The organism is Mycobacterium paraffinicum (assembly GCF_001907675.1).
GTDB lineage: Bacteria > Actinomycetota > Actinomycetes > Mycobacteriales > Mycobacteriaceae > Mycobacterium > Mycobacterium paraffinicum_A.
In genome coordinates this window covers 1-57,129 of the sequence record NZ_MPNT01000028.1, presented here as the reverse complement: position 1 = coordinate 57,129, position 57,129 = coordinate 1, and the positions used below count along the sequence as shown (strand labels likewise).

Here is a 57,129-nt window from a genome sequence, read left to right as displayed (position 1 = left end):
CGCGCTGGTGCACCTGCAGCTCCAGATGGGCGATCAGGCCGGCGCCTATGCCGCCCTCGAGCAGCTGGTACCCGAACTCGAAGAGCTGCTCGGCCGCGATCACATCACCACGTTGACCGCACGCCACATGTTCGCGGACCGGCCGCAGCACGAAACCCGAGCCGCGTTGGCCGAGTGGTCGCAGCTGCTGGCCGACGAGGAACGGGTGCTGGGGCCCGAGCACCCCACCGCGCTGACGTCCAGGGACCGGGTGGCGCAGAAGCGCAAGGAGCTCGGGGACTACGCGGGCGCCATCGCCGAGGGCGAGCGGGTCCTCGAGGCCCGCCGCCGGGTGCTCGGCGACCACCACGAGGACACCCTCGGGATGCGCATGGCGCTGGCGCAATGGCACGGCGAATCGGTCGACGGCCCCGGTGCGGTGGCCGAGCTCGAATCGCTGGTCGAGGTGATGCGCGAAAAGCTGGGTGACGACCACCGCCACACGCTGATCGCCCGGCACACCATCGCCTTGTGGGAACCCGAACCGGACGACTTTCGCGACAAGGTCGCCACCTGGCAAGCCCTGGTCGACGACGAAGCGAGGATCTTCGGCGACGACAATCCCATCACCGTCGCCGCCCGTGAGGAACTGGCCAAATGGCGCGACCGCGCCGACGAATTCCGGTGGGTGACCGAGACCCGCGACCGGGTTGAAGGGGCCGCCAAGCGCCGCCTACGCGCCAAACATCAAGCGACGCAGCGATTTTCGGACGAGGAATACCTGCGGTGCTGGCTCGCCGAGCGCGGCGCCCAATTTCCGGTGTGGGCAGGCCACTACGGCGGCGACGCCGTGTGGGACTTCTCCCCGGAATCCCTTGACGCGTTGGAGGAGCTCGTCATCCAGAAGGGCTCGACCCCCGAGGAACTCCTCGACGAGGAGCGCAACGCGCCGTTCGTCGACGGCGCGGTGTGGTACCTCGGGGAGGTGCTGCGCCGCGGACGGTCCCTCCCGTGGCAATACACCCGGGGTGACGCGGCGGATCCCACCGTCGGTTACGTCGACGTGTTCGAAGCCCTCACCCGGGTGCTGCACTCGGTCGACCGCGGTGCGCTGCGCCGCACGTACGACCGCTTCACGGCCGCCCAGTGATACTGGGTTGGTGCCCTTCATCGAATGCGTCGCGTCCCGCGAGATCTATCGGAGCCAGTGGATGGTGCTCCGCGAAGACGACATCCGCCGCCCGGACGGCAGCCCCGGCATTTACGGCGTGGTGGATAAGCCCGACTATGCGCTGGTGATGCCGTTCGACGGGCAGCGCTTCCGGCTCGTCGAGCAGTTCCGGTACCCGCTCGGGGAGCGGCGGTGGGAGTTCCCGCAAGGCACCGCGCCCGGCTTGGCGCATACCGAGCCGGCCGAGTTGGCCGAGCGTGAGCTGCGCGAGGAGACGGGCTTGAGCGCGACGTCGTTCGAGGTGCTGGGCCGGCTCGATGTCGCTCCGGGCATGAGCAGTCAGCGCGGATGGGTGTTCCTGGCCACCGGGATCGACGAGGGGGAGCCGGATCTCGAGCACGAGGAACAGGACCTGCGCAGCGCCTGGTTCGACCGCGCCGACGTCGAGCAGATGATCCGATCCGGGGTGATCGCCGACGCGCAATCCATCGCCGCCTACGGCCTGTTTCTCCTGCGGCAACCATGAACGATGCGGGGACCCGCCGGGTCCCCGCATCGTGGTGTCAGGTATCAGGCCGAGGTGACGTACTGCGGGCAGTAGGCCGAAGCGGCGTCGACGGCGAACGTCTTGGAGCCCTTGGCGCTCAGGCCGGTCGCCCGGGCCACCGCGTTGATGACCTCCTTGCTCGAGTGACCCTGGTCGAGGGCGTTGCACACCGCGTGCGCGTCCTTGACTGCGACCGAGGCGCTCGGCGGGGTGATGCCATCGGCCGCCAGCTGGGCGAGGAAGGCGTCGTCGACCGAGCTCGCGCCGGCGGTGCCGGCGAGGCCGAGCGCGGCCAGGCCCAGGGCGGCGGTGCCGACGACGGAGGCGGTGAAACGGCGAGTGAACATCGGGGTCTCCTAGTGCTGATGTGGGTTTCTCGTGGACGCTGGGTGCGTTGATCACAGAATGAGCACGGGGGCTTAACGGGTTCTCAACGAATTCTTGGTGGGCTATCGCCGGGAGCGTCGCCGAGCCCGCACCATGGACTCCGATGTCTCCCGGGTGGCGGTTTCGCGGCGCCGTGACGCTCGCTGCCGTCGCGGTGGCGGTCCAGGCGCTGCCCGCGATTCCCGCGCACGCCGCGGCGCCGTCGTGGAACGGGAAGTATTCGCTGGTCAGGTACGCCGTCGACAAGTCAGGCACCAGCGCGGCTGCCGCCCAATCGGAACCCACCTTCAGCGCCGACTACGTCTTTGTCACCGCCTGCTCGTCGGGCAGGTGCGTGGCCACCGCCACCGACGGCCCCACGCCGAAGAACCCGACGCTGCCCCGGCCGTCGCATTACACCTGGGACGGCGCTCGATGGGTCGAGCGCTTCGACTTCCAGTGGGATTGCTACATGGGGGAGGGCGTTCCCAAGGTGTGGGCCCCCGCCCGGTCGTGGGCGTTCTACACGCCGCAGCCGGACGGGTCGTTGCGCGGCACCTGGCATACCGACATCAACGGCGGCCCCTGCGGCGGAAGCGTCGAAATGCCCGTGGCGGCGTTTGCGGCCGGCTCCGCGTGAATCTCGTTGCCGCCCAGCATCACTGCTGCGGCACGGGCGTCATCGAGGCGATGTAGTAGACCTCGTGCCCGGTCGGGTATCCGCCGCCATTGGTGGCGATATGAACGTGGTCGTAGTGGTTGAGGGTCTCCGAACCGAGGTCGGCGGTCCAGCTGCCCCCACCGACGCCCGGGTAGATCTTCTGCCGCCAGATCACGTGGTTGATTCCCCAGCGCTTGGCGTTCGCCAGGGCGTAGCCGGCGATCTGGTTGCCCAGCTCGATGCCCTCGGGGCTGGCGTGGTTGGGGATCATGACGTCGATCGCCAACCCGTTGGGGTGCCAGGGCAGGGGATCCTCCCGATAGCCGTAGATGGTCGTGATCTGCGGAAACAGCACGCTGATGGCGCGTTCCGCCCAGATCGTCTTGACCTGAAGTCGATCCTCCGACGCGATGCCCCGGGGCAACGCGACCTGGAACTGCTGGCCGGCGGCGGGCGGCGCGTTTGCGGTCAGCATCTCCACTTCCGCGGGCGTGGCGGTGTGTGGGGTGTTGGCCGGCGCCGCGTCCGGGCTTGCGGCGACGGCCGCGCTGGCGGGGGGCGCCGGCGGCGGGATCGCGGCGCAGCATCGGGGCTTCGCGCCCTGGGCGTACACCATGCCGGCCGACAGCGCGAACGACGCCACGATCACCAGCCACCGACTCCGGCCGTTGGCTAACACGTTCACGCCCACGACCAGCAGCTTAATGTCGTCGGCGACGCCCGTGGGGCGTTTTCGACGGGTTATTCGGGTCGGGCGAATCGCCCCCGCGCCATGGCCCATCCGGTCACAATGACACCATGCGCGGCCAGACCTTCGCCGATGCCAACGCCTTCCACCGGGTGATGCGCCGCTTCGCCTCCTCGAAGGTGGGCGTGGCGCTGCTGCGCCCCACGGCGCACCATCTGGACCGGTTCGTCACCAGGGTCACGGGCGGCAGGAGCAGCTTCGCCGCCGTCGCAACAGGCATTCCCGTGGTGATGCTCACCACCACGGGCGCCAAATCCGGTGTGCCCCGCACGGTCGCCGTGTATGCGATCCCGCATCCGGATGGCCTGGCCCTCATCGCGTCCAACTTCGGGGGCGCCAAACACCCCGCCTGGTATCACAACCTCAAGGCCCACCCCGAAGCGACGGTGACTATCGGCCGCGACACCTGGCATACGACGGCGCGGCTCGCCGCGCCGGGCGAGCGCGACGAGATCTGGGCGAAGGGCCTCGAGCTGTATCCCGGCTGGCGCCAGTACGAGGTGCGGGCCGGCAAGCGCCACATCGAGGCGTTCGTCCTGCCGAGGAGTTGAGTTTCGCCGTCCCGCAGTCGATCTGGGGTTAGTTGCCGTCGCCGAGATAGGCGTCGGCCCAGGCGCCGATGATGCGGCCCGCCCGGTGGGCCTGCCCGCGAGCGGTGAGGAAGTGATCCGAGCCCTCGAGCGAGACGAAGCTGCGCGGGTGCCCGGCCAGGCGGAAGATCTCGCTGGCGTTGGCGATGCCGACCGTGTTGTCGGTGGGCGAGTGCAGGATCAGCAGCGGCAGGCGCAAATTCTTGATCTTGTCGCGCAGTTGGGCCCGGCGCACGTCCTCGACGAACGCCCGCTTGAGCGTCAGCGTGCGACCGCCGACCATCCACTCGGCGCTGCCCTCCGCCAGGCAGCGGTCGACGACGGCGTCGTAATGCTTCTCGACGTGGCTGGGGTCGACGGGCGCGGCGACGGTGACGACCGACCGCACGCCGGGCGAGTGCCGGGCCGCGGCGAGCACCGCCGCGCCGCCCCACGAGTGCCCGATCAGGATCTCGGCCGGGGTTCCGCGGCCTGCCATGAATTCGCACGCCGTGGCGATGTCGTCGACCTTGACGGTGAACGACCCGTCGCCCCAGTCGCCCTCCGATCCGCCGAGCCCCAGCGCGTCGAAACGCAGCATGCCGATGCCGTCGGTGGCCAGTTGCTTGCAGATCCGGGCCGCGGCGGGCGAATCCTTGCCGAGCGTGAAGCCGTGCGCGAACACGCCCCAGCCGCGCACCGCCCCGTCCGGCACCTCGATGACGCCTGCCAGAGTCGCGCCCGTGGAACCTTGGAACGTCACACGTTCGCCCATGCTGACGATCTAACCCGCCGCGGGCGGTCGTAAGGCCGACCTACCTGCGAGAATGTTTGTGCCCCCGGCGGGAACAATGACTGCGTACAAGTCAGCCTCTGCGGGCGACGTCTTGGCTCAGGATCTTGGGCCAGGTCTCGACATCGGCCGGGCTGTGCGCCACGGTGAGCGTTGACCGCGGCATCAGTGCGGCAAGCGATTCCGCTGTCGACATCGGATGCGCCGGATCGTCGACCCAGGCCAGAATCGTCGTCGGCACGTCGATTCGTGCGACGGCTTCGCGAGCCGGGAGGTCGCTCAGAGCCGCGCCGCGAAACAGTGACGGCAGCAGCGCGTCGGCCACATCGGGAACCGTTTCGGGCGCGCCGACCGTGGCTGGCGGCGGCGTCGCCCCGCGCGCCGACGCGATGAATGCCCCGACTCCCTCGGTTTCGATGAAATCGGCCGCATACTGGTAGATCGCCGCCTGCGCGGAGCGGGTTTCCCACGCGGTGGCCGGCACCATGAGCGTGAGGCCGGCGAAGCGGTCCGGCTCGCGGGCAGCCGCGTGCAGCAGCGTGCCGGTACCCATGGATGGGCCGACTCCGTGCACCCGTTCGCCGGGAAACCATTTGTCGAGCAGCTGCAGAAGATCCTCGGCAAGGCTTTCCCATCGGTAATCCTCCGGGACCTTGCGCCCAGTCGACTTGCCATGGCCCCGTGCGTCATACCGCAGCAATCGGGTCCCGCTGAGCCCCCTGCCGAGGTCGAGATTGAGCACCCGGTCACGGGAGCGGCTGGAGGTGAGCCCGTGCAATTGAACTACCGGATGACCGCCTTCGTCGCTCAGTTCAACCGCGAGCTCTGCCCCGGGAACCACGAAAGTGGACATCACGCAACTCTTCTCACGACCGGACGGCTCGCCCCGGAGCCGACCGTGCTGACCGAGCATCCAGGCTAACCGGGGCGTTAGGGTACCGCCATGCGGCTGACCAACGTGGCGCACCTGCGGCTCCCCTTCGGACGACTCTGGGGCTACGACGTGACGGTGTCTGACCTCGGCCGGCAGCTCCCGGTGTCTTTCGACCAGCGCATACACGTTGGTGCGGGCGCACGACCCGGCTCCTGGATGGCTCTGTCCATCCGGTTGCCGGCGGGGGTCAGCCGCCAATCGTTGGCCGATGCGTGGCTGGCTGTGATCGCCCGCCACGGCACCCTCCGAACGGCATTCACGCCCGGGGCGGACGGCGATCCGCAGCTGCATGAGATCGATATTCACCCAGGCCAGTGGGTAGAGCATGAGATCGCTCCGGGCCAGGCGGTCAACGACGCACTGCGAATAGTTCTCAACGCGACGTGCTCGCCGTATCAGCGGCCCTCACATCGATTGTGTGTGCTGGAGACTGCCGCCGGATTGACGGTGGTGATCGCTGCCGACCACGCCCACGTGGACATGTGGTCGATGCTGGTGATTGCGCGGGACCTGTTGTCGATGCTCGCCGACGCGCGGATCGGACGCACGTCGTCGCTGCAGCCACCGCCGGCATTTGTCGTGCACACGCAAGCACTGTTGGACCGTCCCGCGGCACCGGACCGCGTGCGCGCGCGATGGGCACAAATCATCAGCGACAGCGGTGGGGTGATGCCACGGTTTCCGCTGCCGTTGGGTGACTCCGGGCCGCATCCGGAACGCGTTGAGGTGCGTGACGTGTTCGATGTCCATGACGGCGCCGCGTTCGTCGCGCAGGCTCGCGAGGACGGTGTCTCGACGCTGGCACTCGCTGTGGTCGCCATGACCGCGGTGACCCGCGAGTTGGCCGGGGCGCCGCTGCGCGCGGTCTTCCCCGTGCACAGCCGATTTGAAGACAAATGGCACGACTCGGTGGGCTGGTTCATCACCAATTCGGTCCTGGAGTCGGCGGTGGCCGAGCCGCACGCCGCGGCCGCCGCCGTCAAAGAGGCTGTGCAGCTCGGTTCCTGGCCACTGGCCGACGTATTGGCTCCGTGGGGTGGAATGCCCGTCGCGCCCGGCATGTTCGCGATTTCCTGGCTGGACCAAAGCCGACTTCCGGTGCGCATCGATTCGGTCGGACTCGACGCCCAGTATGTCAGCGCGAGCGTTGACACCGACGGCGTCATGCTCTGGTTCATCCAGGACGAGTCCGGGCTACATCTGCGATGCCGCTACCCGGACACCGTGGAGGCACGAACCAACGTGGGGGCGTGGCTGGACTTGTTGGTGGCGCGCCTACAGGCACTGGCCCAGTCCTCGGTTCGAGGACTGCTGCGGGTAGGGGGCCGCACATATCGTGTGCAGCGCGCGACGCGCGAACACGTGGGGGTGATCGCCCAGCTGCTCTCCGACGACGAATTCGGTCAGGATCGCGAAGCCGCCGAACTCGAACGCTACGAGGCGGCCTACGACATCGTCGTTCGCAACCGATCCAACTATCTCGGAGTCGTCCTGAACGGTTCCGATAAGGTCGTCGCGACTGTGCAATTGACGATCATTCCCGGCCTTTCGCGCGGCGGCGCCACCCGGCTGCAGATCGAGGGACTACGGGTCGCCAAAGCCGAACGCGCACAGGGTCTCGGTACTGCACTCGTCGAGTGGGCACACAATTACGGAAGAGCACACGGGGCACAGCTGGCGCAGGTGACCACGGACGAGGCTCGCGAAAGGGCTCGGGCGTTCTATAGCAGGCTCGGGTACCACGCCGCCCACGTCGGGCTGAAACGCACCATCTGAGCCCGGTCGTGACACTGAGGCCCGAAACGGTGTTCTCATTAGCCGAGCTGGCGAACGGACGCCGTCTGACCTGCAAGAACATGAGTGCCCCCGGCAGGATTCGAACCTGCGGCCTTCTGCTCCGGAGGCAGACGCTCTATCCCCTGAGCTACGGGGGCGCTACGGCTTTGGCGTTGCGCCATTGGGCCCAGCCAGACTAGCGCATGTCGGTAGCCGCTTCGTCACCGCAATGGATTCGGGGCGCGGGCACCTCAGCCAATAGGATGGACGCTCGTGACCCCCGCTGACCTCGCTGAGCTGCTCAGGACCACCGCTTCCGCGGTGCTGGCCGAGCGCGGGCTGGACGCTGCCGCCTTGCCTGCGACGGTCACCGTGGAGCGGCCCCGCAACCCCGAGCACGGCGACTACGCCAGCAACCTGGCGCTTCAGCTGGGCAAGAAGGTCGGCGCCAACCCCCGTGAACTGGCCGGCTGGCTGGCCGAGGCGCTGTCGGAGGCCGACGGCATCGCCTCGGCCGAGGTGGCCGGGCCCGGCTTCATCAACCTGCGCCTCGAGGCGTCGGCGCAGGCCAAGATCGTCAACGCGGTCATCGACGCCGGCGACGTCTTCGGTCACTCCGACGCGCTGGGCGGCCACAAGATCAACCTGGAATTCGTCTCGGCCAACCCCACCGGGCCCATCCACATCGGCGGCACCCGCTGGGCCGCCGTCGGCGACGCGCTGGGCCGGCTGCTGACCACCCAGGGCGCCGACGTCCTGCGCGAGTACTACTTCAACGACCACGGCGCCCAGATCGACCGGTTCGCCAGCTCGCTGATCGCCGCCGCCAAGGGTGAACCGACGCCGGAGGACGGCTACGCCGGCGCCTACATCAACGACATCGCCGCGCAGGTGCTGGGCAAGGCGCCCGACGCGCTGAGCCTGCCCGACACCGAGATGCACGAGACGTTCCGCGAAATCGGTGTCGACCTGATGTTCACCCACATCAAGGAGTCGCTGCACGAGTTCGGCACCGACTTCGACGTCTACACCCACGAAGACTCGATGCACACCAGCGGCCGCGTCGACCAGGCGATCGCCCGGCTGCGCGACACCGGCAACATCTACGAAAAGGACGGCGCAACCTGGTTGCGCACCAGCGCTTTTGGCGACGACAAAGATCGCGTCGTGATCAAGAGCGACGGCAAGCCGGCCTACATCGCCGGTGACATCGCCTACTACCTGGACAAGCGGCAGCGCGGCTTCGACCTGTGCATCTACATGCTCGGCGCCGACCACCACGGATACATCGCCCGGCTCAAGGCCGTGGCCGCCGCGTTCGGTGATGACCCGGCGCACGTCGAGGTGCTGATCGGGCAGATGGTCAACCTGGTCCGCGACGGGCAACCGGTCCGGATGAGCAAGCGGGCCGGAACCGTGATCACGCTCGACGACCTGGTCGAGGCGATAGGCGTCGACGCGGCGCGCTACAGCCTGATCCGCTCCTCGGTCGACACCCCGATCGACATCGACCTGGCGCTGTGGTCGTCGGCGTCGAACGAAAACCCGGTCTACTACGTGCAATACGCGCACGCGCGGCTGTCGGCGCTGGCCCGCAACGCCGCGGAACTGGGCCTGGTCCCCGACACCGGGCACCTCGAGCTGCTCAGCCACGACAAGGAGGGGACGCTGCTGCGCAGCATCGGGGAATTCCCCCGCGTGCTGAAAACCGCTGCGTCCCTGCGGGAGCCGCACCGGGTGTGCCGTTACCTGGAAGACCTGGCCGGCGACTACCACCGGTTCTACGACTCGTGCCGGGTGCTGCCCCAGGGTGACGAGCAGCCCACCGACCTGCACACCGCGCGGCTGGCGCTGTGCCAGGCCACCCGCCAGGTCATCGCCAACGGGCTGACGATCCTCGGTGTCACCGCCCCGGAGCGAATGTGAACGTGCACCCCGCCGGTCCTCGGCACGCCGAAGACATCCGGCACCCCGATAGCACGCCGCGGCCGCAGTCGCCCGACGAGCTGCTTCGACTTGCGCCGAATGTGTGGCCGCGCAACATGCTTCGTGGTGACACCGGGGTCGCCAGCCTCGCCGGAATCCCGGTCACCCAGCTCGCCCAGGAGTACGGCACCCCGCTGTTCGTCATCGACGAGGACGACTTCCGGTCCCGCTGCCGCGAACTCGCGGCGGCGTTCGGCGGCGGGCACAACGTGTGCTACGCGGCCAAGGCCTTCCTTTGCACCGAGATCGCCCGGTGGGTCGACGAGGAGGGCCTGTCGCTCGACGTCTCCACCGGCGGCGAGCTCGCCGTCGCCCTGCACGCCGACTTCCCGCCGGAGCGGATCACCCTCCACGGCAACAACAAATCCGTCGCGGAGCTGACCGCCGCGGTCAAAGCCGGCGTGGGACACATCGTGCTGGACTCGATGACCGAGATCGAGCGCCTCGACGCCGTCGCGGGGGAGGCCGGCATCGTCCAGGACGTCTACGTCCGGCTCACCGTCGGGGTCGAGGCGCACACGCACGAATTCATCTCCACCGCACACGAAGACCAGAAGTTCGGGTTGTCGGTGGCCAGCGGCGCGGCGATGGCCGCGGTGCGCCGGGTATTCGCCACCGATCACCTGCGCCTGGTGGGGCTGCACAGCCACATCGGCTCGCAGATCTTCGACGTCGACGGCTTCGAGGTCGCCGCGCACCGCGTCATCGGGCTGCTGCACAACATCGTCGACGAATTCGGCGTCGACAAGACGGGCCAGATCTCCACCGTCGATCTCGGTGGCGGACTGGGCATTTCCTATCTGGGCACCGACGACCCGCCGCCGGTGGCCGAGCTGGCGGCCAAGCTGACGGCCATCGTCGCCAACGAGTCGGCGGCCGTGGGGCTGCCCACCCCGCGGCTGGTGGTGGAGCCCGGACGGGCCATCGCCGGGCCGGGCACCATCACGCTGTATGAGGTGGGCACCGTCAAGGACGTCGACGTGAGCAGCACGGCCCAGCGCCGCTATGTCAGCGTCGACGGCGGCATGAGCGACAACATCCGCACCGCGCTCTACGACGCGCAGTACGACGCCCGGCTGGTCTCGAGGGCCAGCGACGCACCGGCGACGCTGGCACGCATCGTCGGAAAGCACTGCGAGAGCGGTGACATCGTCGTGCGCGACGCGTGGGTGCCCGACGACTTGCGGCCCGGTGACCTGCTCGGGATCGCCGCGACCGGCGCGTACTGCTATTCGCTGTCGAGCCGCTACAACATGATCTGCCGTCCGGCGGTGGTTGCGGTGCGCGCGGGCCGGTCCCGCCTGATCCTGCGCCGCGAGACGGTTGACGATCTACTGAGTCTGGAAGTGAGGTGAACGGTGCCCCGTGACGAAAAGCCTGTGGGCGTAGCGGTGCTCGGGTTGGGCAACGTCGGAAGCGAAGTTGTCCGCATCATCGAGGGCAGCGCCGACGACCTCGCGGCTCGTGTCGGCGCGCCCCTGGTGTTGCGTGGGGTCGGAGTGCGGCGGGTCGCCGCCGACCGTGGCGTCCCGGTCGAGTTGCTCACCGACAACGTCGAGGAACTCGTCTCCCGCGAGGACGTCGACATCGTCGTGGAATTGATGGGGCCGGTGGAACCGGCGCGCAAGGCCATCCTGCGCGCGCTCGAGCACGGCAAGTCGGTCGTCACGGCGAACAAGGCGCTGCTGGCCACCTCCACCGGCGAGCTGGCGCAGGCCGCCGAAAACGCCCACGTCGACCTGTATTTCGAAGCGGCGGTCGCGGGCGCCATCCCGGTCATCCGCCCGCTCACCCAGTCGCTGGCGGGGGACACGGTGCTGCGGGTAGCCGGCATCGTCAACGGCACCACCAACTACATCCTGTCCGCGATGGACAGCACCGGCGCCGACTATGACACCGCCCTGGCCGAGGCGAGCGCGCTCGGCTACGCCGAGGCCGACCCCACCGCCGACGTCGAAGGCTACGACGCCGCGGCCAAGGCCGCGATCCTGGCGTCGATCGCCTTCCACACCCGGGTGACCGCCGACGACGTCTATCGCGAGGGCATCACCAAGATCACGCCGGCCGACTTCGTCTCCGCGCGGTCGCTGGGCTGCACCATCAAGCTGCTGTCCATCTGCGAGCGCGTCAGCACCGAGGACGGTCAGGAGCGGGTGTCGGCCCGCGTCTATCCGGCGCTGGTGCCGTTGTCGCATCCGCTGGCCACGGTCAACGGCGCGTTCAACGCCGTGGTGGTCGAGGCCAAGGCCGCCGGCCGGCTGATGTTCTACGGTCAGGGCGCCGGCGGCGCGCCCACCGCATCCGCGGTCACCGGCGACTTGGTGATGGCCGCCCGCAACCGGGTACTGGGCAGCCGCGGGCCGAAGGAATCCAAGTACGCCCAGCTTCCGGTCGCGCCAATGGGTTTCATCTCCACCCGCTACTACGTCAGCATGAACGTCGCCGACAAGCCGGGCGTGCTGTCCACGGTGGCCGCGGAGTTCGCCAAGCGTGAGGTGAGCATCGCCGAGGTTCGCCAGGAGGGCGTGGTGGACGAAGGCGGGCGGCGAGTCGGGGCCCGTGTCGTGGTCGTCACCCACAGCGCCACCGATGCCGCGCTGTCCGAAACCGTCGATGCGCTGGCGGATCTGGACGTCGTGCAGGGCGTCACCAGTGTGCTGCGACTGGAAGAGACCGGCCGATGAGCGTCCCGCGCACCGCCGTGCACCAGCCGTGGCCGGGGTTGATCGCCGCCTACCGCGACCGCCTGCCGATCGGCGACGACTGGACGCCGGTCACCCTGCTGGAGGGCGGCACCCCGCTGATCGCGGCGACGCGCCTTTCCGAGAAGACCGGCTGCACGGTGCATCTCAAGGTCGAGGGCCTCAACCCGACCGGCTCGTTCAAGGACCGGGGCATGACCATGGCGGTCACCGACGCACTGGCGCGCGGCCAGCAGGCCGTGTTGTGCGCGTCGACCGGCAACACCTCCGCGTCGGCGGCGGCGTACGCCGCCCGCGCCGGCATCACCTGCGCGGTGCTGATCCCGCAGGGCAAGATCGCGATGGGCAAGTTGGCACAGGCGGTCATGCACGGCGCCAAGATCATTCAGATCGACGGCAACTTCGACGACTGCCTGGAACTGGCCCGCAAGATGGCCGCCGACTTCCCGACGATCGCGTTGGTCAACTCCGTCAACCCCGTACGCATCGAGGGCCAGAAGACGGCGGCGTTCGAGATCGTCGACGCGCTGGGCACCGCGCCGGACGTGCACGCCCTGCCGGTCGGCAACGCGGGTAACATCACCGCGTACTGGAAGGGCTACACCGAATATCACCACGACGGCGTGATCGACAAGCTGCCCCGCATGCTGGGTACCCAGGCGGCCGGCGCCGCGCCCCTGGTGCACGGCGCACCGGTCAGCCACCCGGAGACGATCGCGACCGCGATACGCATCGGCGCTCCCGCGTCGTGGGCGGCCGCGGTCAACGCGCAGCAGCAGTCCAACGGGCGGTTCCTGGCGGCCACCGACGAGGAGATCCTGGCCGCCTACCACTTGGTGGCCGAGAGCGAGGGCGTCTTCGTCGAGCCCGCGTCGGCGGCCAGCATCGCGGGTCTGCTCAAGGCCGTCGACGACGGTTGGGTGGCGCGTGGCTCGACGGTGGTGTGCACGGTGACCGGCAATGGCCTCAAAGACCCCGACACGGCACTGCGGGACATGCCAACCGTGTCCCCGCTGCCCGTCGATCCGGTGCTCGTCGTCGAGAAGCTGGGGCTCGCGTAAGAAATGACGTCCCAGAGGCTGCCCGCCGGGCTGGTGGCAAGCTCCGTCGTGTCGGCGTCCAGCGCCAACCTCGGTCCCGGTTTCGACAGCATCGGCTTGGCACTGAGTCTCAGCGACGAAATCGTCGTGGAGACAACGGATTCCGGATTGGTGGTGCTGGTCGAAGGGGAGGGCGCCGAGCAGGTGCCCCGGGGTCCCGAACACCTGGTGGTGCGCGCCGTCGAGTGCGGGCTGCGGGCCGCGGGCGTCCGCGCCGCGGGCCTGGTGGTCCGGTGCCGCAACGCCATCCCGCACTCGCGCGGTCTCGGCTCCTCCGCGGCGGCCGTGGTGGGCGGCCTGGCGGCGGCGAATGGCCTTGTTGCACAGTCTGATTCGGAGCCCCTGAGCGACGCGCGGCTGATTCAGTTGTCGTCGGAGTTCGAGGGGCATCCCGACAACGCCGCCGCCGCCGTGCTGGGCGGTGCGGTGGTGTCGTGGATCGACGCCTCGGGTGACCGGCCGCGGTATTCCGCGGTGCCGCTGCGGCTGCACCCCGACATCCGCCTGTACTGCGCGATACCGCAGGAGCGCTCCCTGACCGCGGAGACCCGGGGGCTGCTGCCGGCCCAAGTGAGCCACGACGACGCCCGGTTCAGCGTCAGCCGCGCCGCCTTGCTGGTGGTAGCGCTGACCCAACGCCCGGACCTGCTGATGCCGGCCACCGAGGATGTGCTGCATCAACCGCAGCGCGCCCCGGCGATGCCCGCCTCAGCGGAATATTTGCGGCTGTTCCGGCGTCATAACGTGTCAGCGACACTTTCCGGGGCGGGTCCAGCACTGATTGCGCTCAGCACAGCGCCGGAGTTGCCTAAGGAAGTGGTGGAGTACGGGGCCGCCAACGGATTTGCCCTCACTGAGATGACCGCCGGCGATGGAGTTCGCTGGAGCCCGGGCGTCACAGTCTCCGGTTGATCCACAGCGTGGCCGGAGGGTTTGCTTGCTTCCAACAAAGATGCGGGCTATCCTCGGTTCCGTCCAGCAATCGCAGCATCTGCATCTGCATCCATACTGCCTTGCCGCTAGGACACACCAATTCTTCTCGTGAACGAGGTTCGCCGCTTACTCCGCCGATTAAGGCGATCACCGTTGCAGAGTCGATATTTGGGCGCACTCGGCGATTTGCTGAATGCAACGAACCCCCCGGATGAGCTGTTCAGCGGGGGAAGAAAGGAAATCCGTGACCGATACGGACCTGTTCACGGCCGACGCGAGCACCGACAGCAATGAGGTGTCGAACGCCGTGACCCCGGACACATCCGACGGCAAAACCAATGCCCCTGTTGGCTCTCTGTCCACCATGGTGCTTCCCGAACTGCGCGCGCTGGCTAACGAAGTCGGCGTCAAGGGGACGTCGGGCATGCGCAAAAACGAACTCATCGCCGCCATAAAGGAAATCAGGGGACAGTCCAACGGGACTTCCGCCCCGAAGGCCCCTGAAGAGGGCGGCAAGTCCGACACCGCCAGTGCCGAAGCGCCGGCCGGTGCGGACCACTCGAACGGTTCGACCACCGAGGCCCCCCGCCGCGAACGGCGCGGCGCCTCCCGCGAGCCCGGTGCGGCCCGCGGCGGCGACGACGCTGACGGCGCGCGCTCACGCAATCGCGAGGGCGAGGCCTCCGGCGAAGAGGACACCCGCCAGGGCGCCAAGCGCGACTCCCAAGGTGAGGAGCGCGGCCAGGACTCCGGTGGCGACCAAAGCGGTGATCAGCAGGGCTCGGGCGGCCAGCAAGGCCGCGGCGGCTCGAACCAGCAAGACGACGACGGCGAGGGCCGTCAGGGCCGCCGCGGGCGCCGCTTCCGCGATCGCAGGCGGCGCGGTGAGCGGTCCGGCGAGGGCGGCGACACCGAACTGCGCGAGGACGACGTCGTGCAGCCGGTCGCCGGCATCCTTGACGTGCTCGACAATTACGCGTTCGTCCGCACCTCCGGCTACCTGGCCGGCCCGCACGACGTCTACGTCTCGATGAACATGGTGCGCAAGAACGGCCTGCGCCGCGGCGACGCGGTGACCGGCGCGGTCCGCGTGCCCAAGGACGGCGAACAGCCCAACCAGCGGCAGAAGTTCAACCCGCTCGTCCGCCTGGACAGCGTCAACGGCGGGCCCGTCGAGGACGCGAAAAAGCGCCCCGACTTCAGCAAGCTGACGCCCCTGTACCCCAACCAGCGGCTTCGCCTGGAGACCACCCCCGACCGGCTGACCACGCGGGTCATCGACCTGATCATGCCGATCGGCAAGGGCCAGCGCGCCCTGATCGTGTCGCCGCCCAAGGCGGGTAAGACGACGATCCTGCAGGACATCGCCAACGCGATCACCCGCAACAACCCGGAATGCCACCTCATGGTCGTGCTCGTCGACGAGCGCCCCGAGGAGGTCACCGACATGACCCGCTCGGTCAAGGGCGAGGTCATCGCCTCCACCTTCGACCGGCCGCCCTCGGACCACACCTCGGTCGCCGAGCTGGCCATCGAACGCGCCAAGCGGCTCGTCGAGCAGGGCAAGGACGTCGTGGTGCTGCTCGACTCGATCACCCGCCTCGGCCGCGCCTACAACAACGCGTCACCCGCCTCGGGCCGGATCCTGTCCGGTGGTGTCGACTCCACCGCGCTGTACCCGCCGAAGCGATTCCTGGGTGCGGCACGAAACATCGAGGAAGGCGGATCGCTGACGATCATCGCCACCGCGATGGTCGAGACCGGCTCCACCGGTGACACGGTCATCTTCGAGGAGTTCAAGGGCACCGGTAACGCCGAGCTCAAGCTGGACCGCAAGATCTCCGAGCGACGGGTCTTCCCGGCGGTCGACGTGAACCCCTCCGGCACCCGCAAGGACGAGCTGCTGCTCTCGCCGGACGAGTTCGCGATCGTGCACAAGCTGCGCCGCGTGCTGTCGGGCCTGGATTCCCACCAGGCCATCGACCTGCTGATGTCCCAGCTGCGCAAGACGAAGAACAACTACGAGTTCCTGGTGCAGGTCTCCAAGACCACACCGGGATCGATGGACAACGACTAGCCGATCCACGTTCCTCGGCGGGCCGGCAGCGCGAAGCGCCGGGAATGTGGACGGGTACCCCATTGTTTTGGGAGAGCAGTGGTTGACCTGGCATAATCGACGCTCGACAAGATCGAAGAGGACAGCATGAAATCTGACATTCACCCCGCTTACGGGGAGACCACCGTGCACTGCGGGTGTGGAAACACCTTCACCACGCGCAGCACCAAGCCCGGCGGCAACATCGTCGTGGAAGTGTGCTCGCAGTGCCACCCCTTCTACACCGGCAAGCAGAAGATTCTGGACAGCGGTGGCCGGGTGGCTCGCTTCGAGAAGCGGTACGGCAAGCGCAAGGGTGCCGCGGCGGACAACACCGACAAATAGTTGCTTTGCCGACGCCCGAACTGTGCACCAGAGCACAGGCCGGGCGTCGGTTTGCGTTTGCGGCAATGAGACTCGGGGCGGAACGGGCAGGAGGTGAGATGTGACGCAGCCGGTGCAGACGATTGATGTGCTGCTGGCCGAACACGCCGAGCTCGAGCAACGGCTGGCGGATCCCGACTTGCACAGCAATCCCGCCGAGGCGCGCAAGGCCGGTCGCCGGTTCGCCCGGTTGGCCCCGATCGTCGCCACCTATCGCAAGCTGGAGTCGGCGCGCGGCGATTTGGAGACCGCGCGCGAATTGGCCGCTGACGACCAGTCTTTCGCCGACGAGGTGACCGAACTCGAGTCGCGGGTGGCCGAATTGGACACCCAACTGACCGACATGTTGGCGCCACGCGACCCGCACGACGCCGACGACATCGTGCTCGAGGTCAAATCCGGTGAGGGCGGCGAGGAATCCGCATTGTTCGCGGCGGACCTGGCCCGTATGTACATCCGCTACGCCGAGCGGCACGGCTGGAACGTGACCGTGCTGGACGAGACCACGTCGGACCTCGGCGGCTATAAGGACGCGACGCTGTCCATCGCCAGCAAGGGCGACTCCGCTGAGGGGGTGTGGTCGCGAATGAAGTTCGAGGGCGGGGTCCATCGGGTGCAGCGCGTACCGGTGACGGAATCCCAAGGCCGCGTGCACACTTCGGCGGCGGGCGTGCTGGTCTATCCCGAGCCCGAGGAAGTGGGCGAAGTGCAGATCGACGAGTCGGATCTGCGCATCGACGTGTACCGCTCATCCGGCAAGGGCGGCCAGGGTGTGAACACCACCGACTCCGCGGTCCGGATCACGCATCTGCCCACCGGGATCGTGGTGACCTGTCAGAACGAACGCTCGCAGCTGCAGAACAAGACGCGCGCGCTGCAGGTGCTGGCCGCTCGCCTGCAGGCGTTGGCCGAAGAACAGGCGCTGGCCGACGCGTCGGCCGACCGGGCCAGCCAGATCCGGACCGTCGACCGCAGCGAACGGATTCGCACCTATAACTTCCCGGAGAACCGGATCACCGACCACCGGATCGGTTACAAGGCGCACAACCTCGATCAGGTACTCGACGGCGACCTCGACGCGATGTTCGACGCCTTGAGCTCCGCCGACAAGCAATCCCGGCTGCAACAGGCATGAGTGCCCGGCGACGATGCAGAGCGAAGCGATGAGGAGGGGCGGGACAGTTCAGCACAGTGTGCGGCGCGCGATCGATTCCGCTGCGGCGACGCTCGCCGAAGCGGGGATCGCCTCCGCCCGTTGGGACGCCGAGGAGCTGGCCGCGCACCTGACGGGCACCGAGCGCGGTCGGCTGGCCCTGCTCGACTCGCCCGGCGACGACTTCTTCGGTCGCTACCGCGACGTCGTGGCCGCGCGCTCGCGGCGGGTGCCGTTGCAGCATCTCACCGGCACGGCCGCGTTCGGGCCGCTGATGCTGCGGGTCGGTCCCGGCGTCTTCATACCGCGCCCGGAAACCGAAGCCCTCTTGGCGTGGGTCACCGAACAGCGACTCCCGGCCCGGTCCGTCATCGTCGACCTGTGCACCGGATCGGGCGCCCTGGCGGTGGCGCTGGCCCATCAACACCCGGCGGCGCGGATCATTGCCGTCGACGATTCGGCGGCGGCCCTCGAGTACGCGCGCCGCAACGCGGCGGGCACCGCGGTCGAACTCGTGCGGGCCGACGTCACCACGCCCGGCCTGCTGCCCGACCTGGACGGCGGCGTCGACGTGGTGGTGGCCAACCCGCCCTATGTCCCCGACGCCGCACCCGTGGAACCCGAAGTGGCTCAATATGATCCACGCCACGCGGTCTTCGGCGGCCCGGACGGGATGGCGGTGATCGCCCCGATCGTCGAGCTGGCCTGCCGCTGGCTGCGCCCGGGGGGCGTCTTCGCCGTCGAACATGACGACACCACGTCGGCGGAGACCGTCGAATTGGTCCGTAAGACAACGCTTTTCGAAGACGTCATGGAGCATCAAGATCTGGCCGGCCGGCCGAGATTCGTGACGGCCCGCAAACAGGGCGGCGCCATTGACTGAAGTCTTCGACTGCGCTGATCCCGACCAGCGTTCGCGTGGAATCGCCTCGGCGGCGGGCGCGATCAAGGGTGGCCGCCTCGTCGTTATGCCGACGGACACCGTCTACGGCATCGGCGCCGATGCCTTCAACAGCGCCGCGGTGACGGCCCTCCTCTCGGCGAAGGGGCGTGGCCGGGACATGCCGGTCGGCGTGCTGGTCGGCTCCTGGCACACCATCGAGGGGCTCGTCTACACCATGCCGGGCGGGGCGCGCGACCTGATCCGCGCGTTCTGGCCGGGAGCGCTGAGCCTGGTGGTGACGCAGGCGCCGTCGCTGCAATGGGACCTCGGCGACGCCCGCGGCACCGTGATGCTGCGGATGCCGCTGCATCCGGTGGCCATCGAGCTGTTGCGCGAGGTGGGGCCCATGGCGGTATCCAGTGCGAACGTCTCAGGCCGGCCGCCCGCCGTGGACGCCAACGAGGCGCGGAATCAGCTCGGTGACCTCGTCGACGTCTATCTCGACGCGGGCACGGCCGAGCAGCAGGCGGCGTCGACGATCGTCGACCTGACCGGTGCCGCCCCGCGCATCCTGCGACCGGGCCCAGTGAGCGCCGCACGGATCGCCGAAGTGCTCGGGGTGGATCCAGAAAGCCTGACCGCCCAGACCTGACCGGAGCGGTTCTCTCCTTGCCAGGTTGGTGCAGTACCGTCTCGACGTGTCCAGCGACCCGGCCACCACGCTAGCCAACCTCGCCGATGGCGTGCTCGCCCTGGCTGACCGCGGCGCCGGTGTCCCGCTGCGCGAGCTTGCCCTCGTGGGTCTGACCGCCGCGATCATCACCTACTTCGCGACCGGTCCCGTGCGGGTGCTCGCCACCCGGCTGGGCGCCGTCGCCTATCCGCGAGAACGCGACGTACACGTGACCCCGACCCCGCGCATGGGCGGGCTGGCGATGTTCCTCGGTGTCATCTCGGCCGTCTTCCTGGCCTCGCAGCTTCCGGCGCTCACCCGCGGGTTCGTCTATTCCACGGGCATGCCCGCGGTGCTGGTGGCCGGCGCCGTGATCATGGGCATCGGGCTCATCGACGATCGGTGGGGCCTGGACGCCCTGACGAAGTTCGCCGGCCAGATCACCGCGGCCAGCGTGCTGGTCACCATGGGCGTTGCCTGGAGCGTCCTCTACATCCCGATCGGCGGCGTCGGCACCATCGTGCTGGACCAGGCCTCGTCGATCCTGCTCACACTCGCGCTGACGGTGTCCATCGTCAACGCGATGAACTTCGTCGACGGGCTGGACGGACTGGCCGCCGGGCTCGGGCTGATCACCGCCCTGGCCATCTGCATGTTCTCGGTCGGCCTGCTGCGCGACCACGGCGGCGACGTGCTCTTCTATCCGCCCGCCGTGATCTCCGTGGTGCTCGCGGGGGCCTGCCTGGGCTTCCTGCCGCACAACTTCCACCGCGCCAAGATCTTCATGGGTGATTCCGGCTCGATGCTGATCGGCCTGATGCTCGCCGCGGCCTCGACCACCGCCGCGGGGCCCGTCTCGCAGAACGCCTACGGTGCGCGCGATGTGTTCGCCCTGTTGTCACCGTTCCTGCTGGTCGTCGCCGTGATGTTCGTGCCGATGCTGGATTTGCTGCTGGCGATCGTGCGCCGCACCCGCGCGGGCCGCAGCGCGTTCAGCCCCGACAAGATGCACCTGCACCACCGCTTGCTGCAGATCGGACATTCCCACCGCCGGGTGGTGTTGCTGATCTACCTCTGGGTGGGCATCGTCGCGTTCGGTGCGGCCAGCACGATTTTCTTCAACCCGCGCGACACCGCCGCGGTGATGCTGGGCGCCATCGTGGTCGCCGGCATCGCGACCGCGATCCCACTCATGCGGCGGCGAGACGAGTATGAAGACGAGGACTACGACAGCTAGTAGTAGTGGTGTTCGCCTTATGGTACGGTGCAGGTAGAAGCCCAAAAAGCCGCACAGATTGCCGGTCCGTCGGACACTGTTCCGATCGGGTCGGCTGAGGACTCGCGTCGGGTGATACCCCTTGGGTGGATCCCCTGTGACGTGCGATACGCTCGGCGGGCCACCGATCAGTTCGGTCGGGGGACTCCCGCTCTACCAACTTGGGATTGAGGTGCTGCAGTGACGACACCAGCGCAGGACGCGCCGTTGGTGTTCCCCTCTGTTGCGTTCCGGCCGGTCCGCCTGTTGGTGCTCAGCTTCGCCGTCACCGCGGTGGCCGTCGTCGCCGCCGGACTGACCGGTCACCTGATGGTCGGGGTGTTCTTCGGGGTCGGGTTGCTGCTTGGTTTGCTCAACGCCCTTCTGGTGCGTCGCTCAGTCGCGTCGATCACCGCCAAAGAGCATCCGATGAAAAGCACGATGGCGCTGAATTCGGCCACCCGGCTGGCCGTCATCACCGTGATCGGGCTGATCATCGCCTACATCTTCCGGCCCGCGGGCCTGGGCGTCGTGTTCGGCTTGGCGCTGTTTCAGATCTTGCTGGTGGCATCGACGGCTCTTCCGGTGTGGAAGAAGCTGCGCGCCGGCGACTGGGCAGACGACTCCGCCGGCGGCGCGACGGCCGGATCGGAAGGAACGGAAGGAAAGAACAGCACCGATGACTGAGACGACGTTCCTGGCCGCCGCGATCGAGGTTGGCGAGCACACCCACGCCAAATGGCTGGGGCTCACCGTCAACACCGACACGATCCTGTCGACCGCGATCGCCGCGGTGATCGTCCTGGCGCTGGCCTTCTTCCTGCGCGCGAAGATCACGTCGACCGGCGTCCCCAGCGGCGTGCAGTTGTTCTGGGAAGCCATCACCGTCCAGATGCGCGATCAGATCGAGAGCGCGGTCGGGATGCGGATCGCGCCATTCGTATTGCCTTTGGCGGTAACCATTTTCGTCTTCATCCTGATCTCCAACTGGCTGTCGGTGCTTCCGCTGCAATACACGGATAAGTCCGGGCACACCACCGAGCTGCTGAAATCGGCGGCCGCGGACATCAACTACGTTCTGGCCCTGGCCCTGTTCGTGTTCGTCTGCTACCACGTGGCGGGCATCTGGCGCCGCGGCATCGTCGGCCACCCGCTGGCCGTGCTCAAGGGCCACGTGGCGTTCCTGGCGCCGATCAACCTCGTCGAGGAGCTCGCCAAGCCGATTTCGTTGTCGCTGCGACTTTTCGGCAACATCTTCGCCGGCGGCATCCTGGTCGCGCTGATCGCGCTCTTCCCGCCCTACATCATGTGGGCGCCCAACGCGATCTGGAAGGCCTTCGACCTCTTCGTCGGGGCGATCCAGGCGTTCATCTTCTCGATCTTGACGATCCTGTACTTCAGTCAAGCCATGGAGATCGAGGAGCACCATGACTGAGGTCACCATGAATTGCTTTGACCCACACACCATTACAGAGGCCTGGTAGACCACTACCAGCTATCAAGGAGGATAAGAATGGCTCTGGACCCCCAAGTCGCTGCCGCTGCGCTCATCGGCGGTGGACTCATCATGGGCGGTGGCGCGATCGGCGCCGGTATCGGTGACGGTATCGCCGGTAACGCGCTGGTCTCGGGTATCGCCCGGCAGCCCGAGGCGCAAGGTCGGCTGTTCACGCCGTTCTTCATCACCGTCGGTCTGGTCGAGGCCGCCTACTTCATCAACCTGGCCTTCATGGCGCTGTTCGTCTTCGCCACACCCGTCGGCACCTAGTTCGCTGTGATGGGTGACGCGAGTCTGAGCGTTCTGGCATCCAGCCAGGTGATGGCCGAGGGAGGCAACAACTTCCTCGTTCCCAACGGCACGTTCTTCTTTGTGCTGGCCATCTTCCTGATCGTGCTGGCCGTGATCGGCACCTTCGTGGTGCCGCCGGTTATGCGGGTGTTGCGCGAGCGCGACAACATGGTTGCCAAGACGGCCGCCGACAACAAGAAGGCGACTGAGCAGTTCGACGCCGCCAAGGCTGACTACGAGGAAGCCCTGTCGGAGGCCCGGGTTCAGGCGTCGTCGTTGCGCGACAATGCCCGCACCGAAGGCCGTAAGCTGGTCGAAGACGCGCGCGCCCGTGCCGAGCAGCAGGTGATGTCGACGTTGCAAATGGCATCCGAGCAATTGAAGCGGGAGAGAGACGCCGTGGAACTGGATCTGCGCGCCAACGTGGCGGGCATGTCGGCGAAGCTGGCCAGCCGGATCCTCGGCGTCGAGGTGGCCCCGGCCACCACGGCCACGTCCGCAACCGGGAAATCTGGACGGTAATCGCGCATGTCGACATTCATCGGGCAGTTGATCGGATTCGCGGCCATCGTGCTTCTGGTCGTGCGGTACGTGGTGCCGCCGGTGCGTCGTCTGATGGCCGCTCGTCAGGAGGCCGTGCGTCAGCAGCTGAAAGACTCCGCGGCAGCGGCCGATCGGTTGAAAGAGTCGACCACGGCCCACAGCAACGCCGTGGAGTCCGCCAAGACCGAGGCCGAACGGCTCGTCGAGGAAGCCCAGACCGACGCGGGCCGCATCGCCGAGCAGTTCCGGATCCAGGCCGACGCGGAATTCGAACGCATCGCCACGCAGGGTGGCCGCCAGGTCGACCTGCTGCGCACGCAACTCAGCCGCCAGCTCCGCCTGGAACTCGGCCACGAGGCGGTGCGCCAGGCGGGCGAGTTGGTGCGGAACTTTGTCGCCGACCCGGAACAGCAGTCCGGCACCGTCGATCGGTTTTTGGACGACCTGGAAGCGATGGCCCCGGCGCCGGCCGAGGTCGAGTATCCATTGTTGACCAAGATGCGCTCCGCCAGTCGGGTGGCGGTGGCCAGCCTGACGGAGCGGTTCAGCGACATCGCCAAAGGCCTTGACAACAAAGCGCTTACCAGCCTCTCGTCCGAGCTTGTTTCGGTAGCCGAAATGCTGGACCGGGAGATCGTCATCACCCGGTACTTGACCGTGCCCGCCGAGGACGCGGCGCCCCGCGTCCGGCTGATCGAGCGGCTGGTCTCGGGCAAGGTCGCCGACGCCACGCTCGACATCCTGCGGCTGGCGGTGTCGGAACGTTGGTCGGCCAACTCCGATTTGGGCGACGCGATCGAGCACATCTCGCGGCAGGCGTTGCTCGAAGTCGCAGAACGGGAGAACAAGGTCGACGACGTCGAAGACCAGCTCTTCCGGTTCGCCCGCATCCTGGACGCGCAGCCGCGACTCGCCATCCTGTTGGGTGACTACGGCGTGCCGGTGGAAGGCCGGATCAGCCTGCTGCGCAAGGTACTTGATAGCTCCAGCGGCAGGGTCGACCCGATCGTCGTGGCGCTGCTGACCCAGACCGTCCAACTGCTCAGGGGTGAATCGGCCGAGGAGGCCATCCAGTTCTTGGCGAAAGTCGCGGTGGCACGCCGCGGCGAGATCGTCGCGCAAGTCAGTGCGGCGGCCGAACTCAGCGACGCCCAGCGGTCTCGCCTGACCGACGTGCTCGGCCGCATCTACGGTCATCCGGTGACGGTGCAGCTGCAAACCTCCGAGGAGCTGCTCGGCGGCCTGCTCATCTCCGTGGCGGACGAAGTGATTGACGGGACACTCGCTTCGCGCCTCGCCGCTGCCCAGGCCCAATTGCCCGACTGACCCGACCACTCCCACCAACCCTTTCCGACACACGCGATACCGAGACCAAGTAGGAAGACGAAAAGCCATGGCCGAGTTGACAATCTCCGCTGATGACATCCAGAGCGCCATCGAGGAGTACGTAGGCTCTTTCACCTCCGACACCTCCCGTGAAGAGGTCGGCACCGTCGTCGACGCCGGGGACGGCATCGCGCACGTCGAAGGCCTGCCCTCCGTCATGACCCAGGAACTGCTCGAGTTCCCGGGCGGGGTCCTCGGCGTCGCGCTGAACCTCGACGAGCACAGCGTCGGCGCGGTGATCCTGGGTGACTTCGAGAAAATCGAAGAGGGGCAACAGGTCAAGCGCACCGGCGAGGTGCTGTCGGTCCCCGTCGGTGACGCCTTCCTGGGTCGCGTCGTCAACCCGCTCGGTCACCCCATCGACGGTCGCGGAGACATCGACACCGACATTCGCCGCGCGCTGGAGATCCAGGCGCCGTCCGTGGTGCAGCGGCAAAGCGTGAGCGAGCCCCTGCAGACCGGCATCAAGGCGATCGACGCCATGACGCCGATCGGCCGCGGCCAGCGGCAGCTGATCATCGGTGACCGCAAGACCGGCAAGACCGCCGTCTGCGTCGACACGATCCTCAACCAGCGCGGGAACTGGGAGAGCGGCGACGAGAAGAAGCAGGTCCGCTGCGTCTACGTGGCGATCGGCCAGAAGGGCACCACGATCGCCTCGGTCCGGCGGGCGCTCGAAGAGGGCGGCGCGATGGACTACACCACCATCGTCGCGGCCCCGGCTTCCGACTCCGCCGGCTTCAAATGGCTTGCGCCGTACACCGGTTCGGCGATCGCCCAGCAATGGATGTACGACGGCAAGCACGTGCTGATCGTCTTCGACGACCTGAGCAAGCAGGCCGAGGCCTACCGCGCGATCTCGCTGCTGCTGCGCCGCCCGCCGGGCCGCGAGGCCTACCCGGGTGACGTGTTCTACCTACACTCGCGGCTACTGGAGCGCTGCGCCAAGCTCTCCGACGACCTCGGGGGCGGCTCGCTGACCGGTCTGCCGATCATCGAGACGAAGGCCAACGACATCTCCGCCTACATCCCGACCAACGTCATCTCGATCACCGACGGGCAGTGCTTCCTGGAATCCGATCTGTTCAACCAGGGTGTGCGTCCCGCCATCAACGTCGGTGTGTCGGTGTCCCGCGTGGGTGGTGCGGCGCAGATCAAGGCCATGAAAGAGGTGGCCGGCTCGCTGCGTCTGGACCTGTCGCAGTACCGCGAGCTGGAATCGTTCGCGGCCTTCGCCTCGGACCTGGATGCGACGTCGAAGGCGCAGCTGGAGCGCGGTGAGCGGCTGGTCGAACTGCTCAAGCAACCGCAGTACCAGCCCATGCCCGTTGAGGAGCAGGTGGTTTCGATCTTCCTGGGCACCGGCGGTCACCTGGACTCCGTGCCCGTGGAGGACGTCAGGCGCTTCGAGACCGAGTTGCTGGACCACATGCGGGCGTCGGAGGAGAAGTTCCTGGCCGGTATTCGGGACAGCGGCAAGCTTTCCGAAGAGGGCGAGAACCAGCTGACCGAGATCATCAACAACTTCAAGAAGGGGTTCGCGGCCACGGGCGGTGGTTCGGTGGTGCCCGACGAGCACGTCGAGCCCTTGGACGAAGGGGATCTCGAAAAGGAGTCGGTCCAGGTCAAGAAGGAGAAGCCCAAGAAGGACTCCAAGAACGGTAAGGACAAGAAGTAGCTAACAATGGCTGCCACACTTCGCGAACTACGCGGCCGGATTCGCTCGGCAGGGTCGATCAAGAAGATCACCAAGGCCCAGGAGATGATCGCGACGTCGCGCATCGGTAAAGCGCAGGCTCGGCTCGAAGCGGCCAGGCCCTACTCGTTTCAGATCACCGCGATGCTGACCACGCTGTCGTCCGAAGCCGCCCTGGACCACCCGTTGTTGGTCGAACGGGAGGAACCCAAGCGGGCCGGCGTCCTGGTGGTGTCCTCCGATCGCGGCCTGTGCGGCGCCTACAACTCGAGCATCTTCCGCCGCTCCGAGGAGCTGTTCTCCCTGCTGAGGGAGGAAGGCAAGACGCCGGTTGTGTACACGGTTGGCCGGAAGGCCCTGAACTACTTCAAGTTCCGTAACTGGGACATCACCGACTCGTGGACGGGCTTCTCCGAGCAACCCAGCTACGAAAACGCCGCGGAGATCGCTTCGACCCTGGTCGAGACGTTCATGAAGGGCACCGGTGACGACGAGTCGCAGGACGACCAGGGCGTCGACGAACTGCACATCGTCTACTCGGAGTTCAAGTCGATGATGTCGCAGGCCGCGGTGGCCCACCGCATCGCTCCGCTGGTCGTCGAGTACGTCGAGGACACCGAGGAACTGCATACGTTGTATTCGTTCGAGCCGGATGCGACAACGCTTTTCGAGTCGCTGCTGCCGCGGTACGTGACGACCCGCGTCTACGCCGCACTGCTTGAATCGGCGGCATCGGAGCTCGCGTCGCGCCAGCGAGCGATGAAGTCCGCCACCGACAACGCAGATGACCTGATCAAGGAACTGACGCTGATGGCGAACCGCGAGCGGCAGGCTCAGATCACCCAAGAGATCAGCGAAATCGTCGGTGGTGCAAACGCACTCGCCGACGCTCAGTAGCACACGAGGAAGAGAAGAAGATTATGGCTGCTACTACTGGAACCGCAGAGAAGACCGACAAGTCCACCAATTCCGAGACCAGCGGCCGCGTGGTGCGGATCACCGGCCCCGTGGTTGACGTCGAGTTCCCGCGGGGATCCGTACCGGAACTGTTCAACGCGCTCAACGCCGAGATCACGTTCGAGGAACTGAAGAAGACCCTCACGTTGGAGGTCGCCCAGCACCTCGGCGACAACCTGGTCCGCACGATCTCGTTGCAGCCCACCGACGGCCTGGTCCGCGGTGTCGAGGTGACCGACAGCGGTAAGCCGATCTCGGTGCCGGTCGGCCAGGACGTCAAGGGCCATGTCTTCAACGCGCTGGGCGCCTGCCTGGACAAGCCCGGATACGGCGAGGACTTCGAGCACTGGTCGATCCACCGCAAGCCGCCGCCCTTCGAGGAGCTCGAGCCGCGCACCGAGATGCTCGAGACGGGGTTGAAGGTCGTCGACCTGCTCACCCCGTACGTGCGTGGCGGCAAGATCGCGCTGTTCGGCGGTGCCGGCGTGGGCAAGACGGTGCTGATCCAGGAGATGATCAACCGTATCGCCCGAAACTTCGGTGGCACTTCGGTTTTCGCCGGTGTGGGAGAGCGCACCCGCGAGGGCAACGACCTGTGGGTCGAGCTGAAAGAGGCCGACGTGCTCAAGGACACCGCGCTGGTGTTCGGTCAGATGGACGAGCCGCCCGGCACCCGCATGCGGGTGGCCCTGTCGGCGCTGACGATGGCGGAGTGGTTCCGCGACGAAGCCGGCCAGGACGTGCTGCTGTTCATCGACAACATCTTCCGATTCACCCAGGCCGGATCCGAGGTCTCGACGCTGCTCGGCCGGATGCCGTCCGCGGTGGGTTACCAGCCCACGCTGGCCGATGAGATGGGTGAGCTGCAGGAGCGCATCACCTCGACGCGGGGTCGCTCGATCACGTCGATGCAGGCGGTCTATGTGCCCGCCGACGACTACACCGACCCGGCGCCGGCAACCACGTTCGCGCACCTGGACGCGACCACCGAGTTGTCGCGTTCGGTGTTCTCCAAGGGCATCTTCCCCGCGGTGGACCCGCTGGCGTCGAGCTCGACCATCCTGGACCCCGGTGTTGTCGGTGACGAGCACTACCGCGTCGCTCAGGAAGTCATCCGGATCCTGCAGCGGTACAAGGACCTTCAGGACATCATCGCCATCCTCGGTATCGACGAGTTGTCCGAAGAAGACAAGCAGCTGGTTCAGCGTGCACGTCGCATCGAGCGGTTCCTCTCGCAGAACATGATGGCGGCCGAGCAGTTCACCGGCCAGCCGGGTTCCACCGTCCCGCTGAAGGAGACCATCGAGGCGTTCGACCGCCTGTCCAAGGGCGACTTCGACCACATCCCCGAGCAGGCCTTCTTCCTGATCGGCGGCCTGGACGACCTGGCCAAGAAAGCCGAAAGCTTCGGCGCCAAGTTGGACTCCTGAGGACTGAGCGCTAAGGCTCTGAAAGGCTCTGTGGCATGGCCGAATTGAACGTCGAGATAGTCGCCGTCGACCGGAAGATCTGGTCGGGTGAGGCAACGTTCTTGTTCACCCGCACGACTGTCGGCGAGATCGGCATCCTGCCCCGGCACATCCCGGTCGTCGCCCAGTTGGTCGACGACGCGATGGTGCGCGTCGAGCGCGAAGGCGAAGACGATCTGCGGGTCGCCATCGAAGGCGGGTTCCTGTCGGTGACCGAGGAGACGGTGACCGTACTGGCCGAGTCCGCCGCGTTCGAGTCCGAGATCGACGAAAGCGCCGCCAGGGAGGATTCGGAGTCCGACGACCCCCGCATCGCGGCGCGGGGGCGCGGCAGATTGCGCGCCGTCGGCGCGATCGACTAGCCGCCTCGGACGAGACGATGAGCGCGCCCATGGTCGGCATGGTCGTGCTGGTTGTCGTCCTGGCGGGGGCGGTTGTCGCGCTGAGCTATCGGTTGTGGAAGCTGCGCCAGGGCGGGACCGCGGGGATCATGCGAGACATTCCCGCGGTCGGGGGCCACGGCTGGCGGCACGGCGTGATTCGTTACCGCGGCGGTGAGGCCGCGTTCTACCGGCTCTCCAGCCTGCGGTTGTGGCCGGACCGTCGACTCAGCCGCAGGGGCGTCGAGATCGTCGCCCGGCGGGCACCGCGCGGCGACGAATTCGACATCATGACCGACGAGATCGTCGTGGTGGAACTGCGCGACACGACGCAGGACCGCCGGACCGGATACGAGATCGCCCTGGACAAAGGCGCATTGACGGCCTTCCTGTCCTGGCTGGAGTCCCGCCCGTCACCGCGGGCTCGTCGTCGCAGCGTCTAGGCTTTGGAGCGCGAACTAACTCGCGCTCGGCGCACCGCCACCGGGTTTCCACAACACGTCGCCGTCGGGGTTGGCCGCGCGCGCCAGGATGAACAGCAGATCCGAGAGGCGGTTCAGGTATTTCGCCGGCAGCATGTTGACCTGCTCCGGGGCGGCATCGACCGCCGCCCACGCCGACCGTTCCGCTCGACGGACGATCGTGCGGGCGACGTGCAGCAGCGCCGACAGTGGCGAACCACCAGGCAGCACAAAGGAATTCAGCGCCGGCAGGTGCTCGTTATATTTGTCACACCAGCCCTCGAGCCGGTCGATGTAGGGCTGGGTGACCCGCAGCGGGGGATGCTCGGGGTTTTCCACCACCGGGGTTGACAGGTCCGCGCCGGCGTCGAACAGGTCGTTCTGGATCTGCCGCAGCACGCCGGCGGTTTCCGCGTCGGGGTGGCCCAAGGCGATCGCCACGCCGATCGCCGAGTTCGCCTCGTCACAATCCGCGTACGCGACCAGGCGGGGATCGTTCTTGGAGACCCGCGAAAAGTCGCTCAATCCCGTCGTGCCGTCGTCGCCGGTCCGGGTGTAGATACGGGTCAGGTGTATCGCCATGCGCAAGACGCTACTGCGGCGCGCGATGGGGCGGCGCCTTGGCTCGGCTTGACTTGCTTGACTCGCCCCTCGCCGTCCCCCGCAAGCGGGCGGTGCCCCCATCGCGGCTGGGGATGTGTCCCCGCCTCACTCCGCTGTGCGGAGCGCATCGTCGTCGAGCGGGCTGACTGACAACCCGATACCGCTTCACTAGACTGACGCGGGTGGCAGAGCGATTCGTGGTGACCGGCGGCAACCGGTTGTCCGGCGAAGTCGCGGTGGGGGGCGCCAAGAACAGCGTGCTCAAGCTGATGGCCGCGGCGCTATTGGCCGAGGGCACGAGCACCATCACCAACTGCCCCGACATCCTCGACGTCCCGCTGATGGCCGAGGTGTTGCGTGGCCTGGGCGCCACCGTGGAGCTCGACGGCGACGTCGCCCGGATCACCTCGCCCGACGAGCCGAAATACGACGCCGATTTTGCGGCGGTGCGACAGTTCCGGGCGTCGGTCTGTGTGCTCGGGCCGCTGGTCGGGCGGTGCAAGCGCGCGCGGGTCGCGCTCCCGGGCGGTGACGCGATCGGGTCTCGGCCGCTCGACATGCATCAGGCGGGCCTGCGCCAGCTGGGGGCGCAGTGCAACATCGAGCACGGTTGCGTCGTCGCCCAGGCCGACACGCTGCGTGGTGCGGAGATCCAGCTTGAGTTCCCTTCGGTGGGAGCCACCGAAAACATCCTGATGGCCGCCGTGCTGGCCGAGGGCGTCACCACGATCCACAATGCGGCCCGCGAGCCCGACGTCGTGGACCTGTGCACCATGCTGAATCAGATGGGCGCACAGGTCGAGGGCGCCGGCTCGCCGACGATGACCATCACCGGCGTCCCGCGGCTGCACCCCACCGAGCACCGCGTGATCGGGGACCGCATCGTGGCCGCCACGTGGGGCATCGCCGCCGCGATGACCCGGGGCGACATCTCGGTGACGGGCGTCGACCCGGCCCATCTGCAGGTGGTGCTGCACAAGTTGCATGACGCCGGCGCGACGGTCACCCAAACGGACAACAGCTTTCGGATCACGCAGTACGAGCGCCCCAAGGCCGTCAACGTCGCGACCCTGCCGTTCCCCGGGTTTCCCACGGACCTGCAGCCGATGGCCATCGCGCTGGCCTCGATCGCCGACGGGACGTCGATGATCACGGAAAACGTCTTCGAGGCGCGTTTCCGCTTCGTCGAAGAAATGATCCGGCTGGGTGCCGACGCCCGCACGGACGGCCACCATGCCGTCGTGCGAGGCCTGCCGCAATTGTCCAGCGCCCCGGTGTGGTGTTCCGATATCCGGGCCGGCGCGGGCTTGGTTTTGGCGGGCCTCGTCGCCGACGGTGACACCGAGGTCCACGACGTCTTCCACATCGATCGCGGCTACCCGTTGTTCGTCGAAAACCTGGCGATTTTGGGAGCGGAGATCGAGCGGGTAGAGTAACCAAAGTCAGTGCCCCGCAGGGGCGGTCGCCACACCAGGCGACCGACACCCCGGACGCTTGACTCCCTCGCTGGATTGGTACTAGCCTGGCACGGCTGCTCCCGAAACGGTCTCTGGAAGACCAAAACTGGGAGTTGACTCCACTGCCGGACTTGTATTAAGCTGGCAGGGTTGCCCCAAAACGGGCGAAACAAGTGTTGTTTGAGAACTCAATAGTGTGTTTGGTCTTTTTATTTTGTTGTTGTTTTTTTGGCCATACCTAGCACTCCCCGTGTGTGGGTATGGCAATTTTTGATGCCAGTTATTTGGTGTCTTTTTGTTAGGTCAGATTTTCTCTGATTTGAATTCACCTCGTTCTGCGAGGAGATTTTGTTTGGAGAGTTTGATCCTGGCTCAGGACGAACGCTGGCGGCGTGCTTAACACATGCAAGTCGAACGGAAAGGCCCCTTCGGGGGTACTCGAGTGGCGAACGGGTGAGTAACACGTGGGCAATCTGCCCTGCACTTCGGGATAAGCCTGGGAAACTGGGTCTAATACCGGATAGGACCACTTGGCGCATGCCTTGTGGTGGAAAGCTTTTGCGGTGTGGGATGGGCCCGCGGCCTATCAGCTTGTTGGTGGGGTGATGGCCTACCAAGGCGACGACGGGTAGCCGGCCTGAGAGGGTGTCCGGCCACACTGGGACTGAGATACGGCCCAGACTCCTACGGGAGGCAGCAGTGGGGAATATTGCACAATGGGCGCAAGCCTGATGCAGCGACGCCGCGTGGGGGATGACGGCCTTCGGGTTGTAAACCTCTTTCACCATCGACGAAGGCTCACTTCGTGAGTTGACGGTAGGTGGAGAAGAAGCACCGGCCAACTACGTGCCAGCAGCCGCGGTAATACGTAGGGTGCGAGCGTTGTCCGGAATTACTGGGCGTAAAGAGCTCGTAGGTGGTTTGTCGCGTTGTTCGTGAAATCTCACGGCTTAACTGTGAGCGTGCGGGCGATACGGGCAGACTAGAGTACTGCAGGGGAGACTGGAATTCCTGGTGTAGCGGTGGAATGCGCAGATATCAGGAGGAACACCGGTGGCGAAGGCGGGTCTCTGGGCAGTAACTGACGCTGAGGAGCGAAAGCGTGGGGAGCGAACAGGATTAGATACCCTGGTAGTCCACGCCGTAAACGGTGGGTACTAGGTGTGGGTTTCCTTCCTTGGGATCCGTGCCGTAGCTAACGCATTAAGTACCCCGCCTGGGGAGTACGGCCGCAAGGCTAAAACTCAAAGGAATTGACGGGGGCCCGCACAAGCGGCGGAGCATGTGGATTAATTCGATGCAACGCGAAGAACCTTACCTGGGTTTGACATGCACAGGACGCGTCTAGAGATAGGCGTTCCCTTGTGGCCTGTGTGCAGGTGGTGCATGGCTGTCGTCAGCTCGTGTCGTGAGATGTTGGGTTAAGTCCCGCAACGAGCGCAACCCTTGTCTCATGTTGCCAGCGGGTAATGCCGGGGACTCGTGAGAGACTGCCGGGGTCAACTCGGAGGAAGGTGGGGATGACGTCAAGTCATCATGCCCCTTATGTCCAGGGCTTCACACATGCTACAATGGCCGGTACAAAGGGCTGCGATGCCGCAAGGTTAAGCGAATCCTTTTAAAGCCGGTCTCAGTTCGGATCGGGGTCTGCAACTCGACCCCGTGAAGTCGGAGTCGCTAGTAATCGCAGATCAGCAACGCTGCGGTGAATACGTTCCCGGGCCTTGTACACACCGCCCGTCACGTCATGAAAGTCGGTAACACCCGAAGCCAGTGGCCTAACCTTTTGGAGGGAGCTGTCGAAGGTGGGATCGGCGATTGGGACGAAGTCGTAACAAGGTAGCCGTACCGGAAGGTGCGGCTGGATCACCTCCTTTCTAAGGAGCACCACGAAAAGCATCCCAATTGGTGGGGTGCCAGCCGTGAGGGGTTCTCGCCTGTAGTGGGCGAGGGCCGGGTGCACAACAGCAAATGATTGCCAGACACACTATTGGGCCCTGAGACAACACTCGGCCAGTCCGTGTGGTGTCCCTCCATCTTGGTGGTGGGGTGTGGTGTTTGAGTATTGGATAGTGGTTGCGAGCATCTAAACGGATGCGTTGCCGGCAACGGTCGCGTGTTCGTTGAAATGTGTAATTTCTTTTATAACTCTTGTGTGTAAGTAAGTGTCTAAGGGCGCATGGTGGATGCCTTGGCATCGAGAGCCGATGAAGGACGTGGGAGGCTGCGATATGCCTCGGGGAGCTGTCAACCGAGCATTGATCCGAGGATTTCCGAATGGGGAAACCCAGCACGAGTGATGTCGTGTTACCCGCATCTGAATATATAGGGTGCGGGAGGTAACGCGGGGAAGTGAAACATCTCAGTACCCGTAGGAGAAGAAAACAATTGTGATTCCGTCAGTAGTGGCGAGCGAACGCGGAACAGGCTAAACCGCATGCATGGATAACCGGGTAGGGGTTGTGTGTGCGGGGTTGTGGGATTGATATGTCTCAGCTCTACCTGGCTGAGGGGTAGTCAGAAAGTGTCGTGGTTAGCGGAAGTGGTCTGGGACGGCCTGCCGTAGACGGTGAAAGCCCGGTACGCGAAAACCCGGCACCTGCCTTATATCAACACCCGAGTAGCAGCGGGCCCGTGGAATCTGCTGTGAATCTGCCGGGACCACCCGGTAAGCCTAAATACTTCTCGATGACCGATAGCGGATTAGTACCGTGAGGGAATGGTGAAAAGTACCCCGGGAGGGGAGTGAAAGAGTACCTGAAACCGTGTGCCTACAATCCGTCAGAGCCTCCTTGTGGGGTGATGGCGTGCCTTTTGAAGAATGAGCCTGCGAGTCAGGGACACGTCGCGAGGTTAACCCGTGCGGGGTAGCCGCAGCGAAAGCGAGTCTGAATAGGGCGCATCCCCTTTGGGGTGTAGTGGCGTGTTCTGGACCCGAAGCGGAGTGATCTACCCATGGCCAGGGTGAAGCGCGGGTAAGACCGCGTGGAGGCCCGAACCCACTTAGGTTGAAGACTGAGGGGATGAGCTGTGGGTAGGGGTGAAAGGCCAATCAAACTCCGTGATAGCTGGTTCTCCCCGAAATGCATTTAGGTGCAGCGTTACGTGTTTCACCACGGAGGTAGAGCTACTGGATGGCCGATGGGCCCTACTAGGTTACTGACGTCAGCCAAACTCCGAATGCCGTGGTGTATAGCGTGGCAGTGAGACGGCGGGGGATAAGCTCCGTACGTCGAGAGGGAAACAGCCCAGATCGCCGGCTAAGGCCCCTAAGCGTGTGCTAAGTGGAAAAGGATGTGCAGTCGCAGAGACAACCAGGAGGTTGGCTTAGAAGCAGCCACCCTTGAAAGAGTGCGTAATAGCTCACTGGTCAAGTGATTGTGCGCCGATAATGTAGCGGGGCTCAAGCACACCGCCGAAGCCGCGGCAACCGTAAGGTTGGGTAGGGGAGCGTCCCCCATGCAGCGAAGCCACCGGGTAACCGTGTGGTGGAGTTTGGGGGAGTGAGAATGCAGGCATGAGTAGCGATAAGGCAAGTGAGAACCTTGCCCGCCGTAAGACCAAGGGTTCCTGGGCCAGGCCAGTCCGCCCAGGGTGAGTCGGGACCTAAGGCGAGGCCGACAGGCGTAGTCGATGGACAACGGGTTGATATTCCCGTACCCGTGTGTGGGCGTCCCTGATGAATCAGCGGTACTAACCACCCAAAACCGGATCGACCATTCCCCTTCGGGGGCATGGAGTTTCGGGGCTGCGTGGGACCTTCGCTGGTAGTAGTCAAGCAATGGGGTGACGCAGGAAGGTAGCCGTACCAGTCAGTGGTAACACTGGGGCAAGCCTGTAGGGAGAGCGATAGGCAAATCCGTCGCTCATTAATCCTGAGAGGTGATGCATAGCCGATTGAGGTGAATTCGGTGATCCTCTGCTGCCAAGAAAAGCCTCTAGCGAGCACACACACGGCCCGTACCCCAAACCGACACAGGTGGTCAGGTAGAGCATACCAAGGCGTACGAGATAACTATGGTTAAGGAACTCGGCAAAATGCCCCCGTAACTTCGGGAGAAGGGGGGCCGGAATACCGTGAACACCCTTGCGGTGGGAGCGGGATTCGGCCGCAGAAACCAGTGGGTAGCGACTGTTTACTAAAAACACAGGTCCGTGCGAAGTCGCAAGACGATGTATACGGACTGACGCCTGCCCGGTGCTGGAAGGTTAAGAGGACCCGTTAACCGTAAGGTGAAGCGGAGAATTTAAGCCCCAGTAAACGGCGGTGGTAACTATAACCATCCTAAGGTAGCGAAATTCCTTGTCGGGTAAGTTCCGACCTGCACGAATGGCGTAACGACTTCCCAACTGTCTCAACCATAGACTCGGCGAAATTGCACTACGAGTAAAGATGCTCGTTACGCGCGGCAGGACGAACAGACCCCGGGACCTTCACTACAACTTGGTATTGGTGTTCGGTACGGTTTGTGTAGGATAGGTGGGAGACTGTGAAACCCCAACGCCAGTTGGGGCGGAGTCGTTGTTGAAATACCACTCTGATCGTATTGGACACCTAACGTCGAACCCTTATCGGGTTCACGGACAGTGCCTGGCGGGTAGTTTAACTGGGGCGGTTGCCTCCTAAAATGTAACGGAGGCGCCCAAAGGTTCCCTCAACCTGGACGGCAATCAGGTGTTGAGTGTAAGTGCACAAGGGAGCTTGACTGCGAGACTTACAAGTCAAGCAGGGACGAAAGTCGGGACTAGTGATCCGGCACCCCCGAGTGGAAGGGGTGTCGCTCAACGGATAAAAGGTACCCCGGGGATAACAGGCTGATCTTCCCCAAGAGTCCATATCGACGGGATGGTTTGGCACCTCGATGTCGGCTCGTCGCATCCTGGGGCTGGAGCAGGTCCCAAGGGTTGGGCTGTTCGCCCATTAAAGCGGCACGCGAGCTGGGTTTAGAACGTCGTGAGACAGTTCGGTCTCTATCCGCCGCGCGCGTCAGAAACTTGAGGAAACCTGTCCCTAGTACGAGAGGACCGGGACGGACGAACCTCTGGTATACCAGTTGTCCCACCAGGGGCACCGCTGGATAGCCACGTTCGGACAGGATAACCGCTGAAAGCATCTAAGCGGGAAACCTTCTCCAAGATCAGGTTTCTCACCCTTTTAGAGGGATAAGGCCCCCCGCAGACCACGGGATCGATAGGCCAGACCTGGAAGCCCAGTAATGGGTGCAGGGAACTGGCACTAACCGGCCGAAAACTTACCAACACACAATCGCAACCACTGTTCAGTCTCACGACAATTTGTCGCGGGATGCTCTGAACACCACACCCCCCACCGAAACCAAATTTAAATAGAGTTACGGCGGCCACAGCGACAGGGAAACGCCCGGTCCCATTCCGAACCCGGAAGCTAAGCCTGTCAGCGCCGATGATACTGCCCCTTCGGGTGGAAAAGTAGGACACCGCCGAACATACACAAAAACACCCCCGGCAACGGGGGTGTTTTTGCATTTGCGGAAACGGCGCATTCCTAGTCGAACAATGTCAAAGTCGCATTCGCCGATACGCGTTTCTGCTCCAATGCGAGCAGGGTTCGCTTGCGGTCGAGGCCGCCGCCGTAGCCGGTAAGGCTTCCGTTGGCACCGATGACGCGATGACACGGAACTACTATCGCGATGGGATTGTGGCCGTTAGCGAGTCCCACGGCGCGCGCGGAACCGGGGGCGCCGATCTGTTCCGCGATCTCTCCGTAGGATCTGGTCTCGCCGTAAGGAATTGCTTGAAGCGCCTTCCAGACCCGCCGCTGAAATTCGGAACCGCGCAGTTCGAATTCGAAATCGAATTCGGTCAGCTCGCCGGCGAAATATGCGTTCAGTTGGTCGGTGGCCTCGTCGAACGCCGTAGCATTCGGTGCCCAACCGGTGCGGCTGGGCTCGTAGGTCTGGTCGACCATCCGAAGCATGGTCAAAACGGAGTCCTGACCGGCAAGGGTCAGCGGCCCGATCGGGCTGTCGATGGTGCGGTACTCGATCATGCTGTCTCCTTTTGGGGCTCCTGTGGTGGCCATTGGTTAACCGGATGCTCGAGGGTGGTCCAGAGGTACTGGGTGGCGTACGAACGCCAGGGGCGCCACCGGGCGCCGTGCGCGACGAGCGCCCGTTCGTCCGTCGGCAAGCCCAATTGGTCGGCGGCCAACCGGAGCCCAAGGTCGGTGGCGGGGAAGGCATCCGGGTCGCCGAGGCCGCGCATCGCGATCACCTCCGCGGTCCATGGGCCCACTCCGGGCAAGTCCAGCAATTGTCTGCGGGCGGCCTCCCAGTCGCTCCCGCTGTCGAGGACGACACGGCCGTCGGCGAGGGCGGCGACCAACGCGCTCACGGTTCGTTGCCGCGCCTTGGGGACCGCCAAGTGGATGGGGTCGATCTCCGCGAGCTGCTCCACGGACGGGAACGTGTGGGTCAGCCCGCCGTCGGGGTCGGCGATCGGCTGCCCGTAGGCCGCGACCAGGCGAGCGGCGTGGGTTCTGGCCGCCTTGGTCGACACCTGCTGGCCCAGCACTGCGCGCACGGCGAGCTCGGCTTCGTCGACCGTGCGTGGAATCCGTTGTCCGGGAGCCTTTCCCACGACCGGACGCAGGTGGACGTCGCCGGACAGGGCGTCGTCCACCGCTTCGGGATCGGCGTCGAGGTCCAGCAGTCGGCGGCAGCGGGCTATCGCGGTGGTCAGGTCGCGAAAGTCGTCGAGCGCCAGCACGCAGCGGACGTGATCCACGGCCGGCGTCAGGGTGGCGACGGCGCTACCGAACGGAAGACGCAGGCTCCGTCGATACGCACCGTCGCGGATCTCCTCGCAGCCCGGCACGGCGCCGGCGGCCAGATGACCGAAGACCCCCTCATAGGCGAACGGTGTGCGGACCGGCAATCGCAGGTACACCGCCCCCGGCGAAGCGGTCCCGGTCCCGGCCCGGACCGCCGCCCGCCGGCGCAGCTCCGTCGGTGTGCTCTCGAAGACCGAGCGCACGGTGTCGTTGAATTGCCGGATGCTGGAGAATCCCGACGCGAACGCGATGTCCCCGAATGGCAGGTCGGTGGTCTCGACAAGCAGGCGGGCCGTCTGCGCCCGCTGGGCGCGGGCCAGCGCGAGCGGCCCGGCGCCGACCTCGGTTTGCAACAGCCGTTCCAGCTGGCGGGTGGTGTAACCGAGGTGCGCCGCCAGCCCGCCGACGCCGTCGCGATCCACGGTGCCGTCGGCGATCAAGCGCATCGTGCGAGCGACGACGTCGCCCCGCACATTCCATTCCGGCGACCCGGGCGAGGCGTCGGGCCGGCACCGCTTACACGCCCGGAATCCGGCCCGCTGGGCGGCGGCGGCGGTCGGGTAGAAGCGCACGTTGCGGGCGAACGGCGGCCGCACCGGGCAACTGGGCCGGCAATAGATGCGGGTCGTCAGAACGGCGGTGACGAACCAGCCGTCGAACCGGGCGTCCTTGGACTGGACGGCGCGGTAGCAGCGTTCGAAATCGTCGTGCACGCTTCCAGACTTACACCCGCCCGGTGACAAAACTGGCGGAAAAGCGACATGGCAGTGGAACGCCGGCCTAGGGGCCGTCGTGGCGGACGGCCGCGGCGGCCGCGATGAAGTCGCGGGCCGGGCCGGGCGGGAGAGCGGGCGGCCCGACTGGAGTACGCCGCCGCGCATCCGAGCGGCGACGACCTGTCCATCGCTTTCGCAATCGGCGAGCGACACGAACTGGGCCCCGTTCCGCTGAAGCTCCAAGACAGCCCCGGCTTGATGATCCTGGGGCGGCAGGGCTGTGGCAAGACCCTGTCGCTGGTGTCCATCGGCGAGGCGATCATGAGCCGGTTCAGCCCGGAGGAGGCGCAGCTGACGCTGATCGACCCGAAGACCGCACCGCACGGTCTGCGGGATTTGAGTGGGCCGGGGTACGTGCGTGCGTATGCCTATGACCAGGATGAGATCGATGAGGTGATCACCTCACTCGCGCAACAGATCCTGCTGCCCAGGCTGCCCCCCAAGGGACTGAGCCAGGAAGAGCTACGCGCGCTCAAACCGTGGGAGGGGCCACGGCATTTCGTGCTCATCGACGACGTCCAGGACCTGCGGCCGGACCAGAGCTACCCACCCAAGCCACCGGTGGGGGCGGCGCTGTGGAAGCTGATGGAACGCGCCCGGCAGATCGGCCTGCACGTGTTCACCACCCGCAACAGCGCGAACTGGGCGACGCTGCAGATGGATCCGTGGATGAGATTCCAGAACTCGGCGAAAGTCGCGCAGCTCTATATGGACAACGACCCGCAGAACCGGATCAACCGCTCGGTGCGTGCGCAGTCGCTGCCGCCGGGGCGCGGTCTGCTGGTGAGCGCCGACGGCGACGTCGAAGGGGTGCTCGTCGGGATGCCGGCTACCGCGCTGCGGCAGTAGCGGCCGTAACCGGGTGCTGCAGTGGCGGTTTCACCGCCGCAATGCTGACGCGGCGGGGTAGCGCGCGTGGCCACCAGAACCAGCGGCCCAGCAGCGCCACGATTGACGGCACGATGAACGCCCGCACGATCAAGGTGTCCAACAACAGCCCGGCCGCGATGGTGCTGCCGATCTGAGCGATGCTGAGCACGCTACTGCTGAGCAACGCCAGCATGGTGAGCCCGAAGACGATGCCGGCAACGGTGACCACCCCGCCGGTGGCGCCGAAGGCGCGGATGATGCCGGTCTTGAGGCCCGCCGACGCTTCGTGCTTGATGCGCAGCGCGAGCAGCAGGTTATAGTCCGCGCCCACGGCGATCAGGGCGATGAATGCGATCGGGGCGACAGCCCAGTGCAGATCGTGGTGCAGCAGGTGTTGCCAAATCAGCACGCTGGCACCGACTGCCGACGCGTACGAGGTGACGACGGTCCCGACGACGACCAGCCCCGCCACCGGACTGCCCAGCATCACCGTGACGATCAAGAAGATGAGGGCCAACGCGGCGCCGACGAGCAGCTTGGTGTCGCCTGCGACGAAGCGCTGCAGGTCAGCAGTCACGGGGCCCACGCCGGCAAGGTCGACCTCCACCGGCGTCAGAGTGCCTTCCTTGGTGGCTTCCTTGATGGCGGCGCGGATCAGGTCTGCCCGCTTGGCGCCGTCGCCGCCCCACTCCGAGCCGTCTCCGTAGACCAGCAGGTAAGCGGCGCTGCCGTTTCCGGAGAGCAGGTGCCCCAGCGCGGCGGTGTAGCGGGAATCGGTCAACGCCCGCTGCGGCATGTAGAAGTCTGCCGCCGCACTGCCCTGAAACTGCGTCGCGATCTCGTCCAGGTAGTCGGTCAACTGGCGCATTTGGGGTCCGAGGGTGTCGGACAGGCTCAGTAGGTCATGGGTGGCCGAACGCGCCTGCGCCAGGGCGTCTTTCATCGCGCCGACGCTTTGGGGCAGGCCGGCCATCGCGGTGGCGGCAGTGGTTGAGCCGCTGGTCAGTTTCGCGGCCCCCGCATCCAGGCGCGCCGAGGTCTGCACCAGGCTGTCGACCGGCTGAAGCACTCGGTCCACCGTCGAGCAGATGGGATTGGTCGCGCAGTCGGGGGTGCGCCCGACGAAATCCCGCAACGGGTCGAGGTAACCCGACACCGTGGTGACGTTGCGCTGCAACCCATCCATCCCGGCGCGCATGTCGTCCGCGGCTCCGGACATGTCCGCCAATCCCGCACTACCACCGCGCAATCCGTTACCGAGGCCGTCGACTGCGAGCTGCGTCCGCGCCAGGGCGGAGTCGAGTTCGGAAACCCGTCGCAGCCGTTGGGTGAGCGAGTCGACGGTGTCCCCGAACTGACGGCCGAGCACGCCGGCCTGGTAGCTCAGCGTCGCCTGCTCGGGCACCTTGCCGTCGGGGCGGCTGGCGGACTGGACGGCGCGCACCCCGGGTACGGCCATGATGTGGCGCGTGATTCGCTCGATGGCGATCAGGCCGGCAGGGTTTCGCAGGTCGTGGTCGGCCTGGATCACCACGACGTCGGGCAACAGTGCGTTGGCAGCGAAATGCCGGTCGGCGCTGGCGTAGCCACGGTTGGAGTCGGTGGACGCCGGCGTGGCGGCGGGCTCGTTGAAGCCGATCCGCATGCCGGCCAGCGGCAGCGCCACCAGCAGGGTCAAGCCGCCCGCGGTGACCAGAATCGGGCCCGGCCAGCGCGCGACCGTCGTCCCCACACGGCGCCAGCGCCGCGCCGTTCTCGACGGCCGCGGTTCAAGATACCCGCGCCTGATGGCCAGGCTCATGAGTGCGGGCGTCAGGGTCAGCGCGGCGACCATGGTCGCCAGAATGCCTATGGCGCAGGGTAATCCGGCGCTTCGGAACGATCCCACGTTCGCGAACACCAGGCACGCCAGCGCCACCGACACGGTCAGCGCCGATCCGATCACCACGGGGGCGATGGAGCGGTAGGCCAGCGTCAGAGCGTCGGTAGGAGCGGCGCCGCCGCGGCGGGCCTCGTGGTAGCGGCCAACCAGGAAGATCGCGTAGTCGGTGCCGGCGCCCAGCGTCATGGCCGCCATGAGCGCGACCGAAAACAGCGAAACTTCAACCGCATTGGATTGGCCAAGCGCGGCGACGACGGCGCGGGCCAGGGCTAGGGCGAGGCCGACCGATATCAGCGGAATCGCGGCGGCTATCGGGGATCGGTACACCACCAACAGCAGAACCAGGATGAGACCGATGGTGGCGGCGGTGATTCCCAGCATCTGTCGATCGATCGCGGAGAATTCGTCGACGATGGTGGCGCCGGGTCCGGTGACATGGACGTCGAGGCCGGCCGGCGGCGAGAGCGTGCGGACCGTGGCGCGGACTGCGTTCACCGATTCGCGCGCCTGCGCGGTGCCCAGCATTCCCGCCAGCCGGACCATGACGCTGACGGCTCGCCCGTCGGAGCTCTGCGCCCCGGCGGCCGTCGCGGGCTGCGACCACAGGTCCGTCACCGCATAGACGTGTCGTCGATCAGAACCCAACTCCGCGGTCAGCGCGTCGTAGAACTGCCGGTCGCGTGGGGTGAGCTTCTGATTGCGTTCCAGCACAACGTAAACGAAGTTGTTGCTCGGCGTCTGGTCGAACAGCTGGGCGGCCCGCGAGGCGGCGACGGCGCTCGGCGCGTCGGTGGGCATGAAGGATCGGGCGTGGGAGTCGACCACTCGCTCCAGTTGGGGGACGGCCAGGTTGGCGGCACCGGCCGCGAGGACCCACAGCCCGACGATCAGGACCGCGTACCGACCGGTGAATCGCGAGATCAGTCCCGGCCTGTCATGCAACGGTCTGCCGATCGCCGCTCGGTCCGCCGAAGAGTCCCACCGCCACGTGCTCACCGCGCGTCAGGGAGCGCACCCGCAGCGACCGCCGGGAGCCGATCCGCACCAGCGCGTGCAGGCCGGGTTGGGCGGTTTCGAGCTCGGCCCGCACGTGGTCGGCCGCCACGCCCTCGTGCGCGGCCTGGTCCAGCTTGGCCACCAGCATGGTGATCCAGCGCTGCCCCAGCGACAGCAGCAGGCCCTCTTCGTCACCGAACAGCCGGGGAACTTCGGGTGAGTCCGTGACCGACGCGAGTGCCGCCTCGGGGTCGGCCTCGGCGGCTTTGATCACTTCGGCCATGAAGGCCATCCGGTCGTGCAGCTGTGTCCATGTCATGACTCGACGCTAGGAAAACGGACACCGTCGCGCGTCGTGCCGAAGTGCAGTCTTTGGCTCCTACCACGGGCGGAGGCAATTGCCGCCCACGGCATGATGTGCGCAGGTGGCGCGCCCTTCTACGATTGGGCGATGTTGCGTGCCGCAACGGCTTACCTGCGCGAGCAGCTTCGCCGGCGAGGTGAGCTGATTCCCGTCGGTCTCACCTGGACGTCGCTCATCGCCGTCGACATCAGCCACGTCGGCGGCGCGGTGGTTGCGATCCTGCAGCGCCCCTCCGCCGACGTGCCCGTCGGGCTCGCGGCATTCTCCGTGTCCATCGCACCGACGCTGGTGTTCTTTTTCCTGAACACAAAGCTCAGCCCGCTGCTGATGTGGGCGACCTGGTCGACGGCCACCGCCATGATGCTGTTCGGTACCTCGACTCCCATTCGCGCCGACTTCGCTCCCGCCCTGCTGGTGTTGATGGTGCTGTCCACCGCGACGCTGAGTTCCATCGCGGGCGGCTTGTTGTCCGCCGGGTCCTCGGCCGCTCTGCTGCTCGCCGCGTCCGCACTGCACCGCCTGGACGCGGTGATGCTGTACCTGGCCTTCATCGGGGCGGCGTGGCTCCTCGGTTACGTCATGCGCAGCCAACGGCTGCTGCTGGCCGAACAGATCGAGGCGCAGAAGATGCTGGCCCAGCACGCGGCGGCCGACGAGCGGCGTCGGATCGCCCGCGAAGTGCACGACGTCATCGCTCACTCGCTGAGCATCACGCTGCTGCACCTGACGGGTGCGCGTCGGGGACTGCAGCAGGACCGCGACATCGACGACGCGGTCGAGGCGCTCGAGCAAGCCGAGCGCCTGGGCCGGCAGGCGATGGCCGACATTCGGCGCACCGTCGGACTTCTCGACAACTCGCCCACGAAGCCCGCGCAGACGACGCCCGAACCCGGCATCGACGACGTCGGCGTCCTCGTCGCGGACTTTCAGCGCGCCGGCCTGGACGCCGCGCTGCGCATCGACGGACCCACCGAACGCGTCTCACCGGCGGTCGGCCTCGCGTTGTACCGCATCACCCAGGAATCCCTGGCCAACATCGCCAAGCATGCGCCGGACTCGAAATCGACGGTGGTGCTGAGAATCTCGGCGGCATCGGCAAGCGTCTCGGTGGACAACCGAGTACCGGTGGCGATAGCCGCCCCGCAATCCGCCGAAGGGCGCGGGTTGCGCGGCATGCGTCAGCGCGTCGAGCTGCTGGGCGGAGCCATCGACGCCGGTCCGACCGAGGACGGGTGGTCGGTGCGCGCCGACATACCGCTGCACGAGGGTGACACCGGCTGGCGCCCGTGGTGGTGTAAGGCGTGATCCCGAATGTCGCGGAAGTCGCCGAGATCACCGTCCTGCTCGTCGACGACCAGGAGTTGGTGCGATCGGGGCTGCGCCGGATCTTGCGCCGCAAGGACGGCTTCGTCGTCGTCGCGGAATGCGCCGACGGAGACGAGGTGCCGGCGGCAGTTGCCGAGTGCCGACCCGACGTGATCGTGATGGATCTGCGCATGCGCCGAGTCGACGGCATCGAGGCGACGCGCCGGCTCGGGGGGACGCCGCCGGTGCTGGCGCTGACCACTTTCAACGAGGACGAGTTGCTGTCCGAGGCGTTGCGCGCCGGGGCGGCCGGGTTTGTGCTCAAGGACTCGTCCGCCGAGGAACTGATCCGCGCCGTGCGCGCGGTCGCCCGGGGCGACAGCTACCTGGATCCCGCCGTCACCGCGCGCGTGCTCACCACCTACCGGAAAGCCGCCCCCGGCCCGCGCGGCGCCGCGATCGCCGAGCTGACGACTCGCGAGCTCGACGTGCTGACATTGATCGGCAAGGGTCTTTCCAACGCCGAGATCGCGGACGAGCTCTGCATTTCCGGGGTGACGGTCAAGAGCCATATCGGCCGGATTTTCGGAAAACTCGATCTGCGGGATCGTGCCGCGGCGATCGTGTACGCCTACGACAACGGCATCGTCATTCCACGCTAAGGAACCCCAGCGACCTACAGGGGTGCGCCCTGCTCCGCGAGGTTCAGCAAGACGTAAGCCATGCACATGAGAAAGTTCAACACAACCAGGACCAGGCCGGCGAACATCAATGAGCGGGTGCCTTGTCGCTTCAGCCGCTTGAACCGGGCGGCGCGGGATTCACGGTCGAACCGCAGGGCGATCAGCGCAAAGTTGACGTCCATCACTTCATGAGCCGCTAGGGGCGCGCCGGCGAGCATCTGCCGGACGCGGTCGGGCGCCGTTCGGACACCGACGCGTTCGAAGTTCTGGCACATTCGCCGCGCGCGTCTTCGCGCGAGTGGTTCGTATCGCATCTGCAGCTGATGCGCGAGTTGCCCTCTGTCGTCCCCCCACGGGTTTGACGGGGTCATCACGAAATGGATTCTAAATCGCATCGGGCCGATTACGGCGTGTCTACACGAACTATGTTGAGCGCGATCCGGCCGTCGCGCCGCCGCTCATCCGCTCGGATTGGGATAAGTCCAGATAGCGTTCCAGGTTGCGATGCATGTTGATCACCCGCCGCTCCTCGTTCGACAGCACCAAGTGGGTGAATCCGGGTTGGTGCAGGCCCCGCTGCAGGCTCGCGAGCACCTGGATGTCCTGGGTGAGCACAACGCCGGGCTCGGCCTCACCGGCGGTCACCCGGACGTCGGTCGGCTTGGCGCGCGGAGAGCCCGGAGGCATTCGGGTCATCAAGAACATGACCAACTCGCCGTGATCGGGGTCGGGCCCGGGCCGGGAGCACATGACGGTGAGGTGGTCGGCGTTGGCCAGCAGCGTCATGTTCGGGAAGACGTTGTACTGATGCAGCCGGGTGATGCGGTCCGTGTCCGCCCAATCGAGGTTCACCCCGCGACTGGCGGCAAACGCCCGGGTGTGCTCGGCGATCAGCTCCCGAACCGTTTGCCCCGGCCGGCGCTCGCCGGCCGGAAAGGGCGTGCCCTCGGCGGCGCCCATCAGTGCGCCCTGCGTGTAAACGTAAGCCTCCCAGACCTCTTCATCGCTCAGCGATCCCTCAAAGCGGGGGCTTGGCACGCCGTACGGTTGGTCCGATTTGCCGGTGTGGCCCCAGATCTGTTGGGGCGCATGAATGTCGTCGACGCAGCGCAGCAACTCCGGGTGCAGCGTCTGAATGTGGTAGGTCTCGCTGTACCCGTCGGCGATCGTCTTCCAGTTGGCCTCGACGTCGACGGTCAGCGTGGCGTAGCAACGGAAATCGTTCAGCCGGCACCAGGCGATGTCGTCGGGCACCGCCTCCAGATACTCGAGCAGCGGCATCGCATCGAGGTCGAGATTGACGAAGACCAGCCCCTCCCAGGTGTCCACCCGCACCGGCACCAGCGGGAAGTCCGACATCTTGAGCGCCCCGAAGCCCTTGCGGTTGGGCACCCGCTTGAGCGCGCCGGCCAGGTCCCAAGTCCACCCGTGATAACCGCACTTGAGCTCGCGCAGCCCGGAGCCGGAGCCCACACACACCGAGTTGCCGCGGTGGCGGCACGCGTTCTGAAACGCGCGTAGCACGCCGTCGCCGTCACGAACGATCAGCACCCCGTATGGTCCGCAGCGGTACTCGAAGTAGTCACCCGACTCGGCGACGTGGTCCACCATGCACGCGAGCTGCCATACCTTCGGCCACATTCGCTCGATCTCGAGCGCGGCGAACTCCGGCGAGTAATACCGCTGCGCGGGCACCAGGGTGGGGCTGTCCGGCGGAGTGCCGATCGCGTCCTCTTGGACGTGCGAGCGGTTGCGGGTCGGGTTGCCGGCGGGCGCGTTCATGCCCGCCGCCTTAACGCGCTCCCCGCACCAAACGGCCGGGCCGCGCCCCGGTGTCGACGTCGTTGCGGCGGGTGACGGTCCCGCTGACGATCGTGGCGGCATAACCGCTGGCTCCCTGCAGGATCCGGTTGCCGCCCGCCGGCAGGTCGAAGGCCATGGCCGCCGGGTGCAGCGTCAGGGCGTCCATGTCGATGACGTTGATGTCGGCCTTCTTGCCCTTCTCGATGGTGCCGCGGTCGGTGAGGCCGAACAGATGGGCGGTGTCGCGGGATTGCTTGCGAATCACATATTCCAGCGACAGCTTCTCGCCCCGGCGGCGGTCCCGCGCCCAGTGCGTCAGCAGGAAGGTCGGATACGAAGCGTCGCAGATCATCCCGCAGTGGGCGCCGCCGTCGGAAAGCCCGAGTACGCCGGCCGGGTGCAGGAGCATCTCCCGGATCGCGTCGCAGTTGCCGTCGGCGTAGTTGAACAGCGGCAGCATCAGCATGGCGGTCGCGTTCCGCTCGAGCATGAGGTCGTAGAGCGTGGATAGCGGGTCCTCGCCGCGGGCTGCGGCGATGGCGGCGACGGTGCGGTCGGGGGTCGGCTCGTAATCGGGCGGGTCGCCAAGCGCGTACAGCCGCTTGAGCGAATGCTGCACCAGCGCGAACATCCCGTCGAACAACAGCGTCGGGTCGGCGGGCAGGTCCTCGTCGGCCAGGATGGCGGCCTTCACCGCCGGGTCGGCCAGGCGCTGCGCGAGTTCTTCGCGGCTGCACTCGGCCGCCAGCCGGCGGTAGGTGGGCCGGTGGCTGAAGCCGTGATGACCCTGGAACCCGATCATCATGCCGAACGGCCGGGCCGCGACCTGTGGGTAGAGGCGGGCGCCCTCGGCATGCGCGTCGGCGGACAGGTCCAGCATCTCGCGCCACAGCTTGGGGTCGGCGTCCACCTGAATCAGCGCGAAGGACACCGGCCGGTCGATCTCGGCGCTCAACCGGCGCATCCAGTCCAGTTCCTTCTTGGGCGCGACGATGTCCTCGCCCGCCGATCCTTGCGGCGCCAACTCGAAAACGGCCTGACCGCCGGCGGCCATGGCGCGCCCGAGCCCAAAGAGCTCATCCTCGGCGGCGAACGTGCCGGGCACGGGTTCGCCGTCCATGGCGCGGTGGCCCATAGTGCGCGACGTCGAAAACCCGAGGGCGCCGGCCTCGATCGCCTCCCGGACCAGCCGGCCCATCGCCTCGATGTCGTCTGGCGTCGCCGGTTCGTTGCGGGCCCCGCGCTCGCCCATCGCGTAGGCGCGGATGGCACCGTGCGCGACCTGGCTGCCCACGTCGACGGAGAACTTCTGCTTGCCGATCGCGTCGAGGTATTCGGGGTAGGTCTCCCAGCCCCAGGTGATGCCCTCGGTAAGCGCGGTGCCCGGAATGTCCTCGACGCCTTCCATCAACTCGATCAGCCACTGCTCGCTGCCGGGTCGAACCGGGGCGAAGCCCACGCCGCAGTTGCCGGTCACGATGGTGGTGACGCCGTGACCGCTGGACGGTTCGAGCAAGCCGTCCCAGCTCACCTGGCCGTCGTAGTGGGTGTGGATGTCGACGAAGCCGGGGGCCACCACATGCCCTGTGGCGTCGATGGTTTCGGCGGCCTCCCCGCCCAGCCCGGGGTCCCCGGCGCCACGGCGGACGACGTCGACGATCTTGCCGTCTTTGATGCCGATGTCGGCGCGATAGCGCTCCGCGCCGGTGCCGTCGACGACGGTGCCACCAATGATCTTCAGGTCGAACATGTGACTCTCCTTGCCGCCATGGGCCGAAGGCGCGACGAGACCCGCAGCATTACGCTACGGCAAGTAGCGTAACTCGTGGGGCGGGCAGCGCAATAGGGTTGGCGCAAACTTTTGCCTTCAGAGCGAACTCTTCAGCGCCGAAACCGTCTGCAGATCGTCCAGAGCGGCGACACCGCGCCGCAGCCCCTCCATGGCGATGTTTTCGACTTGCATGCCGCCCATTCCCGCGGTGATCAGGGGGGCCACGTAGGCGTACAGCGCTGCCTGGCGGAACCGCAGCCACAGTTCGTCGCGGTCCAGTGTGGGGCCGCCGGCCGCCGCGAGGGCGCGACGGTAGTCGTCGAGCAGGTCGCGCTGGGTGGTTCGGCGGTCCTCGGGGGTGAGGCTGGTGATCAGTGTGTAGGCGAGTTCGCGCGACGGGTGCCCTCGCCGCACCGCCTGCCAGTCCAGAAGTCCGGCCTTACCGCCGTGAAAGTACATGTTGCCGGGGTGGGCGTCGCCGTGCATGACGGTGTGTGGGGGAGTGTCGATGAGAGCGGCGACGGCGCGGTAGTTGTCGGCGATGAATCGGCCGTTCTCGACCGGGATCTCGGTGCGCTCGGCGAGGCGCTTGATCGAGGCGTGCATCAGCGAGCCGGTCAGCAAGGAGGTGACGTCGCCGGACGGCGTGTAGAGCCAGCCCAACGGGCCGCGTCCGTCACGAGACAGTCGGTCCCAAAAGGTGGCGTGCAGGTAGGCGAGCAGCTCGACGATCAGGCTGGCCTGGTCGGGCGTAAGCGGGTGCAAGGTGTCGGGGAACTCGTACGACTCGACGGGGAGGTCTTCCAGCACCACGAGGTAGCGCCCTGTCCACGAATCGAACGCCGCCCCGTAGGAATACGGTGCCCCGACGATCTGCGGGGCGAGCTGGCGGTAGAACCGCACCTCCGTGTGCCCGAGTCGGCCGAGCTCGCCCATCAACCGGGTGGCCGGGGTGTTCGCCGCGAGCTTGACGAACACCGAGTCGGGGACGTTCTTTCCGGTCAGCACCAGCCGCGCCCGCGCCGATGTTCCCGCGTCGCTGCTCAGGACGCGGACCGATCTGACGGTGGCGCCCATGACCCTGGAGAGCACCGCCGCGTCGATGTCCCGCACCCGGCGAGGCAGCCCGAACCGGCCGCCCACCACCGCGTCGGCGGCCACGCGGCCCACGCCGCGCCCTAGGTGGGCGGTCAGGCCGGCTACCGAAAGCGCCTGGGTCACAGGGTTATTCATCGTGTTCGATTCTCGGGGTGGACGTGTCACCCGCGCCGCGAGCCGAGGGGACGTCGCGGCACGGGGTCAGACAAAAGTACCTGAACGTCTCGACATCGGACAATAGTTGGTTATTGTCTGATCTGTGGGACCAGGGCTCTTACCACGAACTGCTCGACGAACCGGCGTTTGTCAGCGGCCGTGCGGTACCGCCACGAGGGCGCCAGCAGAAACAGCGTGGTGGCGTGCAGCCACTGCACCACCGACCGTGGATCGAGGTCGGCGTGCAGACGGCCCGCGGACTTCCACCGAACCAGCAAGGGTTGGTAGTGGCGCAACAATGTCTCCACGATGGGCTCCGACCCCTTCTCGAGGGCAGTCGCCACGGCGGTGCTCTCGGCGGCGAACAGCGCCTCGTTCAGCGGATCGCCTTCCACCGACTCGACGCGGGCCAGCACCATCTCGGGCACCGACCGCACGGGATCGTCCGGAGCGGCCAGCGAGCGCACCAACTCGCCGAGCGCGTGGTCGACCCGCTTCAGGATCAGGCCCAGCAGGACGTCGTCGCGTCCCGGGAAGTACCGGTACACCGTGGACCGTGACACCCCGGCCTCGTCGGCGACCTCGCCCATCCGGAACTGCGTGTTGCCGCGGTGCACGATGCAGCGGCCAGCCGCGTCCAGAATGCGCCTGCGGGCCTCCTCGTCATCGAGGATCGCGCGGTCGTCGCCCCAGCGGCGGCTCGGTTCCATGGCCCAGATGTTACGGGATCCGCCGCGCAGGACAACGAATTCCATTGCGAATCAAGCAGATCGCCCGAGAGGACAACCATGGCGTACTCCGCTGCGGACGAGTCGTTCACGCACCAGCTTCCGACGACGTTCGACGCGGTGCACAGCAACGACCCGACCTGGTCGGATCGTTGCTACTTCTTCGCGGCCTCGCCCGACGGCACCATGTTGTTGGCCAGTGGCTACGGCAACAATCCGAACACCGCCAGCGGGCTGGGCTATGTGAAGGTGAGCCTCGCCGACGGCCGGCACTGGGATCTGTTGTCGGGACGGCCGGTCGCCGGCGGTGACCGTGCCGAGTTGCGTGCCGGGCCGATGCGCTGGACTTGCGTTGAGCCGCTGAAGAAGTGGCGCCTTGACGTGGAATCCAACGGATCGGGCATCGCGTGGGAGCTCTATTATGAACCCACCGCGCCGATGTGGGAATTGTCGCCGATGAAGGTGGTCGGCGACGACGGCCGGGTACTCGCCGACATGTATCACATGAAGGAACCCGGGCGGTGGAGCGGATGGGTGCAGATCGACGGTGAACGCATCAGCGTCGAGGGATTCCACGGCGGCCGTGACCGCACCTTCGGCGTGCGAGTGTCCGACAAAATCGACTTCTGGCTGTGGCTCGACGCGGGCTTCGACGACCACGCGATCGAGGCATGGGTAATCGAAACAGCCGACGGCACAGTGCAATATGTCGATGGCGGCATCACTTATGCGGACGGAACTCTCTCGAAGCGGTTCGTCAAGATCGAACACGACGTCGAGTTCGACGGCGAGCGCAAGCGGCCCGCCCACGCGGTGCTGATCTTCACCGACGAGGACGGCCGGGCTCATCGCGTCACCGCCGATGCACCGCACCAGCACGTCAACGCCTACTACGGGCTGCCGATGGGCCACTGCACATACGAAGACCTCGGCGCCGGCGCGTACTTCATCCATTTCCATTGGGACAGCAGTAATTCCGACCAGCTCGCTGAGGCGGAGGGTAAATCGATGGCGCTCGACCAGCTGATGCGCTTCCAGCGGGACGGCCACACCGGTTGGGGCGTCTTCGAATTGCTGCTCGGCGGCGAAGGCTATCGCCGGTACCCGAACTGGACGGCGATGGACATGTCGGCGTTCACCCAGGACAAGACGCCGGTCGAGCGCCTGCCGGCCGAAGGTGCTCGGCAGTGACGATCGACGCCGAGTTCGAGGAGCGCCTGACGGGCTGGCTGCGCACCCGAACGCCCGGCATCGACGACGTCCGCGTCGAGGGCCTGGACCGGGTGAGCTTCGGGCATTCGGCCGAGATGCTGATGTTGACCGTGGTCACCGGGCGCGGCGATCGGCAGGCACGCCAAGACGTGGTGCTGCGGCTGCGGCCCAGGCCGCCGGCGCTGCTGGAGCCCTACGACCTCGCGCGCCAGTTCCGCATCCTGCGCGCACTGCAGGACACCGCGGTCCGGGTGCCACGGGCGCTGTGGCTGGAAGAGACCGGCGAGGTACTGGGCCGCCCGTTCTTCGTGATGGAACGCGTCGCCGGCGACGTCTACGAGATGCAGACGCCAGACGTCGAGGATGAGACGGTGGTGCGGATGTGCCGGAGCCTGGTCGAGCAACTCGCGGCCATCCATGCCGTCGACCTCGCCCGGACCGGTCTCGACGCGCTCGACGACGGCGCCGGCCACCTCGACCGCGAACTCGACCACTGGGCCGCGGAAATGGACCGGGTCAAGCGCGGTTCGCTGCCCGCCCTTGAACGGCTCCACCACGGGCTGCGGCAATGCCGGCCGGCGCCATGCCCGACGGTCACCCTGGTGCACGGCGACGCCAAACCGGGCAACTTCGCCTTCACCGACGGCGAGGTGAGCGCGGTGTTCGACTGGGAGATGAGCACGGTCGGCGATCCCCTCACCGACATCGGCTGGCTCGAGATGCTGTGGGCCCAACCCGTCGGCATCAACAGCCATCCCGCGGCGCTTCCGGTCGACGCCCTGCTGGGCCACTACGAGCGGGCCAGCGGCATCAAGCTGCAGAACCGCGAGTGGTACCGCGCTTTCAACGCGTACAAGATGGCCGTCATCTGCCTCATCGGGGCAATGCTCGTCGATGAGGGGCACAGCGAAGATCAGAAGCTGGTCCTGGCCGCATACGGCACCTCGCTGCTAACCAGAGCCGGCCTCGCGGAGCTGGGCATCGAAGAACCCCTCGACGACGGTCCGGTCCTGCCGCGCGAGGACCGCATTCAGCGGGTCCTGGCGCGCGCGACGTAGTTATGAAGCGTCGGGCCGACGTGTCAGGTGGGTCCACGTCATCGTGACGCGGGTCCCCCGGGGCGTGCGGTCGATGCTCACTTGGTCGGCGAGGACCTCCATCAGCGGGATGCCGCGGCCCCGGCGCTGCCGCTGGTACACGGCCGGGGCTTTCTGACGCCATCGACCGCGATCGGCAACTGTCACGGCCAGGGTGTCGGACCGGCGGTCGTAGGCCGCGCTCACGTCGAGCGTGCCTGGCTGCGAGGCGTCGCAATAGGCGAATTCGGCGGCGTTGGCGATGGCTTCGTTTACCGCGAGCAGGACGTCGCTGAACCGGTTGGAACTCAGGGTGAAATGCGTCTGGAGCCAGGCGCCGAACTCGGCTCGGGCCCGAGCCGCGCTGCGCGGGTCGGCGGCAACGCGATTGCGCGCGAAGCGAGACCGGTCGTCGGTGTGTGAGACGTCAGGCGACTGATCAGGGCGCCCCATCGTTTCCAGCTGTGCCCCCATCTCGAGGTTCACCCACCGGCGATGCCGCTCAGCGCGTCGTCGAGCGAGCTGTAGAGCGAGAGCACGCTGTCGATTCCCATCAACTTGATCGGCCTGCTGGTCGCCGAGCCGTTCGCGACGACCGCGAATTTGGTGGGCGGCTCGGCGTCAGCCTGCGCCGTGACCAGGACCGTCATCCCGGCGGACGCCAAGAAGTCCACTTTCGACAGGTCAACGATCAGCGCGGCGGGTTTGGTCGCCAGCGCGGTCTGGATCGCCTCGGAAAGGTGCGGCGAGCTGAGCATGTCCACCTCGCCGGAGACGGTGAGCACGACCGCCTGGTCTATCTGCTGTTTTCCTACTGAGAAAGCGGTCGGATCGATTGGATCACCGGTTAGTTCGCCCATGGTCTATCACTCACATTCGGCCCGTGTGGGGCCCGTTAGCTCACAAAAACAGCCACTGCCAAGCCCGGGGGCTGCTTGTTCAACCCTACGGAAAGCGCTTGCCCGTCAGAGGAGGCACACTCCATCGATCTGCGCTGCTAGCCACAGATGCAGCCGCAAGTTCTCAGTAGATGGTATGACACTTCGCGAACCACCCCCAAAGCGAGTGAACGAATCGCACCCCTGCGCCGTCCGGTGAGTGTGTGCGACGGTCACCGCAACAGTTGCGCCGGGGGTCGGCCCGTGCGTGAATTGCCTGGCCGTGTGGCCTGCACGAACGCGGAAGGGCGGTGGCCGTGAACTCCGGCGATCACAACGGTGAGCAGCACGGTCAGCCCGGCGATGGTAAGCCCACCCGGTCGCTTGCCGAAGCCCTGACCCGGCGGGGCGCCTTGCTGGGTATGGGGGCGGTAGCCGGCATCGCCGCGGTCGATGTCGGTGGGTTCGCCTACGCCGGCGGCTGGCTGCGGCCCGGCGCCCTGACTCCGCCCCGGTTCACCGACCGCTTCGAGCAGGTCTACGGACGTCACGAGGGTTTTCGGCGAAATCACGCGAAGGGGCTCAGCGCGGTCGGCACTTTTGCCAGCACCGGGGCGGGAGCGGCGGTCTGCCGGGCCGGCGTCTTCCGACCGGGCAGCGTGCCGGTGATCGGCCGGTTTTCCCTGTCGGGCGGTCTGCCGGATCAGCCCGACATGCCCACCACCGTCCGGGGGCTGGGCCTGCTCTTCCAGGGTCCCGGCGGCGAGCAATGGCGCACGGCGATGATCAACATCCCCGTCTTCCCGGACAGCACTCCGCAGGGGTTCTACGACCGGTTGCTCGCGTCCAAGCCACTGCCGGAGACGGGTAAGCCGGACCCCGCGAAGATGGCCGCGTTCCTCGACCGCCATCCGGAGACCGTCGCGGCCATGAAGGTCATCAAGGGAGCGTCGCCGAGCGCGGGGTTCGCCGACAGCACGTTCTACGGGTTGAACGCGTTTCGATTCACCAACGCCGCCGGAGCGACCGTGCCCGTGCGCTGGGCCGCCGTTCCTCAGGAAGCGGCGGCCGCGCCGGCTGCACAGGCCGGCAAGGACTACCTGTTCGACGACCTCATTCACGCGATCGCGCAGCGACCGCTGAGTTGGCGGCTCCTGCTCACGATCGGCGAGCCGAGCGATCCGACCCACGACGCCACGCAGCCCTGGCCGTCGCCGCGCCGCACCATCGAGGCCGGCACCATCACCGTCACGGGAGTGCAGACCGAAGCGCCGGGCAACGCCCGCGACGTCAACTTCGACCCACTGGTCCTGCCGGACGGCATTACCGCCTCCGACGACCCGCTGCTGGCCGCACGGTCTGCCGTCTACGCCCGCTCGTTCACGCGTCGCGCCGAGGAACCCAAGAGGCCAAGCGAAGTCGACGTCTCCCGGGTGCTGCGGTGACCGCCGGCGCCGCCCCGGCTCGCTTCGCGCTGCCGTCCCGCCTGTTGCACTGGCTGATGGCGCCGATGGTCATCGCGCAACTGCTGATCGGTGTGACCATGGTCGCGGCACTGAGTTACTACCCGCTGCTGCTGGCCATCCACCGGCCGCTGGGAGTGCTGATCCTCATCTTCGCGGTGCTGCGGCTGGCGAATCGGCTCAGGCACCGGCCCCCACCGTTCCTATCCACGATGAGCGGCGCGGAACGGCGCATCGCGACCTGGTCGGAATACCTGCTCTACGCCCTGCTGCTGGTGCAGCCACTGACCGGGTGGGCGATGCTGTCGGCGGCGCGGTTTCCCGTCACGCTGGTGGGTCCGCTGCGGCTGCCCGGCATCGCGCCGCACAGCATCGATGCCTTCGCGGTGCTCCGCGAGTGCCATGGCGCGTTCGCGTTCCTGCTGTTCGCGACGTTTACCGCCCACATGTGCGCGGTACTCTTTCACACGCTCGTCCTGCGCGACCGGCTCCTTGATCGCATGGCGCTGTGGCGGGTCAGACCGGCCGCCCCGGAGCCGGGCCAAGCCGAGCGGTAACGGCCTGCCTCCTGGGGAGGTGATCGGCCGAATATGATCGGCACGATCATTTCACGGGTGCGAAGCGCCGCAGGCGCCGTGACCGTGCGGGACCACGAAGACCACGAAGGAGTGGAGAACTTCCATGCCAAACGAGAAGCAAGCGGACCGGATGGCGTCGGGGAAGGGATTCATCGCGGCGCTCGACCAGAGCGGCGGTTCGACGCCCAAGGCGCTGCGCCTCTACGGCATCGAGGACGACGCGTACTCCTCCGAGGAGGAGATGTTCGACCTCATCCACCAGATGCGGTCGCGGATCATCACGTCCCCCGTCTTCGACGGTGACCGCGTGCTGGCCGCGATCCTGTTCGAGCAGACCATGGACCGCGAGATCGAGGGCAAGCCGTCGACCACCTACCTGTGGGAGACCAAGGGCGTGGTGCCCATCCTGAAGATCGACAAGGGGCTGGCGGAGGCGTCGGATGACGTGCAGCTGATGAAGCCGATCCCGGGACTGGACGAGCTGCTGGAGCGCGCGGTGAGCAAGGGCGTGTTCGGGACCAAGGAACGGTCGGTGATCGGCGGCGCCAACGCCAACGGCATCGCCGCCGTGGTCGCCCAGCAGTTCGAGCTGGCCCACCAGGTGCTCTCGCACGGTCTGGTGCCCATCATCGAACCTGAGGTCACCATCTCGATCTCGGACAAGGCCGAGGCCGAAGGCATCCTGCGCGACGAGATCACCAAGCAGCTTGAGAACGTGCCGGAGGGTCAGCGCGTGATGCTGAAGCTGAGCCTGCCCACCGAGGTCAACTTCTACCGCCCCTTGATCGAGCACCCGAAGGTGATGCGGGTGGTCGCCCTCTCCGGCGGCTACTCCCGCGAGGAAGCCAACGAGCTGCTGGCGAAGAACACCGGGCTGATCGCGAGCTTCAGCCGCGCGCTCACCGAGGGGCTTTCGGTCGACCAGTCCGACGAGCAGTTCAACGCCACGCTGGACAAGGCGATCCAGTCCATCTACGACGCGTCGGTCGCCGGCTGACTTAGTAGCGATGGCGGCGACCCGCGTTCGCCCGGTCCCCCAGCTTCGCGGGGTACCTCCAGCGCCGCGCTCGCGATCGCCGCTGATATGGGAGACATCTTGTCAAGGGGCAGGGTGAAGCGGCGGCCGCAACCGTCGTCGTGGCCGCCGCTTCGTTGACCAGATGGGTCAGTTGGGGGATGTCGAGCGTGTCGTATCGACGCGTGTCAGTCTGATATACGCGGGTTGGTTAC

50 protein-coding genes, 1 tRNA gene, 3 rRNA genes and 1 pseudogene (1 of these 55 only partly in view) are annotated in these 57,129 nt (G+C 66.6%); 38 read left to right on the top strand and 17 right to left on the bottom strand.

Annotation, left to right across the window (positions count from 1 at the left end; translation table 11 throughout):
• On the top strand, nucleotides 1–1,129 hold the 3' portion of the coding sequence (locus tag BRW65_RS23705; RefSeq protein ID WP_073878725.1) for a tetratricopeptide repeat protein. Its footprint begins 167 nt before the window's first position; 1,129 of the gene's 1,296 nt are visible here — the last part of the coding sequence; its start codon lies off the left edge, out of view; its stop codon occupies nucleotides 1,127–1,129.
• Nucleotides 1,130–1,190: 61 nt separating this feature from the next.
• Entirely contained in the window at nucleotides 1,191–1,676 is a 486-nt protein-coding gene (locus BRW65_RS23700; RefSeq protein WP_244168182.1) for an NUDIX domain-containing protein, read from the top strand.
• A 44-nt stretch (nucleotides 1,677–1,720) separates the two neighbouring features.
• Here the strand turns inward: BRW65_RS23700 and BRW65_RS23695 are convergent, their stop codons facing one another.
• Nucleotides 1,721–2,044: a DUF732 domain-containing protein gene (locus BRW65_RS23695; protein WP_073878721.1), complete on the bottom strand. Its 324-nt coding sequence runs from the start codon at nucleotides 2,042–2,044 to the stop codon at nucleotides 1,721–1,723.
• 143 nt (nucleotides 2,045–2,187) lie between these two features.
• Here BRW65_RS23695 and BRW65_RS23690 point away from each other — a divergent pair, with 143 nt between their 5' ends.
• The gene (locus BRW65_RS23690; protein WP_073878719.1) at nucleotides 2,188–2,703 is read left to right on the top strand and encodes a hypothetical protein; all 516 of its coding nucleotides are present in this window, start codon (nucleotides 2,188–2,190) and stop codon (nucleotides 2,701–2,703) included.
• A gap of 19 nt (nucleotides 2,704–2,722) precedes the next feature.
• Here BRW65_RS23690 and BRW65_RS23685 read toward each other — a convergent pair whose 3' ends face one another.
• Nucleotides 2,723–3,415: a glycoside hydrolase gene (locus BRW65_RS23685; protein ID WP_073878771.1), complete on the bottom strand. Its 693-nt coding sequence runs from the start codon at nucleotides 3,413–3,415 to the stop codon at nucleotides 2,723–2,725.
• A 107-nt stretch (nucleotides 3,416–3,522) separates the two neighbouring features.
• Here BRW65_RS23685 and BRW65_RS23680 point away from each other — a divergent pair, with 107 nt between their 5' ends.
• Nucleotides 3,523–4,023 carry a nitroreductase family deazaflavin-dependent oxidoreductase gene (locus BRW65_RS23680; protein ID WP_073878717.1) on the top strand — a complete coding sequence of 167 codons (501 nt, stop codon included), beginning with the start codon at nucleotides 3,523–3,525 and terminating at the stop codon, nucleotides 4,021–4,023.
• Between the two features lie 28 nt (nucleotides 4,024–4,051).
• On the opposite strand, the gene BRW65_RS23675 is transcribed toward BRW65_RS23680, so the two are convergent.
• On the bottom strand, nucleotides 4,052–4,816 hold the full coding sequence (locus BRW65_RS23675) for an alpha/beta hydrolase family protein (protein ID WP_073878715.1): 765 nt from the start codon (nucleotides 4,814–4,816) through the stop codon (nucleotides 4,052–4,054).
• Between the two features lie 91 nt (nucleotides 4,817–4,907).
• A complete protein-coding gene (locus BRW65_RS23670) occupies nucleotides 4,908–5,687 on the bottom strand; it encodes an alpha/beta fold hydrolase (RefSeq protein ID WP_073878713.1) in 780 nt (259 codons plus the stop codon).
• Nucleotides 5,688–5,777: 90 nt separating this feature from the next.
• Here BRW65_RS23670 and BRW65_RS23665 point away from each other — a divergent pair, with 90 nt between their 5' ends.
• Nucleotides 5,778–7,544: a GNAT family N-acetyltransferase gene (locus BRW65_RS23665; RefSeq protein WP_073878711.1), complete on the top strand. Its 1,767-nt coding sequence runs from the start codon at nucleotides 5,778–5,780 to the stop codon at nucleotides 7,542–7,544.
• A gap of 85 nt (nucleotides 7,545–7,629) precedes the next feature.
• Here the strand turns inward: BRW65_RS23665 and BRW65_RS23660 are convergent.
• Nucleotides 7,630–7,702: transfer RNA gene (locus tag BRW65_RS23660), tRNA-Arg, on the bottom strand.
• A 115-nt stretch (nucleotides 7,703–7,817) separates the two neighbouring features.
• Here BRW65_RS23660 and argS point away from each other — a divergent pair.
• From argS to BRW65_RS23550, 21 genes are all read left to right on the top strand, one after another.
• Complete coding sequence (gene argS / locus BRW65_RS23655; protein ID WP_073878709.1) at nucleotides 7,818–9,470, top strand: arginine--tRNA ligase; 1,653 nt, start codon at nucleotides 7,818–7,820, stop codon at nucleotides 9,468–9,470.
• Complete coding sequence (gene lysA, locus BRW65_RS23650) at nucleotides 9,467–10,885, top strand: diaminopimelate decarboxylase (protein WP_073878707.1); 1,419 nt, start codon at nucleotides 9,467–9,469, stop codon at nucleotides 10,883–10,885. The genes argS and lysA overlap by 4 nt, the downstream gene beginning before the upstream one ends.
• A gap of 3 nt (nucleotides 10,886–10,888) precedes the next feature.
• Nucleotides 10,889–12,214, top strand: coding sequence for a homoserine dehydrogenase (locus tag BRW65_RS23645; RefSeq protein WP_073878705.1), 1,326 nt, complete (start codon nucleotides 10,889–10,891; stop codon nucleotides 12,212–12,214).
• Nucleotides 12,211–13,293: a threonine synthase gene (thrC, locus tag BRW65_RS23640; RefSeq protein WP_073878702.1), complete on the top strand. Its 1,083-nt coding sequence runs from the start codon at nucleotides 12,211–12,213 to the stop codon at nucleotides 13,291–13,293. The genes BRW65_RS23645 and thrC overlap by 4 nt, the downstream gene beginning before the upstream one ends.
• 3 nt (nucleotides 13,294–13,296) lie before the next feature.
• Entirely contained in the window at nucleotides 13,297–14,244 is a 948-nt protein-coding gene (gene thrB, locus BRW65_RS23635) for a homoserine kinase (protein ID WP_073878699.1), read from the top strand.
• Nucleotides 14,245–14,509: 265 nt separating this feature from the next.
• Nucleotides 14,510–16,342, top strand: a complete 1,833-nt coding sequence (rho, locus tag BRW65_RS23625) for a transcription termination factor Rho (protein WP_073878697.1) — start codon at nucleotides 14,510–14,512, stop codon at nucleotides 16,340–16,342.
• Nucleotides 16,343–16,468: 126 nt separating this feature from the next.
• A complete protein-coding gene (rpmE, locus tag BRW65_RS23620; protein WP_067747706.1) occupies nucleotides 16,469–16,705 on the top strand; it encodes a 50S ribosomal protein L31 in 237 nt (78 codons plus the stop codon).
• Between the two features lie 100 nt (nucleotides 16,706–16,805).
• Complete coding sequence (gene prfA, locus BRW65_RS23615) at nucleotides 16,806–17,879, top strand: peptide chain release factor 1 (protein ID WP_073878695.1); 1,074 nt, start codon at nucleotides 16,806–16,808, stop codon at nucleotides 17,877–17,879.
• Between the two features lie 28 nt (nucleotides 17,880–17,907).
• Nucleotides 17,908–18,780 (top strand): peptide chain release factor N(5)-glutamine methyltransferase, encoded by an 873-nt coding sequence (prmC, locus tag BRW65_RS23610; protein ID WP_073878769.1) that lies wholly within the window; start codon nucleotides 17,908–17,910, stop codon nucleotides 18,778–18,780.
• Nucleotides 18,773–19,432, top strand: a complete 660-nt coding sequence (locus BRW65_RS23605) for an L-threonylcarbamoyladenylate synthase (RefSeq protein WP_073878693.1) — start codon at nucleotides 18,773–18,775, stop codon at nucleotides 19,430–19,432. Before prmC ends, BRW65_RS23605 begins: the two co-directional genes overlap by 8 nt.
• A 28-nt stretch (nucleotides 19,433–19,460) precedes the next feature.
• On the top strand, nucleotides 19,461–20,690 hold the full coding sequence (locus tag BRW65_RS23600) for a glycosyltransferase family 4 protein (RefSeq protein WP_139273219.1): 1,230 nt from the start codon (nucleotides 19,461–19,463) through the stop codon (nucleotides 20,688–20,690).
• 219 nt (nucleotides 20,691–20,909) lie between these two features.
• Entirely contained in the window at nucleotides 20,910–21,395 is a 486-nt protein-coding gene (locus tag BRW65_RS23595; protein WP_073878691.1) for an ATP synthase subunit I, read from the top strand.
• Nucleotides 21,388–22,143, top strand: a complete 756-nt coding sequence (gene atpB / locus BRW65_RS23590) for a F0F1 ATP synthase subunit A (protein WP_073878689.1) — start codon at nucleotides 21,388–21,390, stop codon at nucleotides 22,141–22,143. The genes BRW65_RS23595 and atpB overlap by 8 nt, the downstream gene beginning before the upstream one ends.
• 84 nt (nucleotides 22,144–22,227) lie before the next feature.
• Nucleotides 22,228–22,476 carry a F0F1 ATP synthase subunit C gene (locus tag BRW65_RS23585; protein WP_024636915.1) on the top strand — a complete coding sequence of 83 codons (249 nt, stop codon included), beginning with the start codon at nucleotides 22,228–22,230 and terminating at the stop codon, nucleotides 22,474–22,476.
• A 9-nt stretch (nucleotides 22,477–22,485) separates the two neighbouring features.
• The gene (locus BRW65_RS23580) at nucleotides 22,486–23,019 is read left to right on the top strand and encodes a F0F1 ATP synthase subunit B (RefSeq protein ID WP_073878685.1); all 534 of its coding nucleotides are present in this window, start codon (nucleotides 22,486–22,488) and stop codon (nucleotides 23,017–23,019) included.
• A gap of 6 nt (nucleotides 23,020–23,025) precedes the next feature.
• Nucleotides 23,026–24,366 carry a F0F1 ATP synthase subunit B/delta gene (locus BRW65_RS23575; RefSeq protein WP_073878683.1) on the top strand — a complete coding sequence of 447 codons (1,341 nt, stop codon included), beginning with the start codon at nucleotides 23,026–23,028 and terminating at the stop codon, nucleotides 24,364–24,366.
• Nucleotides 24,367–24,433: 67 nt separating this feature from the next.
• A complete protein-coding gene (gene atpA, locus BRW65_RS23570) occupies nucleotides 24,434–26,104 on the top strand; it encodes a F0F1 ATP synthase subunit alpha (protein ID WP_073878681.1) in 1,671 nt (556 codons plus the stop codon).
• Between the two features lie 6 nt (nucleotides 26,105–26,110).
• Complete coding sequence (locus BRW65_RS23565; RefSeq protein ID WP_073878679.1) at nucleotides 26,111–27,019, top strand: F0F1 ATP synthase subunit gamma; 909 nt, start codon at nucleotides 26,111–26,113, stop codon at nucleotides 27,017–27,019.
• Between the two features lie 23 nt (nucleotides 27,020–27,042).
• Nucleotides 27,043–28,509: a F0F1 ATP synthase subunit beta gene (gene atpD / locus BRW65_RS23560; protein WP_073878677.1), complete on the top strand. Its 1,467-nt coding sequence runs from the start codon at nucleotides 27,043–27,045 to the stop codon at nucleotides 28,507–28,509.
• 35 nt (nucleotides 28,510–28,544) lie between these two features.
• Nucleotides 28,545–28,910 (top strand): F0F1 ATP synthase subunit epsilon, encoded by a 366-nt coding sequence (locus tag BRW65_RS23555; RefSeq protein ID WP_067747732.1) that lies wholly within the window; start codon nucleotides 28,545–28,547, stop codon nucleotides 28,908–28,910.
• Between the two features lie 17 nt (nucleotides 28,911–28,927).
• Nucleotides 28,928–29,371, top strand: coding sequence for a DUF2550 domain-containing protein (locus tag BRW65_RS23550; RefSeq protein WP_067747734.1), 444 nt, complete (start codon nucleotides 28,928–28,930; stop codon nucleotides 29,369–29,371).
• Between the two features lie 15 nt (nucleotides 29,372–29,386).
• Here BRW65_RS23550 and BRW65_RS23545 read toward each other — a convergent pair whose 3' ends face one another.
• Nucleotides 29,387–29,971, bottom strand: a complete 585-nt coding sequence (locus BRW65_RS23545) for a cob(I)yrinic acid a,c-diamide adenosyltransferase (RefSeq protein WP_073878675.1) — start codon at nucleotides 29,969–29,971, stop codon at nucleotides 29,387–29,389.
• 203 nt (nucleotides 29,972–30,174) lie between these two features.
• Between BRW65_RS23545 and murA the strand changes: the two genes are divergently transcribed.
• The 4 genes from murA (at nucleotide 30,175) to rrf (ending at nucleotide 36,914) form a co-directional block, all read left to right on the top strand.
• Nucleotides 30,175–31,428, top strand: a complete 1,254-nt coding sequence (gene murA, locus BRW65_RS23540) for a UDP-N-acetylglucosamine 1-carboxyvinyltransferase (protein WP_067281208.1) — start codon at nucleotides 30,175–30,177, stop codon at nucleotides 31,426–31,428.
• Nucleotides 31,429–31,798: 370 nt separating this feature from the next.
• Nucleotides 31,799–33,326: ribosomal RNA gene (locus tag BRW65_RS23535) — 16S ribosomal RNA — on the top strand.
• A gap of 282 nt (nucleotides 33,327–33,608) precedes the next feature.
• Nucleotides 33,609–36,709, top strand: a 23S ribosomal RNA gene (locus BRW65_RS23530).
• A gap of 92 nt (nucleotides 36,710–36,801) precedes the next feature.
• Nucleotides 36,802–36,914, top strand: a 5S ribosomal RNA gene (rrf, locus tag BRW65_RS23525).
• Together the 16S, 23S and 5S rRNA genes form the textbook arrangement of a ribosomal RNA operon.
• A 59-nt stretch (nucleotides 36,915–36,973) precedes the next feature.
• Here rrf and BRW65_RS23520 read toward each other — a convergent pair.
• Complete coding sequence (locus tag BRW65_RS23520; protein WP_073878673.1) at nucleotides 36,974–37,477, bottom strand: methylated-DNA--[protein]-cysteine S-methyltransferase; 504 nt, start codon at nucleotides 37,475–37,477, stop codon at nucleotides 36,974–36,976.
• On the bottom strand, nucleotides 37,474–38,973 hold the full coding sequence (locus BRW65_RS23515; RefSeq protein WP_073878671.1) for a DNA-3-methyladenine glycosylase 2 family protein: 1,500 nt from the start codon (nucleotides 38,971–38,973) through the stop codon (nucleotides 37,474–37,476). Before BRW65_RS23515 ends, BRW65_RS23520 begins: the two co-directional genes overlap by 4 nt.
• A 165-nt stretch (nucleotides 38,974–39,138) precedes the next feature.
• Here BRW65_RS23515 and BRW65_RS23510 point away from each other — a divergent pair.
• Nucleotides 39,139–39,885: pseudogene (locus BRW65_RS23510) on the top strand (type VII secretion protein EccC); the annotation flags it as partial.
• Here the strand turns inward: BRW65_RS23510 and BRW65_RS23505 are convergent.
• On the bottom strand, nucleotides 39,866–42,730 hold the full coding sequence (locus BRW65_RS23505; protein ID WP_073878669.1) for an RND family transporter: 2,865 nt from the start codon (nucleotides 42,728–42,730) through the stop codon (nucleotides 39,866–39,868). The pseudogene BRW65_RS23510 and the gene BRW65_RS23505 sit on opposite strands and share 20 nt — an antisense overlap.
• On the bottom strand, nucleotides 42,723–43,103 hold the full coding sequence (locus tag BRW65_RS23500) for a hypothetical protein (protein ID WP_073878667.1): 381 nt from the start codon (nucleotides 43,101–43,103) through the stop codon (nucleotides 42,723–42,725). Before BRW65_RS23500 ends, BRW65_RS23505 begins: the two co-directional genes overlap by 8 nt.
• A 132-nt stretch (nucleotides 43,104–43,235) precedes the next feature.
• Here BRW65_RS23500 and BRW65_RS23495 point away from each other — a divergent pair, with 132 nt between their 5' ends.
• The gene (locus BRW65_RS23495; RefSeq protein WP_073878763.1) at nucleotides 43,236–44,453 is read left to right on the top strand and encodes a sensor histidine kinase; all 1,218 of its coding nucleotides are present in this window, start codon (nucleotides 43,236–43,238) and stop codon (nucleotides 44,451–44,453) included.
• Complete coding sequence (locus tag BRW65_RS23490) at nucleotides 44,453–45,115, top strand: response regulator (protein ID WP_073878761.1); 663 nt, start codon at nucleotides 44,453–44,455, stop codon at nucleotides 45,113–45,115. The genes BRW65_RS23495 and BRW65_RS23490 overlap by 1 nt, the downstream gene beginning before the upstream one ends.
• A 14-nt stretch (nucleotides 45,116–45,129) precedes the next feature.
• On the opposite strand, the gene BRW65_RS23485 is transcribed toward BRW65_RS23490, so the two are convergent.
• The 5 genes from BRW65_RS23485 to BRW65_RS23465 all read right to left on the bottom strand — a co-directional run bounded on the left by BRW65_RS23485 (nucleotide 45,130) and on the right by BRW65_RS23465 (nucleotide 50,674).
• Nucleotides 45,130–45,318, bottom strand: coding sequence for a hypothetical protein (locus tag BRW65_RS23485; RefSeq protein ID WP_244168179.1), 189 nt, complete (start codon nucleotides 45,316–45,318; stop codon nucleotides 45,130–45,132).
• A gap of 241 nt (nucleotides 45,319–45,559) precedes the next feature.
• Entirely contained in the window at nucleotides 45,560–46,918 is a 1,359-nt protein-coding gene (locus BRW65_RS23480) for an aromatic ring-hydroxylating oxygenase subunit alpha (RefSeq protein WP_073878665.1), read from the bottom strand.
• Nucleotides 46,919–46,928: 10 nt separating this feature from the next.
• The gene (locus tag BRW65_RS23475; RefSeq protein ID WP_073878663.1) at nucleotides 46,929–48,689 is read right to left on the bottom strand and encodes an N-acyl-D-amino-acid deacylase family protein; all 1,761 of its coding nucleotides are present in this window, start codon (nucleotides 48,687–48,689) and stop codon (nucleotides 46,929–46,931) included.
• 117 nt (nucleotides 48,690–48,806) lie between these two features.
• Entirely contained in the window at nucleotides 48,807–49,943 is a 1,137-nt protein-coding gene (locus BRW65_RS23470) for a phosphotransferase (protein ID WP_073878661.1), read from the bottom strand.
• 110 nt (nucleotides 49,944–50,053) lie between these two features.
• Nucleotides 50,054–50,674 carry a TetR/AcrR family transcriptional regulator gene (locus BRW65_RS23465; RefSeq protein ID WP_073878759.1) on the bottom strand — a complete coding sequence of 207 codons (621 nt, stop codon included), beginning with the start codon at nucleotides 50,672–50,674 and terminating at the stop codon, nucleotides 50,054–50,056.
• 78 nt (nucleotides 50,675–50,752) lie between these two features.
• Here BRW65_RS23465 and BRW65_RS23460 point away from each other — a divergent pair, with 78 nt between their 5' ends.
• Entirely contained in the window at nucleotides 50,753–51,883 is a 1,131-nt protein-coding gene (locus BRW65_RS23460) for a DUF7064 domain-containing protein (RefSeq protein ID WP_073878659.1), read from the top strand.
• Nucleotides 51,880–52,962, top strand: a complete 1,083-nt coding sequence (locus tag BRW65_RS23455; RefSeq protein ID WP_073878657.1) for a phosphotransferase family protein — start codon at nucleotides 51,880–51,882, stop codon at nucleotides 52,960–52,962. Before BRW65_RS23460 ends, BRW65_RS23455 begins: the two co-directional genes overlap by 4 nt.
• Here BRW65_RS23455 and BRW65_RS23450 read toward each other — a convergent pair whose 3' ends face one another.
• Nucleotides 52,963–53,433: an ATP-binding protein gene (locus BRW65_RS23450; protein ID WP_073878757.1), complete on the bottom strand. Its 471-nt coding sequence runs from the start codon at nucleotides 53,431–53,433 to the stop codon at nucleotides 52,963–52,965.
• Between the two features lie 29 nt (nucleotides 53,434–53,462).
• Nucleotides 53,463–53,840: an STAS domain-containing protein gene (locus BRW65_RS23445; protein ID WP_073878655.1), complete on the bottom strand. Its 378-nt coding sequence runs from the start codon at nucleotides 53,838–53,840 to the stop codon at nucleotides 53,463–53,465.
• A 440-nt stretch (nucleotides 53,841–54,280) separates the two neighbouring features.
• On the opposite strand from BRW65_RS23445, the gene BRW65_RS23440 reads away from it, so the two are divergent.
• The 3 genes from BRW65_RS23440 (at nucleotide 54,281) to BRW65_RS23430 (ending at nucleotide 56,896) form a co-directional block, all read left to right on the top strand.
• Nucleotides 54,281–55,303: a catalase family peroxidase gene (locus BRW65_RS23440; protein WP_073878755.1), complete on the top strand. Its 1,023-nt coding sequence runs from the start codon at nucleotides 54,281–54,283 to the stop codon at nucleotides 55,301–55,303.
• The gene (locus BRW65_RS23435; RefSeq protein ID WP_073878653.1) at nucleotides 55,300–55,878 is read left to right on the top strand and encodes a cytochrome b; all 579 of its coding nucleotides are present in this window, start codon (nucleotides 55,300–55,302) and stop codon (nucleotides 55,876–55,878) included. Before BRW65_RS23440 ends, BRW65_RS23435 begins: the two co-directional genes overlap by 4 nt.
• Before the next feature lie 124 nt (nucleotides 55,879–56,002).
• On the top strand, nucleotides 56,003–56,896 hold the full coding sequence (locus tag BRW65_RS23430; protein WP_073878651.1) for a fructose bisphosphate aldolase: 894 nt from the start codon (nucleotides 56,003–56,005) through the stop codon (nucleotides 56,894–56,896).
• Nucleotides 56,897–57,129: the final 233 nt, after the last annotated feature.

Excerpts from the sequence above, each read along its gene's own strand:
- BRW65_RS23580 (WP_073878685.1), top strand. The coding sequence starts at position 22,486 with ATGGGTGACGCGAGTCTGAGCGTTCTGGCATCCAGCCAGGTGATGGCC.
- BRW65_RS23460 (WP_073878659.1), top strand. The coding sequence starts at position 50,753 with ATGGCGTACTCCGCTGCGGACGAGTCGTTCACGCACCAGCTTCCGACG.
- BRW65_RS23445 (WP_073878655.1), bottom strand. The coding sequence starts at position 53,840 with ATGGGCGAACTAACCGGTGATCCAATCGATCCGACCGCTTTCTCAGTA.
- BRW65_RS23495 (WP_073878763.1), top strand. The coding sequence starts at position 43,236 with ATGTTGCGTGCCGCAACGGCTTACCTGCGCGAGCAGCTTCGCCGGCGA.
- BRW65_RS23695 (WP_073878721.1), bottom strand. The coding sequence starts at position 2,044 with ATGTTCACTCGCCGTTTCACCGCCTCCGTCGTCGGCACCGCCGCCCTG.
- BRW65_RS23480 (WP_073878665.1), bottom strand. The coding sequence starts at position 46,918 with ATGAACGCGCCCGCCGGCAACCCGACCCGCAACCGCTCGCACGTCCAA.
- BRW65_RS23485 (WP_244168179.1), bottom strand. The coding sequence starts at position 45,318 with ATGGACGTCAACTTTGCGCTGATCGCCCTGCGGTTCGACCGTGAATCC.
- BRW65_RS23565 (WP_073878679.1), top strand. The coding sequence starts at position 26,111 with ATGGCTGCCACACTTCGCGAACTACGCGGCCGGATTCGCTCGGCAGGG.
- atpD (WP_073878677.1), top strand. The coding sequence starts at position 27,043 with ATGGCTGCTACTACTGGAACCGCAGAGAAGACCGACAAGTCCACCAAT.
- BRW65_RS23690 (WP_073878719.1), top strand. The coding sequence starts at position 2,188 with ATGTCTCCCGGGTGGCGGTTTCGCGGCGCCGTGACGCTCGCTGCCGTC.
- BRW65_RS23450 (WP_073878757.1), bottom strand. The coding sequence starts at position 53,433 with ATGGGGCGCCCTGATCAGTCGCCTGACGTCTCACACACCGACGACCGG.
- thrC (WP_073878702.1), top strand. The coding sequence starts at position 12,211 with ATGAGCGTCCCGCGCACCGCCGTGCACCAGCCGTGGCCGGGGTTGATC.
- BRW65_RS23700 (WP_244168182.1), top strand. The coding sequence starts at position 1,191 with ATGGTGCTCCGCGAAGACGACATCCGCCGCCCGGACGGCAGCCCCGGC.
- BRW65_RS23520 (WP_073878673.1), bottom strand. The coding sequence starts at position 37,477 with ATGATCGAGTACCGCACCATCGACAGCCCGATCGGGCCGCTGACCCTT.
- BRW65_RS23440 (WP_073878755.1), top strand. The coding sequence starts at position 54,281 with ATGGGGGCGGTAGCCGGCATCGCCGCGGTCGATGTCGGTGGGTTCGCC.
- thrB (WP_073878699.1), top strand. The coding sequence starts at position 13,297 with ATGACGTCCCAGAGGCTGCCCGCCGGGCTGGTGGCAAGCTCCGTCGTG.
- BRW65_RS23575 (WP_073878683.1), top strand. The coding sequence starts at position 23,026 with ATGTCGACATTCATCGGGCAGTTGATCGGATTCGCGGCCATCGTGCTT.
- BRW65_RS23545 (WP_073878675.1), bottom strand. The coding sequence starts at position 29,971 with ATGGCGATACACCTGACCCGTATCTACACCCGGACCGGCGACGACGGC.
- BRW65_RS23500 (WP_073878667.1), bottom strand. The coding sequence starts at position 43,103 with ATGACATGGACACAGCTGCACGACCGGATGGCCTTCATGGCCGAAGTG.
- prmC (WP_073878769.1), top strand. The coding sequence starts at position 17,908 with ATGAGGAGGGGCGGGACAGTTCAGCACAGTGTGCGGCGCGCGATCGAT.
- BRW65_RS23670 (WP_073878713.1), bottom strand. The coding sequence starts at position 5,687 with ATGTCCACTTTCGTGGTTCCCGGGGCAGAGCTCGCGGTTGAACTGAGC.
- atpA (WP_073878681.1), top strand. The coding sequence starts at position 24,434 with ATGGCCGAGTTGACAATCTCCGCTGATGACATCCAGAGCGCCATCGAG.
- BRW65_RS23665 (WP_073878711.1), top strand. The coding sequence starts at position 5,778 with ATGCGGCTGACCAACGTGGCGCACCTGCGGCTCCCCTTCGGACGACTC.
- BRW65_RS23470 (WP_073878661.1), bottom strand. The coding sequence starts at position 49,943 with ATGAATAACCCTGTGACCCAGGCGCTTTCGGTAGCCGGCCTGACCGCC.
- BRW65_RS23680 (WP_073878717.1), top strand. The coding sequence starts at position 3,523 with ATGCGCGGCCAGACCTTCGCCGATGCCAACGCCTTCCACCGGGTGATG.
- atpB (WP_073878689.1), top strand. The coding sequence starts at position 21,388 with ATGACTGAGACGACGTTCCTGGCCGCCGCGATCGAGGTTGGCGAGCAC.
- BRW65_RS23550 (WP_067747734.1), top strand. The coding sequence starts at position 28,928 with ATGAGCGCGCCCATGGTCGGCATGGTCGTGCTGGTTGTCGTCCTGGCG.
- rpmE (WP_067747706.1), top strand. The coding sequence starts at position 16,469 with ATGAAATCTGACATTCACCCCGCTTACGGGGAGACCACCGTGCACTGC.
- BRW65_RS23675 (WP_073878715.1), bottom strand. The coding sequence starts at position 4,816 with ATGGGCGAACGTGTGACGTTCCAAGGTTCCACGGGCGCGACTCTGGCA.
- BRW65_RS23475 (WP_073878663.1), bottom strand. The coding sequence starts at position 48,689 with ATGTTCGACCTGAAGATCATTGGTGGCACCGTCGTCGACGGCACCGGC.
- BRW65_RS23430 (WP_073878651.1), top strand. The coding sequence starts at position 56,003 with ATGCCAAACGAGAAGCAAGCGGACCGGATGGCGTCGGGGAAGGGATTC.
- BRW65_RS23465 (WP_073878759.1), bottom strand. The coding sequence starts at position 50,674 with ATGGAACCGAGCCGCCGCTGGGGCGACGACCGCGCGATCCTCGATGAC.
- BRW65_RS23555 (WP_067747732.1), top strand. The coding sequence starts at position 28,545 with ATGGCCGAATTGAACGTCGAGATAGTCGCCGTCGACCGGAAGATCTGG.